The 57,671-nt window shown below is 43.4% G+C and carries 45 protein-coding genes, 3 tRNA genes and 1 pseudogene (1 of these 49 only partly in view); 29 read left to right on the top strand and 20 right to left on the bottom strand.

Annotated elements, in window-relative coordinates; all coding sequences use genetic code 11:
• The 7 genes from pta to JMW39_RS07990 all read left to right on the top strand — a co-directional run.
• Positions 1-2,005 carry the 3' portion of a phosphate acetyltransferase gene (gene pta / locus JMW39_RS08020; RefSeq protein WP_201545493.1) on the top strand. 152 nt of this gene lie to the left of the window's left edge, so 2,005 of the gene's 2,157 nt are visible here — the last part of the coding sequence; its start codon lies beyond the left edge, outside the window; its stop codon occupies positions 2,003-2,005.
• Positions 2,006-2,211: 206 nt separating this feature from the next.
• Positions 2,212-3,108, top strand: a complete 897-nt coding sequence (gene nadD / locus JMW39_RS08015) for a nicotinate (nicotinamide) nucleotide adenylyltransferase (protein WP_201545492.1) — start codon at positions 2,212-2,214, stop codon at positions 3,106-3,108.
• A 141-nt stretch (positions 3,109-3,249) separates the two neighbouring features.
• Entirely contained in the window at positions 3,250-3,663 is a 414-nt protein-coding gene (gene rsfS / locus JMW39_RS08010; protein WP_201545491.1) for a ribosome silencing factor, read from the top strand.
• A gap of 237 nt (positions 3,664-3,900) precedes the next feature.
• Positions 3,901-4,668, top strand: a complete 768-nt coding sequence (locus JMW39_RS08005; protein ID WP_201545486.1) for an MOSC domain-containing protein — start codon at positions 3,901-3,903, stop codon at positions 4,666-4,668.
• Between the two features lie 6 nt (positions 4,669-4,674).
• A complete protein-coding gene (locus JMW39_RS08000) occupies positions 4,675-5,559 on the top strand; it encodes an N-acetylmuramoyl-L-alanine amidase (RefSeq protein ID WP_201545484.1) in 885 nt (294 codons plus the stop codon).
• A 29-nt stretch (positions 5,560-5,588) separates the two neighbouring features.
• Positions 5,589-5,771 (top strand): hypothetical protein, encoded by a 183-nt coding sequence (locus JMW39_RS07995; RefSeq protein ID WP_201545482.1) that lies wholly within the window; start codon positions 5,589-5,591, stop codon positions 5,769-5,771.
• Between the two features lie 8 nt (positions 5,772-5,779).
• The gene (locus JMW39_RS07990; protein ID WP_201545480.1) at positions 5,780-6,175 is read left to right on the top strand and encodes a hypothetical protein; all 396 of its coding nucleotides are present in this window, start codon (positions 5,780-5,782) and stop codon (positions 6,173-6,175) included.
• A 319-nt stretch (positions 6,176-6,494) separates the two neighbouring features.
• Here JMW39_RS07990 and purL read toward each other — a convergent pair whose 3' ends face one another.
• A complete protein-coding gene (gene purL, locus JMW39_RS07985; RefSeq protein WP_201545478.1) occupies positions 6,495-10,493 on the bottom strand; it encodes a phosphoribosylformylglycinamidine synthase in 3,999 nt (1,332 codons plus the stop codon).
• Between the two features lie 502 nt (positions 10,494-10,995).
• On the opposite strand from purL, the gene JMW39_RS07980 reads away from it, so the two are divergent.
• Together JMW39_RS07980 and JMW39_RS07975 are read left to right on the top strand one after the other, a co-directional pair.
• A complete protein-coding gene (locus tag JMW39_RS07980) occupies positions 10,996-11,490 on the top strand; it encodes a pyridoxamine 5'-phosphate oxidase family protein (protein WP_201545476.1) in 495 nt (164 codons plus the stop codon).
• Positions 11,491-11,829: 339 nt separating this feature from the next.
• A complete protein-coding gene (locus JMW39_RS07975; RefSeq protein WP_201545474.1) occupies positions 11,830-12,324 on the top strand; it encodes a pyridoxamine 5'-phosphate oxidase family protein in 495 nt (164 codons plus the stop codon).
• A gap of 127 nt (positions 12,325-12,451) precedes the next feature.
• On the opposite strand, the gene JMW39_RS07970 is transcribed toward JMW39_RS07975, so the two are convergent.
• The 5 genes from JMW39_RS07970 to acs all read right to left on the bottom strand — a co-directional run bounded on the left by JMW39_RS07970 (position 12,452) and on the right by acs (position 18,676).
• Entirely contained in the window at positions 12,452-13,267 is an 816-nt protein-coding gene (locus JMW39_RS07970) for a hypothetical protein (RefSeq protein ID WP_201545472.1), read from the bottom strand.
• Between the two features lie 245 nt (positions 13,268-13,512).
• On the bottom strand, positions 13,513-14,199 hold the full coding sequence (gene pgsA, locus JMW39_RS07965; RefSeq protein ID WP_201545470.1) for a CDP-diacylglycerol--glycerol-3-phosphate 3-phosphatidyltransferase: 687 nt from the start codon (positions 14,197-14,199) through the stop codon (positions 13,513-13,515).
• Between the two features lie 562 nt (positions 14,200-14,761).
• Entirely contained in the window at positions 14,762-15,193 is a 432-nt protein-coding gene (locus tag JMW39_RS07960) for an MgtC/SapB family protein (RefSeq protein ID WP_201545468.1), read from the bottom strand.
• A gap of 38 nt (positions 15,194-15,231) precedes the next feature.
• Complete coding sequence (locus JMW39_RS07955; RefSeq protein WP_201545466.1) at positions 15,232-16,491, bottom strand: NAD(P)/FAD-dependent oxidoreductase; 1,260 nt, start codon at positions 16,489-16,491, stop codon at positions 15,232-15,234.
• 223 nt (positions 16,492-16,714) lie between these two features.
• Positions 16,715-18,676, bottom strand: a complete 1,962-nt coding sequence (gene acs / locus JMW39_RS07950; RefSeq protein ID WP_201545464.1) for an acetate--CoA ligase — start codon at positions 18,674-18,676, stop codon at positions 16,715-16,717.
• Between the two features lie 467 nt (positions 18,677-19,143).
• On the opposite strand from acs, the gene JMW39_RS07945 reads away from it, so the two are divergent.
• Together JMW39_RS07945 and JMW39_RS07940 are read left to right on the top strand one after the other, a co-directional pair.
• On the top strand, positions 19,144-20,445 hold the full coding sequence (locus JMW39_RS07945; RefSeq protein WP_201545462.1) for an NAD(P)/FAD-dependent oxidoreductase: 1,302 nt from the start codon (positions 19,144-19,146) through the stop codon (positions 20,443-20,445).
• 258 nt (positions 20,446-20,703) lie between these two features.
• Positions 20,704-21,690, top strand: coding sequence for a pirin family protein (locus JMW39_RS07940; RefSeq protein ID WP_201545460.1), 987 nt, complete (start codon positions 20,704-20,706; stop codon positions 21,688-21,690).
• Positions 21,691-21,806: 116 nt separating this feature from the next.
• Here the strand turns inward: JMW39_RS07940 and JMW39_RS07935 are convergent, their stop codons facing one another.
• Positions 21,807-22,910, bottom strand: coding sequence for an alkene reductase (locus JMW39_RS07935; protein WP_201545458.1), 1,104 nt, complete (start codon positions 22,908-22,910; stop codon positions 21,807-21,809).
• Positions 22,911-23,267: 357 nt separating this feature from the next.
• On the opposite strand from JMW39_RS07935, the gene JMW39_RS07930 reads away from it, so the two are divergent.
• A complete protein-coding gene (locus tag JMW39_RS07930) occupies positions 23,268-24,401 on the top strand; it encodes a hypothetical protein (RefSeq protein WP_201545456.1) in 1,134 nt (377 codons plus the stop codon).
• 113 nt (positions 24,402-24,514) lie between these two features.
• On the opposite strand, the gene JMW39_RS07925 is transcribed toward JMW39_RS07930, so the two are convergent.
• Positions 24,515-25,921: a hypothetical protein gene (locus tag JMW39_RS07925; protein ID WP_201545454.1), complete on the bottom strand. Its 1,407-nt coding sequence runs from the start codon at positions 25,919-25,921 to the stop codon at positions 24,515-24,517.
• Positions 25,922-26,312: 391 nt separating this feature from the next.
• On the opposite strand from JMW39_RS07925, the gene JMW39_RS07920 reads away from it, so the two are divergent.
• Positions 26,313-26,969 (top strand): hypothetical protein, encoded by a 657-nt coding sequence (locus tag JMW39_RS07920; RefSeq protein ID WP_201545452.1) that lies wholly within the window; start codon positions 26,313-26,315, stop codon positions 26,967-26,969.
• 48 nt (positions 26,970-27,017) lie between these two features.
• Here JMW39_RS07920 and JMW39_RS07915 read toward each other — a convergent pair whose 3' ends face one another.
• Complete coding sequence (locus tag JMW39_RS07915; RefSeq protein WP_201545450.1) at positions 27,018-27,920, bottom strand: DMT family transporter; 903 nt, start codon at positions 27,918-27,920, stop codon at positions 27,018-27,020.
• Between the two features lie 99 nt (positions 27,921-28,019).
• Positions 28,020-29,246 (bottom strand): tryptophan synthase subunit beta, encoded by a 1,227-nt coding sequence (trpB, locus tag JMW39_RS07910; RefSeq protein ID WP_201545448.1) that lies wholly within the window; start codon positions 29,244-29,246, stop codon positions 28,020-28,022.
• A 394-nt stretch (positions 29,247-29,640) separates the two neighbouring features.
• Here trpB and JMW39_RS07905 point away from each other — a divergent pair, with 394 nt between their 5' ends.
• Entirely contained in the window at positions 29,641-31,239 is a 1,599-nt protein-coding gene (locus tag JMW39_RS07905; protein ID WP_201545446.1) for a GMC oxidoreductase, read from the top strand.
• A 159-nt stretch (positions 31,240-31,398) separates the two neighbouring features.
• On the opposite strand, the gene JMW39_RS07900 is transcribed toward JMW39_RS07905, so the two are convergent.
• Positions 31,399-31,716, bottom strand: a complete 318-nt coding sequence (locus JMW39_RS07900; RefSeq protein WP_201545444.1) for a hypothetical protein — start codon at positions 31,714-31,716, stop codon at positions 31,399-31,401.
• Between the two features lie 80 nt (positions 31,717-31,796).
• Between JMW39_RS07900 and JMW39_RS07895 the strand changes: the two genes are divergently transcribed.
• Positions 31,797-32,801 (top strand): lipoate--protein ligase, encoded by a 1,005-nt coding sequence (locus JMW39_RS07895; protein ID WP_201545442.1) that lies wholly within the window; start codon positions 31,797-31,799, stop codon positions 32,799-32,801.
• A gap of 33 nt (positions 32,802-32,834) precedes the next feature.
• Positions 32,835-33,251 (top strand): VOC family protein, encoded by a 417-nt coding sequence (locus tag JMW39_RS07890; RefSeq protein WP_201545434.1) that lies wholly within the window; start codon positions 32,835-32,837, stop codon positions 33,249-33,251.
• 104 nt (positions 33,252-33,355) lie between these two features.
• Here the strand turns inward: JMW39_RS07890 and JMW39_RS07885 are convergent, their stop codons facing one another.
• Together JMW39_RS07885 and JMW39_RS07880 are read right to left on the bottom strand one after the other, a co-directional pair.
• The gene (locus JMW39_RS07885; RefSeq protein ID WP_201545432.1) at positions 33,356-34,891 is read right to left on the bottom strand and encodes a phospholipase D family protein; all 1,536 of its coding nucleotides are present in this window, start codon (positions 34,889-34,891) and stop codon (positions 33,356-33,358) included.
• A gap of 252 nt (positions 34,892-35,143) precedes the next feature.
• On the bottom strand, positions 35,144-36,349 hold the full coding sequence (locus JMW39_RS07880) for a serine hydrolase domain-containing protein (RefSeq protein ID WP_201545430.1): 1,206 nt from the start codon (positions 36,347-36,349) through the stop codon (positions 35,144-35,146).
• Between the two features lie 267 nt (positions 36,350-36,616).
• Here JMW39_RS07880 and JMW39_RS07875 point away from each other — a divergent pair, with 267 nt between their 5' ends.
• Complete coding sequence (locus tag JMW39_RS07875; protein ID WP_201545428.1) at positions 36,617-37,780, top strand: hypothetical protein; 1,164 nt, start codon at positions 36,617-36,619, stop codon at positions 37,778-37,780.
• A 184-nt stretch (positions 37,781-37,964) separates the two neighbouring features.
• On the opposite strand, the gene JMW39_RS07870 is transcribed toward JMW39_RS07875, so the two are convergent.
• On the bottom strand, positions 37,965-40,100 hold the full coding sequence (locus tag JMW39_RS07870) for an NADPH-dependent 2,4-dienoyl-CoA reductase (protein ID WP_201545426.1): 2,136 nt from the start codon (positions 40,098-40,100) through the stop codon (positions 37,965-37,967).
• Between the two features lie 326 nt (positions 40,101-40,426).
• On the opposite strand from JMW39_RS07870, the gene JMW39_RS07865 reads away from it, so the two are divergent.
• A complete protein-coding gene (locus JMW39_RS07865) occupies positions 40,427-42,091 on the top strand; it encodes an AMP-binding protein (RefSeq protein ID WP_201545424.1) in 1,665 nt (554 codons plus the stop codon).
• A gap of 106 nt (positions 42,092-42,197) precedes the next feature.
• On the opposite strand, the gene JMW39_RS07860 is transcribed toward JMW39_RS07865, so the two are convergent.
• The 4 genes from JMW39_RS07860 to hemA all read right to left on the bottom strand — a co-directional run bounded on the left by JMW39_RS07860 (position 42,198) and on the right by hemA (position 46,005).
• Positions 42,198-42,617 (bottom strand): DUF6691 family protein, encoded by a 420-nt coding sequence (locus tag JMW39_RS07860; protein WP_201545422.1) that lies wholly within the window; start codon positions 42,615-42,617, stop codon positions 42,198-42,200.
• Positions 42,618-42,702: 85 nt separating this feature from the next.
• Positions 42,703-43,140, bottom strand: coding sequence for a YeeE/YedE family protein (locus tag JMW39_RS07855; RefSeq protein WP_149490459.1), 438 nt, complete (start codon positions 43,138-43,140; stop codon positions 42,703-42,705).
• Between the two features lie 162 nt (positions 43,141-43,302).
• The gene (locus JMW39_RS07850; RefSeq protein WP_201545420.1) at positions 43,303-44,436 is read right to left on the bottom strand and encodes an aminotransferase class V-fold PLP-dependent enzyme; all 1,134 of its coding nucleotides are present in this window, start codon (positions 44,434-44,436) and stop codon (positions 43,303-43,305) included.
• 186 nt (positions 44,437-44,622) lie between these two features.
• Positions 44,623-46,005 carry a glutamyl-tRNA reductase gene (gene hemA, locus JMW39_RS07845; protein ID WP_201545418.1) on the bottom strand — a complete coding sequence of 461 codons (1,383 nt, stop codon included), beginning with the start codon at positions 46,003-46,005 and terminating at the stop codon, positions 44,623-44,625.
• A gap of 782 nt (positions 46,006-46,787) precedes the next feature.
• Between hemA and JMW39_RS07840 the strand changes: the two genes are divergently transcribed.
• From JMW39_RS07840 to JMW39_RS07790, 11 genes and pseudogenes are all read left to right on the top strand, one after another.
• Positions 46,788-48,779 carry a tetratricopeptide repeat protein gene (locus tag JMW39_RS07840; RefSeq protein ID WP_227679457.1) on the top strand — a complete coding sequence of 664 codons (1,992 nt, stop codon included), beginning with the start codon at positions 46,788-46,790 and terminating at the stop codon, positions 48,777-48,779.
• Between the two features lie 253 nt (positions 48,780-49,032).
• Positions 49,033-49,668, top strand: coding sequence for a lipoprotein insertase outer membrane protein LolB (gene lolB / locus JMW39_RS07835; RefSeq protein WP_201545414.1), 636 nt, complete (start codon positions 49,033-49,035; stop codon positions 49,666-49,668).
• A gap of 64 nt (positions 49,669-49,732) precedes the next feature.
• A complete protein-coding gene (ispE, locus tag JMW39_RS07830; RefSeq protein WP_201545406.1) occupies positions 49,733-50,692 on the top strand; it encodes a 4-(cytidine 5'-diphospho)-2-C-methyl-D-erythritol kinase in 960 nt (319 codons plus the stop codon).
• A 50-nt stretch (positions 50,693-50,742) separates the two neighbouring features.
• Positions 50,743-51,270: a hypothetical protein gene (locus tag JMW39_RS07825; protein ID WP_201545404.1), complete on the top strand. Its 528-nt coding sequence runs from the start codon at positions 50,743-50,745 to the stop codon at positions 51,268-51,270.
• Positions 51,271-51,457: 187 nt separating this feature from the next.
• Positions 51,458-51,533, top strand: a tRNA-Gln gene (locus tag JMW39_RS07820).
• Positions 51,534-51,766: 233 nt separating this feature from the next.
• A tRNA-Gln gene (locus tag JMW39_RS07815) sits at positions 51,767-51,842 on the top strand.
• 110 nt (positions 51,843-51,952) lie between these two features.
• On the top strand, positions 51,953-52,900 hold the full coding sequence (locus JMW39_RS07810; RefSeq protein ID WP_149490452.1) for a ribose-phosphate pyrophosphokinase: 948 nt from the start codon (positions 51,953-51,955) through the stop codon (positions 52,898-52,900).
• Between the two features lie 321 nt (positions 52,901-53,221).
• A complete protein-coding gene (locus JMW39_RS07805) occupies positions 53,222-53,902 on the top strand; it encodes a 50S ribosomal protein L25/general stress protein Ctc (protein ID WP_201545402.1) in 681 nt (226 codons plus the stop codon).
• A 229-nt stretch (positions 53,903-54,131) separates the two neighbouring features.
• On the top strand, positions 54,132-54,713 hold the full coding sequence (pth, locus tag JMW39_RS07800) for an aminoacyl-tRNA hydrolase (RefSeq protein ID WP_201545400.1): 582 nt from the start codon (positions 54,132-54,134) through the stop codon (positions 54,711-54,713).
• Positions 54,714-54,865: 152 nt separating this feature from the next.
• Positions 54,866-55,246, top strand: coding sequence for an aspartate 1-decarboxylase (gene panD, locus JMW39_RS07795; protein ID WP_045443274.1), 381 nt, complete (start codon positions 54,866-54,868; stop codon positions 55,244-55,246).
• A gap of 228 nt (positions 55,247-55,474) precedes the next feature.
• Positions 55,475-56,476, top strand: a pseudogene (locus JMW39_RS07790) (calcium/sodium antiporter).
• 46 nt (positions 56,477-56,522) lie between these two features.
• Here JMW39_RS07790 and JMW39_RS07785 read toward each other — a convergent pair.
• Positions 56,523-57,176, bottom strand: a complete 654-nt coding sequence (locus JMW39_RS07785; RefSeq protein WP_201545398.1) for an RDD family protein — start codon at positions 57,174-57,176, stop codon at positions 56,523-56,525.
• Between the two features lie 249 nt (positions 57,177-57,425).
• A tRNA-Arg gene (locus JMW39_RS07780) sits at positions 57,426-57,502 on the bottom strand.
• Positions 57,503-57,671: the final 169 nt, after the last annotated feature.

Genomic DNA, 57,671 nt, shown 5'->3' with positions numbered 1-57,671 from the left:
AGACAGCTCAAGCGCCTTGGCCATGCATGCTTTTGGTCTTAACCCGCCTAAGTCTATCAGCCGTCAACGCGTTGAGCGTATGCTTGGTGATGACAATCTTGATGACTTGATGGAAGAAGTAGTCGTTAATTATAATACCCTTGGTGATGACTATGATGTGGTCATTTGCGAAGGCTTAGTATCGACGACTGAGACCTCTTATGCGTCACAGATCAACCGCGCGATTGCCAATGCGTTAGACGCCAAAATCATCTTTGTCAGTACCGCAGATAGCAGCAAACCTGCCTATTTAGCCGACAAGCTTGACGTCCATGCTCGTGAATTTGGTGGTATGGCCAGTGATCGTATGCTTGGCTGTATTTTAATGCGTATGCATGATTTGCCAAATGTCCAAAGCACCATTGAAAATCAAATGGTCGCCCCGGGTGAAGCCGTCGTTCATTTAGACCAAGGTTTTATACAAGAAGTTCAGCGCCTATCACCGCATTTTAATACTGAGCAGTTCCGCTTAATCGGCGTGGTACCATTTAGCGATTCACTTTCGGTACCGCGTACGTGGGATATCGCCGCTGAGCTTGATGCTACTTGGTTAAATGTTGGTGAAGCAAAATCGCGCCGTATCAATCGTATCAGTTTGACGGCGCGCTCGGTTGCGCGGGTCGATGAAGTCTTTAAACGTGGCACGCTGATCGTCGTACCGGGCGACCGCGATGATTTATTATTGGCAGCGGGACTTGCCTGCATCAATGGCATTCCACTGGCAGGACTGGTGTTAACCGGCGGCGTAGTACCAAGCCCAACGGTGGCCGAGCTTTGGCAATCGGCGCTAAAAACCGGTATTCCGGTCATGAGTGTCGAAAGTGACAGTTATGAGACTGTACAAAGTCTTGTGCATATGAGCGCTGAGATTCCAAGCGATGATACCGAGCGCGCCGAAGAAGTAGCGAGTTATGTTGCCGCGCATTTAGACCTTAACTGGATTAAAGAATATTTTAGTCAAGAATATGAGACGCGTTTATCACCTTCAGCATTCCGTCATCAGGTGGTCAAAAAAGCACAAAGTGCCAAAAAACGTATCGTCTTACCAGAAGGCTCTGAACCACGTACGGTCGAAGCTGCTTGTATTTGTCAAAGCCGCGGTATCGCTAACTGTGTATTGCTAGCGAAACGCAGCGACGTCGAGCAAGTCGCTAAAAACCGTGACTTAGTGTTGCCTGAAGGGCTTGAGATTATCGATCCTGACACCCTTGATATGGCTAAATATATCGCCGCTGTGGTTGAGCGCCGTAAAGGTAAAACCAATGCTGAAGTGGCCGCTGAATACCTAAAAGATACGGTTTATTTGGGTACGACCATGCTCGAGATGAATGAAGTTGACGGTCTCGTTTCTGGGGCGATACATACCACGGCGAATACCGTGCGCCCAGCCTTTCAGTTGATTAAAACCGCGCCGCAGTACTCGCTCGTATCGTCAGTATTCTTTATGCTGTTGCCTGAGCAAGTGGTGGTCTATGGTGACTGCGCTATCAATCCAAATCCAAATGCTGAAGAGCTCGCTGAAATCGCTATTCAATCGGCACAGTCTGCCGCTGCCTTTGGTATCAATCCAAAAGTGGCGATGATTAGCTACTCAACTGGCTCATCAGGTACTGGCGCTGATGTCGAAAAAGTCATCCGTGCGACTGAAATCGTCCGCCAGCGTGCGCCGCATCTTGCTGTTGATGGACCACTGCAATATGATGCCGCTTCGGTCATGAGCGTCGGTAAACAAAAAGCGCCTGACTCACTGGTTGCAGGACAAGCCAATGTCTTTATCTTCCCTGACCTAAATACGGGTAATACCACATATAAAGCGGTACAACGTAGCGCCAATGTGGTCAGCGTCGGGCCGATGTTGCAAGGCTTAAATAAACCCGTTAATGACTTATCCCGTGGTGCCTTGGTCGATGATATTATTTATACCATCGCTCTAACTGCCATCCAAGCCGATAGCGATGCGATTTAATTACGTTAAAATTTATAAGTAATCATTCTATATTTAACCGACTATCGCTATGATGGTCGGTTTTTTATTGGCGCTTAACCGCTATAGTTAGGCATAATAAAATCGATAAGCGCAATAAGTGCGATAAGTGAATGGCCACATGTTATAGTCAATTTAAAATAAATTAACCATAACCGCCTTTTTATCAGATTTTTATTCACTCATTTATGCCAAATACTGTTCATCATTACCCTACAATAAAAACTGCCTCAGCTATTCGTGCTTATTTGGGTGGCTCATTTGATCCTGTGCATAATGGTCATTTACAGTTAGCGATGTATGTTTATGAGCATTTATCACCGCTAGCTAAGCTGCAACAGCGCGAGTTACAGGTGTCATTATTGCCCAATGCGCGCTCGCCTTTTAAAGAAGACAGCACCAAGCCTGAGCACCGCTTGACCATGCTAAAGCTGGCAATACAAGATACGCCATTACAAATTAATGAGATTGAACTTTGGCAAGCGCCGCCCGTCTATACCATCGATAGCGTACAGACATTACGCGACCGCTATCCAAATGACAGTTTGATATTTATCATGGGGATGGATAGCGCGCGCAGTTTGGATAAATGGAAAGACGGTTTACGCCTCACAGATTATGTCAATTTATGGGTATTTAATCGTGAAGAAACTTCTGAATTTAATCAAAACCTCCCTGCAACTAACTCCCCTACCCAGTTAAAATCTCAACTTCCTGCATCGCTACAATCTTTAAGCACTGCTTCAGCTACAGAACTTATTATAGCGCCTAGCGAACATTTAACAGACTGTCCTATCTTGAAAAATCCTAACCAAGGTCGCATCTATATAGACCCGCGCCCTGTGTCAGCGATATCGAGCACCCAAATACGTCAGCAACTGCAACGACAACTTTATCAACAACGACCGCAAGCGCCTCAATCTCTAAATATAAAGCACGCTGCCGAAACGCAAATCGCATCTTTGCAACCAATAAATGATATCATAGGCGATACTGCACCCAATTCATTCGCTAAATGGCTAAATCCTGCTGTTTATCAATATATTATTGCCCATCAGCTATATTCTGCTGCTCAATTCCGTTAAAATCATCATATTATTGTCATTTTGTATGCCTTGCCTAGATACGTCACTGCTCATATTGGGTCAGCTCGGCCATACAACTTTATGCAAATTGACGATTTACCATTTTATTTTTAATATTTACGATTCAAGAGATTACATTTTATGACCAACACCATGACTGACGAACGCTTAAAAGAATGCTTAGCGGTAGTCGAAAGCGCACTAGACGATATGAAAGCGAAAAATATCACCGTAATGAATGTAGAAAGCTTAACTGACGTGATGGAGCGTATCGTCATCGCTGATGGTACGTCTAAACGCCATGTACGCGCGATGGCAGATAGCGTCGGCGCTGAAGCGAAGCTAGCAGGTTTTATGCCACTTGGCCGTGAAGGCGGTATCGACTCTGACTGGACCTTGATTGATTTGGGTGCAGTTGTCGTGCATATGATGACCCCACAAGCCCGCGAGTTTTATGACTTAGAAGGTCTATGGTCATCACCTGAGCAATTGGCTGAGCTGGTCGCCGTCCCACGTGAAAAGAAAACCGCTGGTCGCCGCAACAAAAACAAATAAGATTATCCATTGCGATAATTGTTTAATACTGAAAAACGCACAAGTAAAAAGACCAGATAGCTATTCTGGTCTTTTTTTGTTTAAAAAGTAGCACCTATAAATTTTGACGTTCTGATAAACTTTAAAATGCCGCAACCGTATAATCAGCCGCATGATTAGGCTAAGATAATACGCATTATTTATACCACTAACGATAAAACCATGCGCCTAAAAAACCGCTATCGATTAGGATATTCCATGAACATAGAAACGATAACGTCTTCTAGCCAAAAAAATAGCACTGATTTCAATCAACCTTTACCGCTACATATCGCCAATCTAATCTGCGTTCGTGCTGGCAAAGCCATGCCATTCGCCCGTGAAGAGATGAGCGCGATTGATAAAGCGCCCATCAAAGCGCCTGTCGCGGTCAATTTTATGGGTCTCACCACCGATGAACAAGCCGATCGACGCCATCATGGCGGCCCACTAAAAGCCGTACATCAACTAGCAACGGCGACTTACGATAAGATTAACGCTGAGTTTGGTTTGAAGGTACGCGTTGGCACACTAGGTGAAAACTTAACGACTGAAGCAGTAAATGGTCTGCCTGCAATGGATGAGTCGACGGTGTGTATTGGTGATGTTTTTCAATATGGTGGGAAGTATGGCAATAATGATAATAACGAGAGCGTACAACTTCGCATCGTACAACCGCGCCGTCCATGCTACAAAATCAATGACCAAATCGGGCAATTTAGTAAGGTGCCCAATATCGCCTCTTGGGTGACTAAACAAGGTATCGCTGGCTGGTATTTTCAGGTCGTACGTGATGGCATTATTAGCGCTGATTTACCCGTATATCTCATCGAGCGTCCCTATCCTTTTGCGACACTTGAGACATTGTGGCAGCTATCAAATTCAAAAGAAAAATTTGATATCGAAGTGATTGAGCCTTGGCTTACGATTGAATGTTTGGAAGACAGCTGGAAAACGGTTTTGGCGAAGAAGGTTCAAAAGGGTTAATATTTCATGGTAAAAAACATATTTTTAGCATTGGCGTGTGCCTTAACGCTGCCCCTAATTGGTTGTGTGACCACTAATAACACGCAAATAGCGAACACTGAACCTTTCATTATCGATAGTGATACCTATCAAGCCCAAGGCAAGAGCGAGCGGATTAAATCCATCGTCCTGCACTATACCGTCTCAAATAATGCCAGATCGATAAATACTTTGACCACTGGTCAAGTCAGCGCTCACTATCTGATTTTAGACCATGACGATAATAAAATTTATAACTTAGTACCTGAAAGTGAACGCGCTTGGCATGCTGGCGATGGTGGCTTTGCAGGTAGAACGATACTTAACGATACCTCTATTGGCATTGAGATTGTAAATAGCGGGATTAAACCTGAATATCGAAACGCCTTAAAAAATGGCAATCTCGACTACCATCCTTACGAGCACTATGTTGAATTTGATGAGTTGCAGATTAAAAAAGTCGCGCAATTGGTGCAAGAATTGGCAGCGAGATATAAAATTTCACCAAAGAATATCATCGGTCATGCGGATATGGCACCCTCGCGTAAAATCGACCCCGGTGCAAAGTTCCCGTGGCGGCGACTGTATAAAGAGTATGGCATTGGCGCTTGGTATGATGACTTTGATAAGCAATTCTTTATGCATCAAGACACATTTTCAGCAGCAACGATACCTGAGATTAAGCAAGCGTTACGCGATTATGGTTATCAAATCAATAACACTGATGAATGGGATAAAGCTAGTCGTAATGTCTTGTATGCCTTTCAACTGCATTTCCGTCCGCAACAACCAACGGGCGAGCTGGATTTAGAAACGTATGCTATTTTAAAGGCACTCAATAAGAAGTATGCTGGTCGTGATGACTTTTATTAATGAATAAAAAATATTAGGAGACATGAGCCATGAGTAACTCACAACCAAACGAGCAAGACGATCTTCAAAAGTATTTAGAAGAAAAAGCCAAACAAGAGCAAGCAAAACAGCAAGAAGCTGAACCTCTCTCTGCGTATGAAGCTTGCGTGCTAAAAGAAAGTGCGAAGATTCATGAGTTGATTGCTGAGGCTAAGAAAGGGAAAGCTGATTAGGAAAAAATATGGATAAAAAAATCATATTTTATGATCTTCGTATGCTAGCTAAAGCAGAAAATGAAGCTTACACTTTAAATATTTCTGTTGAAAGTGGCTTAGCAGAATATAACGTGATCATAGATATAAATGCTCAAGACTTTGAAGTAATCGAGAACGATAAATATAGAGTGGCATTGCTTCAAGCTGCGCTACATAGACCCTTTCAACTTCAAGAAATTGCATTAGACAAGAGTGAACAACGATATTACTTAGATAAGATACTTCATGCGAATGAATCTGAGGTCAATACTTTTCTTACAAAGCTAGACCATGGACAAGCTAACGGTACAATATCTAACATGGTGCGTAAATCAAGTGACAGAGATATAGAAAATCTTCGCAATGGCGATTGGTTTTATTGAAAAGTTCGTAGTGTGCACCTAGCGCACCGATTAAAACTAAATCTCAGATTGATTTATTATCAAATGGTTGCTTTGAAGCGCGTTTTAGCCCCGACTGTAGCGGTATCCTGCTGGTTTGGGCGAGTTGTGGTGGCTAGAGTTTGAGGTGGTGTCGAGGTAACAGCAACATCTCAACTCGTGTTACCGCCTCGCCCAGACTGGCAGATACAAGCGGAAGGCGGGATTAGCTCCCCTGCTTCTAAAAACCTCAAATCCCAAATAAAAAAAAGGTGAGCCGAAGCCCACCTTTTTTTATGTTTAAAATAATTTAGCTTATATCCTAACGCAACCATGCGCGGGCATTACGGAACATCCGCATCCACGCGCCGTCCTCATCCCACGCTTCTGGTTTCCAGCTATGATTATACGCACGTAGCGTACGCTCAGGGTGCGGCATCATGATGGTGACGCGACCGTCAGTGCTACACAGACCCGTGACCCCGCCGACCGAACCGTTTGGATTGAGCGGATACGTCTCAGTTGACTGACCTTGGCTATCGACAAAGCGCATGGCAAGTTGACCATGTTTTTCCATACCGTCGATTTCTGTCTCGTTAAGAGTAGCATAGCCTTCACCATGAGCAATAGCGATTGGCAAGATACTGTCTTGCATACCTTTGAACAAGATAGACTTGGTACGCTCAACTTTGACGTTAACCGTACGCGCTTCAAAGCGAGCCGATTTATTGGCGATAAAGCGTGGGAAGTTTTCCGCGCCTGGGATGAGGTCTTTTAACTGTGCCATCATCTGACAACCGTTACAGACACCGAGTGAGAAGGTATCAGGACGGGCAAAGAAGCGCACAAACTGCATGCGCAATTCGTCATGGAACAAGATAGAGTTCGCCCAACCAGAGCCTGCGCCCAGTACGTCACCGTAACTAAAGCCACCACAAGCGACCAGACCATCGAAGTCACGTAGATTGATACGACCACTGAGTAAATCACTCATATGCACGTCGACCGCTTCAAATCCAGCTTGGGTAAAGCCTGCTGCCATTTCTGTCTGACCGTTGACGCCTTGCTCACGCAGGATAGCGACTCTTGGCTTAGTTTCGCGACTATTTAGATATGGCTCTTCAACTTTTTGGTTGAGGTTAAAGTTTGGTGCAGCGATAAGACCTTTATGGCTAGCGTCGCTAATCAAGTCATACTCTTGCTGCACGCAAGCTGGATTGTCACGGCGGCGAGCGATTTGATAGCTGACCTGACTCCACTCTTGTTGCAGCTCGCTACGGCTAAAGCTAAGCGTTTTATCACCGTTTAGCGTTGGCGTTTGTATAAGTAAGCTGTCTTCTTCGGAGCTTTGACCGACGAGGCTAAGCATATCGCTGACATTAAACTCTTCTGCCATTTGCATTAAAGCCGCGACGTTTTCTGGCAATACTTGAATAACCGCGCCCAGTTCTTCACTGAATAATTGACCGAGTAAGTTGTCATCGGTCAATGACAGCTTGATACCTTGACGGCTGGTGAATTGCATCTCAGCGATAGTCGCAAGTAAACCGCCATCACCGATATCATGATAGGCACTGATGACGCCTTGCGAGTTACCGGCTTGGATAAAGTTAAAGAAGTCGACCAAGTCGCTTGGTTGCGCCAAGTCTGGGCAATCATTACCTAATTGGCTTAAGGTTTGCGCAAGGATTGAACCGCCTAGACGTAGCTTGCCTTTAGACAAGTCAATACGGTAAAACGCACTATCACCATTGATAAGCTCAGGCGTTAAGGTTTTTGCCACATCAATAACAGGGGCAAAAGCCGTAATAACCAAGCTCATTGGTGAGACGACTGATTTATCCGTGCTGCCTTTCTCGTCTTCGTCTGTCCAATTGGCACGCATCGATAGTGAGTCTTTACCAACTGGAATAGCAATACCTAATGCTGGGCAGAGTTCTTCACCGACGGTATAGACCGCATCAAATAATGCAGCATCTTCTGCATCGTCGCCACATGCTGCCATCCAGTTTGCTGACATGGTGATATCAGATAGCTGACTAATACGTGCGCCTGCGATATTGGTGATTGCTTCACCGACGGCTAAACGTGCAGAGGCTTTTGGATTAATCAAAGCTACCGGCGTACGTTCGCCAACACTCATTGCTTCACCGCTCATCGGCTGACTATCAAGCGCGATTAAGCCTGAAGCAGTAACAGCACAATCTGATACGGGCACTTGATAACGACCAACGAACTGATCGCGGACGACCATACCAGTAATAGAGCGGTCACCAATGCTAATCAAGAATGATTTACTAGCAACGGTTGGATGACGTAATACGTCTTTGACTGATTCAGCTAGATTGACTTCGCCTAACTCTAACGCTGGTAAGGTAGTATCTTGACGGCTAAAGCTACGCTTCATCTGCGGTGTACCACCTAGCAGTACTTGCATCGGCATATCGACTGGCTGCTCTGGTAGCAATTCATCATTAACGACTAGCTGACGTATTTCAGTGGCTTCCCCTAAGATGGCATACGGGCAGCGCTCACGAGCACAAATCGCATCGAACTGATCTTTACTCTCAGGGCGAATCGCCAAGACATAACGTTCTTGTGCTTCGTTTGACCAAATTGCCATTGGCGACATGCCAGCTTCTAGCGACGGAATTTTACGTAGATTAAGTACCGCGCCCATTTCATGGTCATTGACCAGTTCTGGCATCGCATTTGATAAACCACCGGCACCGACATCATGTAGTGAAACGATTGGGTTGCCATCTTTACCATTATTACTTGCATCAACGTCATTACCAGCTAATGCCCAGCAACGATCGATGACTTCTTGACAGCGACGTTCCATCTCAGCATTGTCACGCTGAACTGATGCAAAGTCCAAGCCTTCATCAAATGAGCCACTATCGACAGAAGAGGCCGCACCGCCGCCTAGACCAATTTGCATGGCTGGACCACCAAGGACGATTAATAAATCACCTTGTTGAATGCTATTTTTTTCAATTAAGTTGCGTTTGATATTGCCGTAACCACCGGCAAGCATAATTGGCTTATGATAGCCGCGCATTTGGCTACCATCTTTCGCCGCTGAGGTATCCAATTGGAAACTACGGAAATAACCGCATAAATTTGGACGACCAAATTCGTTAGAGAAGTTGGCTGACCCTAATGGCGCTTCCGTCATAATCTCAAGGCTGGTTGCCATACGATCCGGCGTACCATAATCCTGCGTACTTAATTGACCTGACTGCTCCCATTTTTCCGCAAGCTCTGGGATATGTAAGTGCGAGACGTGAAAACCTGTCAAACCTGCTTTTGGCTTACCGCCACGACCGGTTGCACCTTCATCACGAATCTCACCGCCTGCACCCGTCGCTGCACCCGCATAAGGAGCAATCGCGGTTGGATGGTTATGGGTTTCAACTTTCATTAAGATATCGATTTCTTCTTGATGGAAATCGTAAGGATGCACAGAGTTGGCATCCATCGCATCAGTAGGCATAGGATAAAAACGCAACCCCTCAGAACCTGCCATTACTGCCGCGTTGTCTTTATAAGCCGACAAGATACCTTGCGGATTGGCTTTATAAGTATTCTTAATCATCTGAAACAGTGATTTAGGTTGTACTGCGCCATCAACCGTCCATTCAGCGTTAAAGATTTTATGACGGCAATGCTCTGAGTTTGCTTGTGCAAACATCATTAGCTCAACGTCGGTTGGATTGCGCTTTAGCTCATTGACATAAGCATTCATCAAATAGTCAATATCTTCGCTCGATAGCGCAAAACCAAATTCGGTATTGGCTGATTCAAGCGCCGACTGACCTTGCCCGATCACGTCAATATGATTCAGCGATGCTGGCTGCTGATCTTCAAACAGTTTATTCACATCATTTAAATCATAAACCAAGCTTTGGGTCATACGGTCGAACAATAATTGCTCAGCGTCTACTGGCAGTTTCTCGCCTGCTTCTCCATCGACCGTTAGCGTATAAACAATCACGCGCTCGACACGATTGATCGCAATTTCACAGTTATTAAAAATATCGGTCGCTTTACTTGCCCATGGCGATATGGTGCCAAAACGCGGACCGACGATGACTTGTAACTGATTGCTTTTTGGCGCGGCAAGGACAGTGGCACTGTCGACAGCAAGTAAGTCTAGCGCTTTTTTATGCTCATCACCGGAAAGTTCTCGTGATAACACATACACTTGCTGGGTATGAATTTGGCTGACATTTAGCTCGGTTTTTTGCTGAAACTGACTGATGAGTTGCTGCGTCTGAAAATCGGTAAGAAACGGTTGTCCGGCGATGGTCATCATAAAGGCATATTCCATAGGATATAGGCAATAACAGGCATCTCTGCCATGCAAAGTAAATGGTCCGCGTATTATAACAAGAAGCCCTGTAATAAGCAGGTCAAAACCAAGATAAATTGCGCAAGTGCTTAGATATAGATTTGGCAAACCATTGCCAAACAGCTAGGGCTAGATACCTGTACTGACTTCATCTTAGCCTTGTCTTTATAGCCTCTGTATTACGCTTCTAACTTTACACATAAGCTTTTTCATAGAAAGCTTATGTGTTTAACGTCACAATTTTTACTCAATCCTTATAGTCCTTACAAACACTCACATCGCATTACTGGCAACCTATATAAATAACCTACCAGTAATCGTTATTCTAGGTAGCAGTTATTAACGAGGACTAGCGAGCTAATTGCTTGACCGTCTAAACTGAATATCTAATAAGATAAAAATTTAATCAATAACAATAATTCATTAATAAAAAAACTAATCACTATAATGACAAAGGATAATCACCATGAGTAACCAAGAGCATATCGATAAAATTCAAGACGTTATTAAAGACATTAAATTTTCTATGATGAGTACCACCAATAAAAAAGGTGATATTCATGCTTGGCCCATGACCACTAACGAAGTCAATCTCAATAATAAAGAAATTTGGTTTATTGGTGATAAATCCTCAGACGTCGTCAAAGACATTCAAGATGACGCTAGAATTGGTCTAACGTATGCTACCCAAGACGAAAAAAATTATGTCTCTATCAGTGGTGATGCAGAACTTGTTTCGGATAAAGACAAACTAGATGAGCTATGGTCACCTGTCTATAACGCTTTTTTTGCCGATGGCAAAGAAGATGAAAACGTACAATTGATTAAAGTCGTGCCTCATGGTGCAGAGTGCTGGTTAAGTGGTAGTACCGTGGTAAATATGTTTAAAATGGCAGCCGCCGCCCTACAAGAAGGTAAAACGGCTGAAGATATGGGCGAAACCTTTTCTGTCTCTTTATAAGCTATAAGTAGCGCACTGAAGATAAATAAAAGGAAGATAAACAAAAACGCCAGTAGCGATATGCTTACTGGCTTTTTTTATCGCTTAAATCTTTCCTATATTCATATAAATCCCTTTATATTTTCAATAGTATAAAAGCTTACAAAGCGTCACAGCCTATTACAGAGCACCTATATAGTTTTATCGGGCAACTTCATTATATTAACAACTGATTCTACATTTATTGAGTCATTCGCTAAGATTTATGAACGACGTATTATTTTACTAAAGCATAATTTCCTGACGACTTTTAAAGCCAAAATTTTTAACTTAATATTTCAATAGTAAAGGACAACTATTATGAATAAACAAGCGCAAATGGACACCATCCAAGCGATGGTAAAAGATATCAAATACACCATGATGACCACACGCAATGGTGAAAATCATCTGCACTCTTGCCCGATGAATACCACCGAGACCAGTATTGGCGCTAAAGAGATTTGGTTTATTGGTCATAAGCCTTCTGAAACCGTTGATAATATTAAACAAAATCCAGAAGTGAATTTAGCTTATGTCACTCAAGAATCTGATAAGTATTTATCTATTAGTGGTACTGCTGAACTGGTTGAAGATGAAGAAAAGCTCAATGAGCTTTGGTCGGTCATGTATAACGCTTATTTTGAACTAGGTAAAGACGACCCAAAAGTCCAACTCATCAAGGTTGTGTCACATGGTGCAGAGTATTGGGCCAATGGTAATGCGATTGCCAGTGCGGTCAAAATGGCAGCAGCGGCTTTGACTGATAATGCAGTTGAAAAAAGCTTAGGTGAGAACTTTTCTATCAAGCTGTAATAACTTAATAATGAGTAGAAGTAAGATAAGTAATCACGAATACTAATAGTAAAAACGCCAGTCGCTTATCACGATTGGCGTTTTATATAATTCATATAATCATGCATCAATCATGCATGATTGATAATTATTGTGGCGGCTTTGCATATGCATTATCTGCTGGAAATGCTTTTGGCGATTTTGATTTTGGCTCAGGTCGTTTAGGCTTAGCAGGATCATATAGCTCATAAATGACGGTGCCAATTACTCCAGTATTCTCTATAGAACCGCTATCCGTATTGGCGGCATAGGCGTTATCTGGCTTGCTAAAGATAAAGGAAGCGACAGCATCTTCACTCTTACGGAAGCCTTCAATGACTAAATCGTCGTTGGGCTCTAATACATAACCGCTGTCATAACGACTGGCGGTACTGCCATCGAGCACATTTAAACCATCGACACTGGCGACAATCTCATAGGTGTTGGCGCTATTATTATGATATACCAACCGATAGGCTTGACCGGCCCTACCTTGCAGATAGTAATGACTACCATCACGATAAAGCGGTAATTTACCATTATCACTAGCCGCTGAAAATTCAACTTTTCCAGCCAGCAACGACATACTATTGACCGACCGACCCTTATAACTTTTGTCCGCATAAGCAACTTGCATTTGCGCAATAGGCTCGTCACTGACGCGACGTAGATCGACGGTGGTCACTGACGAGTCCACATCATCACCCCACTGCGTTCCCAAACGTTCTGATTCAGCGGCGTCCTGCATCGCCTCTGCTTGTACTGAATTGGCTTGCCTGTCTGCTGAACGGTCTTGTGACTCCGCTTGCGTATTTTCTTGTGCGCCATCGGCACTTTCTTTTTGCATGCTTGGCGATGATGAACAACCCGCTAATAATGCAAATAATAAAACGGCGCTTAACGACAGCTCTTTGTTTAGCTTCATAAGGTATTCCTCACCTAGTTTATTATTTCCATATATTGACGCGCCTATTTTGGCTCTCATTAACTGTTTTTAGTATATCTTAACGATACAAACAATCAAGATTTAAAATAGCTATAGTAAAGCTTTAAAGGACATATCAAGGACAAAAAACATCAGAGACAAAAAAATACCAGTAGCTTGATACTATTGGTATTTTTTATCTTTCATTAGCTATTTATGAGCATATCTTTACAACAATGAGCGAGCTAGCCACTTTGCTTTAAGTAAGGCCAAGCAGCTCTTAGATAAATCATCATCGACCACAAGGTTAAAATTACCGCCGCCACCATCAATACATACCCTATCATCTCAAGCGATTGCCAGTTTAATAATAAAACCGTGATAGCAATCATCTGAAAAGTAGTTTTGAGCTTACCCACATAAGACACCGCAACACTGGTACTTTTACCGAGCTCTGCCATCCATTCACGTAATGCCGATACCGCAATTTCACGCGAGATAATCACAATCGCGGCAATCGCCATAATGATATTGGGATGCCATTGCACCAAGATAATCAGCGCGGCTGCGACCATGAGCTTATCAGCAACGGGGTCTAAAAAACGCCCAAAGGCAGATACTACGTTGAGCTTGCGAGCAAAATAACCATCAAGCCAATCGGTAATCGCCGCAATAATAAAAACGCCGGTCAGCAATAAATGGCGCAGTAAACTGTCGCTAAAATCACTCATACCTACTCGCGCAATGACATTATCTGAAATTGCTGGCATCCCAATCCCCATGGCAGGCGGCCAATAAGCAATCGCTACAAATAGCGGAATCATTAAAATACGCGCAATCGTTAGATTATTAGGCAGATTAAAAATGCTTTTCTCATTTTGCGCCAGTAGCGGTTTTTGTTCTGGCGTGTGCAGCTTTGTACTCTCGGTCATGGCAAACCCAGTTGATAGTGAACGATAAGAATGTGGCTAGCTTAGCATTTTTCGGTCATGGCGTCATGCCATCTGTGTAGGTTGGTTCTTGCTGTAATAAAGCATCGATTATTTTAACCGGTAAATGGTTATAAAAACCTTGTTATTTTACGCAGAATTTAAGGTCAAAGTTAGCGTCAAGCTGCTTATCGACTTCTCCAAACGTAATGACATGTAAGCAAACTAGGTAAATTACTAAATTTCGGTTATGATAAAAAAGTAAAAAATACAGTTGTACACTGACAGTTGTAAGCAGATGTAAGAATTTCTTGAAATAGTGGATTCTGACATCATCTTTATATTAACAATAATAAATCTTGCTCAATTTATTTGTGACTTGTATGCATTAATAGCAGTTCAGTCGCATGATAAGTTTTCCTCAGCCCACGACCCCTCCTTCGTGGGCTCTTTTTTTGCCTGTGCTTTAGCATTATTTAGTTTTATTATTTCTATGGCTTATTATTCCTAACGATTAGTATCGCCGACTGCTAAAAATGATGCGCATACTAAAAACTATAGAGCATTAGAGCTTACTTTTTGATTTAAACGGCTCTGAAAACTGCAAAATTAAAAAGCCTACGAAGGATAAAATAATAGCAATTTCATAGCGACCATAGGCTACTGAAATACCGATAGCGCCGGTATTCCACAAACTTGCTGCCGTTGCCGTACCTTTTGAGCCTTCTTCGTTTTTAAAAATCGCCCCACCACCGATAAAACCCATGCCGGTGATAATGGCATACATGATTCTCGCCTCCCCAGCCGAATCATAAATATCCATACCTACAAGCATAAAGGCACAGGAAGCGATCGTTACTAGCGGAAAGGTCCTAAGTCCAGCACCGTTATCTTTCATCTCACGGTTGAGCGCAATCGGTAGGGAGAGAATAAAGGCAATACCCAATTGGAAAAAATGGTATTGCATCAAGCCGATATCAATATCAAATCCAAACATAGTGTATAGCCTCCTTTTACTTAATTGGCGCAGATTACTTAATCCGCACTAACTAATGAGTGCGCGCAAATCCTTGCGACCGTTTGTGTTGCCATTTGATAGCAGCTTTCTATATTGCCTTGCCCGCACCAATCGCCGCTGACAATCCATCGCTGCTCGTTATCGACCAATATTCCTAATGGCTCTTTATTAGAATCTATATTAGTAGAATCTATATTATTAAAAACTGTATTAGACACCTTGACGGTCGCAGCATAACGCCAGCGATGACAGTCAATTTGGCTCGGCGTGCTTTTCTCATTCCAACCTAAAGCTTGCTTGGCGGCTACGAGTAGCTGTGCTTTTACAGTATCAATATCGGCATCGACATGCTGCTCTGACCAAACATTGCGCGCATGAATAGTGATGCTAGGTAATAGCTCGTTATGTGCAGGCTTTTGATGCTCGATAAATATTCTATCAAGTATAGAATTCTGTACATAAGCCACATCCCACAACATTGCCTGACAGCTTAGCGCCTCAGGCAATGGCTGCTTATCATCCCAGCCGAGCATCAAGGTATAGCAGGCTTGCATTTGTGGCTCAGTGATTTTTGCTTGTTCAGCAAAGCCACTATCTGCCATGAGCTCTATCGCTTGCCCATTTGGCGCGGTGCAAATGACCCAATCAAAACTGCCAAGACTGTTGCCCTCTTCGTCAAATAGCTCGGTTTTCTTGCTGGTTTTATTAGCGAGAGTTTGGTTATATTGAGCCAAAGGTGCGACGCGAGTTTTAAAATTGATGGTGGTATGCTGTAACTCATCGGCTAATGCTCGCCCCCAACTGGTCATCTTTGGCGTGCTGATATAGCGCGCTTGTGTGCTGTTCCATTGCTCTTTTGGTTGAATATCAGGTATCTGATTATTCGCATTTATTGGGATTAAATTCACAACTTGCGCGCGCCAAGGCTGTAGCAAAACCGTCTTTAACCAAGGCTCAATAAACTGCTGAAAGCTTGCACTTTTGGCGGTAAAAAACTGCGCCCCAAATGCCCATTGCCAGTCTTTATTAGTATGGCTATCGGTGCGATAACGAGTCGCTAAACGAGTCGCTAAACGAGTCGCTAAACGACCAACGCTACGGGATTTTTCAAAAATGGTAATTTGTGGTATTAAAGACTTGTCATTAATTTTCTGGTCATTAATTTGGCTAAAAGCACGTTCTAATAAGGTAGCAGTAAATAAGCCCGTTAAGCCGCCCCCAATAATGGCAATTTTCGGTGCTGATGTCTGAGTAGGCTGGAAAGAAGAGTCAGGCATAATGACAGTAAACCTTATAAAGTATGGGGCAAAATAGAAACGATAGCCATTGGGCTATAAAAACCGCACGGTAATTTTAGTATATTGAACCTTTAAAGCCTGCCAATATCAATATTATCTACGTAAAAAAGCCATGCTATCTTTAATAACATGGCTTTTCGGAAAGTTAAGCGTTCGTTTAATCAACATCCTCTTAGCGATATATAGCTATTGATAATGCTATTTAGTCGCCGCGTTCAGCCTTGACCACATCAACCAACTCATTGATAACGGCGCTATCAGCAAGGGTCGATAAATCCCCCAGTCCAACATACTGCCCTGCTGCGAGATTACGCAGGATACGGCGCATAATTTTCCCAGAGCGCGTTTTGGGTAAAACATCAACGATATAGATAGCATCTAAATTGGCAATCGGACCAATCTCCATACGTACATGGCGATTCAGCTCAGCTTTTAGTGATTCAGTAGCGGTTTCACCCGACTTGAGAATAATAAAGGCGCAAATACCCATACCGCGAATCTCATGCGGCATACCGACGATAGCTGCCTCAGCGGTCGCTGGATGCGCAACCACCGCGCTCTCAATCTCTGCAGTGCCCAATCGATGACCCGAGACATTAAGCACATCATCTACCCGTCCAGTAATCCAGTAGTGCCCGTCTTCGTCACGCTGCGCGCCATCACCAGTGAAATAATAGCCCGGATACTCTGTAAAATAGGTTTCTAAAAAGCGCTTATGATCATTATAAATGGTGCGCATCTGCCCGGGCCAGCCGCCGCTTATCGCAAGATTGCCTTCTGCAGCACCTTCGAGTATCTCACCATCACCGTCAACGACGACGGGTACAATGCCATACAAGGGATTCATCGCCGCGCCCGGTTTCATATCTACCGTGCCCGGTATCGGCGCCAGTAAAATACCGCCGGTTTCCGTCTGCCACCAAGTATCGACAATTGGACATTTACCGCCACCGACGACATGATAGTACCAATCCCACGCTTCCGGATTGATCGGCTCACCAACAGTACCCAGCAAGCGCAAACTTGAGCGATCCGATTCACGCACAAAAGTATCACCTTCTTTCATCATGGCACGGATAGCCGTCGGTGCCGTGTACAAGACTGTGACTTGGTGTTTATCAATAATATGACCGATACGCGCCCACGTTGGATATTCTGGTACACCTTCAAACATAACGGTCGTCGTGCCATTGGCAAGCGGCGCGTAAGTAGCATAAGTATGGCCCGTCACCCAACCGACATCCGCCGTACACCAGTAAACATCGTCTTCTTTAATATCAAACACATCACGGAACGTAGAGAGCGCATAAGTGATATAGCCACCAGTCGTATGCAACACGCCTTTGGGTTTGCCAGTTGAGCCGGAGGTATATAATAAAAATAGCGGGTCTTCGGCGTTCATAACCTCAGGTTCGCAATGCTTTGACTCACCATCGACCAAACTGTGATACCAAACATCGCGGCGTCCGCTCATCGGGACAGAATTACCCGTACGATGCACGACAATGACGTTGGTCACGCTATCGGTGCCATCCATGTCTAACGCACGGTCGACACTGGCTTTGAGCGGCGTGCGCTTATTGCCGCGGATACCTTCGTCAGCGGTAATGACCAATTTAGATTGGCTATCAATGATACGGTTGCCCAAACTCTCAGCAGAAAAGCCGCCGAATACCACCGAATGCACCGCCCCAATACGAGTACACGCCAGCATTGCTACTATGGCTTCTGGTATCATAGGCATATATAAGGTGACGCGATCGCCTTTTTTTACCCCAAGTTTGCGCATCGCATTACCTAGACGACAAACCGCTTCGTGCAGCTCTTTAAATGAGATGATTTTATGCAATGACGGATGGTCACCTTCCCAAATAATCGCCGGTTTATAGGGGTTGTTTTTGACATGACGATCAAGACAGTTGACCGAGATATTGAGCTCACCATCTTTATACCATTTGATACGGAAGTCTTCTAAATCGTAGCTGACGTCGCTAATTTTGGTGGGCTTTTTTATCCAATCAATCAGCTCGGCACGCTTTGCCCAAAAGGCATCGTTTGCCTCAGGTGACGCAATGGATTCTCGATAGTCTTTGGTATATTGCTCGGCGGTAGTATTGGCGGCGGCGACAAATTCAGCCGTGATAGGAAATGATTTCTGAGTCATCGTAGTCATCCTTTTCTAATTATTATGACCTATAGCGGTTGTTGTCGAACATTAGTCGTCGAGCAATAGCTGCTACAGGTAATAAGCGTCATCTTCCATAATGTGACACCTAAGGATAGTTTGACAAATAAGCGCGATGGTTGCAAGACATCAACCGTGAATCACAACAATTCCGCTGCACAGCTGTATACTTAATAAGATAATACCTATCTTAATGAATCGATTGATTATTCAATAATATTCTTCGTGCCTACATTTTTAGAATCTTTGAAAATTTTCGGCGCATAGAAAATCTCTTATCGCCTTATTTAATCCTTGTAAGCTGAAAGAAAACATGGACAATGGCTAGCCTAAAGATAGGGTTGAAAACAACGGCAAGCTATATTGAGTAGCCTGCTATTTTATTGCCTCAAAACCTACTATTTATTTTAACTTTTAAAACCTCTCGCTTTTTGGAACATATCGTCATGGAAAATCCGCGCAATGCACCATCACACAATCACTATGATGTCATCATCATTGGCGCTGGTGCTTCAGGGTTATATTGTGCGCTCACCGCTGGTCGCCGTGGTCGCCGCGTCTTGGTGCTCGACCACGCCAATAAAGCTGGTAAAAAAATCCTGATGTCAGGTGGCGGGCGCTGTAACTTTACCAATTACTTTGTCGAGCCTGAACATTTTATCGGTAGCAATGCGCACTTTTGTAAATCAGCGCTAAGCCGTTATCCGAGTTGGGAATTTATCGGCATGGTTGAGCAACATAAAATTCCTTACCATGAGCGCGAGCACGGGCAGCTATTTTGTGATGACTCGGCGCAAGATATTTTAACCATGCTCCTTGATGAATGTGCCGCCGTCGGTGTACAAGTCAAGCTCAATACCCAAATCGACAGCGTGCAAGCACTCGAAAACGATAAAAAATCCCGCTTTCAATTATCAACAACCAAAGCGCTCAGTAAAAAAGAAAAACAAGAGAGAAAAGAGTCAGCCAATCAGACCAAGCTGCCACAAACCAACTATCGCTGTCAGTCACTCGTGGTAGCGACGGGCGGCTTATCGATTCCGACATTAGGTGCTAGTGGCTTTGGTTATGAGCTTGCGCAGCAGTTCGGGCATACGCTGATAGCAACCGATGCAAGTCTTGTTCCCTTTACCTTCACCGATAAAACTGGTGAGCTGATTCGCGCGCTTGCTGGTATTAGTCTGCCGGTGATTGCCAGTAATGAGCGCATCTCCTTTAAGTTGCCGCTGCTATTTACCCATCGCGGACTATCTGGACCTGCCATGCTGCAACTGTCCAACTATTGGCATATCGGCGAAACCATCACGATCAATTTGCTCCCTGATATCGATATGACTGCGCTTTTGCTAACTCATAAAAAATCACATCCACGCCAGCTCATCCGGACGGTTTTGGCAGACAAGACCGACAATGCTTTACCGAAAAAACTGCTGGCAGCGCTACAAACGCATTTGTGGGACGATATCAAAGATACAGAGCTTGCCAATATTAAAGATGAGCGCCTGATAGAGCTTGGCGCAACGCTCAATGGCTGGCAACTAAAACCGTCTGGCACCGAAGGCTATCGTACCGCTGAAGTCACGCGCGGCGGCATAACAACCGATGAGGTATCGTCAAAGACCATGCAAAGCAAACATCAAGACGGGCTCTATTTTATCGGTGAAGTGCTCGATGTCACAGGTTGGCTTGGCGGCTACAACTTTCAATGGGCGTGGGCAAGTGGTTTTGTTTGCGGTGAAGTGATTTAATATTAAGGCATGCTATTAATATAAATTCTAGCCATTCAAAGGCTATTTATCAAAAAGCAGGTTGTTTAAATAGGATAGAAACCGCTAAATACTTGATAAGTATAAATATAATTACTATATAAATCGGTATAGATTTAGAATTACTTAATAGTTGCCTGTCGTTATTATTGAAGAGTTATTATTTAATAATGAGCGTTTAAAGAATGATGATGAAATAAATAAGTATTTTTTAATACAGTTAGGTTTACGAGGTGCTCAATGCGTTCTATCCAATATATTCATAGCGATAAAGTGCCGCATTGGGTCGGCGATGGTTTTTATGTCAAAACCTTGTTCAATCATTTAGATAATGATGCTGATTTTAATCATTATCATACCGATCCGTTTTTATTATTAGACTATGGTCAGCCGACCAACTTTGCGCCAAATCCAAACTATAAGACGAAGCCGCACGGCATTGGGCAGCATCCGCATAAGGGTTTTGAGACGGTAACGATTGCTTACGCCGGCGAGATTAGCCATGCGGATTCGGCCGGTGGTTATGGCGTCATTCAAGAAGGCGGTGTGCAGTGGATGACCGCAGGACGCGGCATCAAGCACGAAGAATTCCACTCGCCCGACTTTAGCCAACGTGGCGGTCCTTTTAGCATGGTGCAATTATGGGTCAATTTGCCAAGTGCCCATAAGCTGACTGAGCCTAAATATCAAACGCTGAAACGTGATGACTTACCTATTGTTAATTTAACGGACAATAAAGACGAAAATTCGATAGGTAAAGCAGCGATTATTGCTGGTAAATGGCAAAATACGACAGGCGCGGCAAGTACCTTTACGCCAATCAATATGTGGGATATTGCCTTGCATAGCACTGGCTCAACGACGCTGCAAGTGCCAAACAGCCATAATGTCATGATATTGGTGCAAGAAGGCACGCTACTGATTAATGATACGCCAGTGAGCGCAGGTAGTCTGATTCAGTTTACCACGCCGACTAGTACTGCTATTGATTCTGTCAATGAACAAGCAGCAACGCAGATAAGCGATAGTATTGAGCTAACGTATCCTAAGCTATCAGCTTCTAAGCTTTCTGGTGATGAGCAAGCACCAAGTACGGTTAAATTATTACTATTAAGTGGTGAACCTATCAGCGAGCCAGTAGCAGGCTATGGCCCCTTTGTGATGAATACCCAAGAGGAGCTGCGCCAAACCTTTCGTGATTATCAAACGGGCAACTTTGGTAAATAGCTAAAATTTACCCATTAAAAAAGCCACCTTGCTAATTATCGCAGGGTGGCTTTTTTGATTCATTATCACTTTATTTCAATCAATAAAGCCAGTCGAATGATTTATCCGATAAACACTTAAGCTTGGTTTAAAAACGGATAATCGGTATAGCCTTCTGTACCGCCGCCATAAAAGCTTTGTGGATGTTGCTCATTAAGCGGCGCGCCTTCGCGGATACGTTCCGCTAAGTCAGGATTGGCGATATAGTCACGACCAAAAGCAACCGCATCGATATAGCCATCCTTGATATTTCTCTCTGCTTTTTCAGCCGTATAGCCACCCGCAGCAATAATCATTTGCCCAAAAGCATCACGAACGCGTTGACGGAATTCCGTACTATAAGGCGTACCACCTGCCCAGTCAGGCTCAGAAAGATGCAGATACATCAGCCCGCGCTTATTAATCTGCTCAATTAGCCAAATATTTTCGTCTTCATTGTAGCCTGCTTCGACATTATTAAACGTACCAAGTGGTGACACGCGAATACCGATATGGTCAGCATCCCACGCAGCGACGCAAGCATCGATGACATCAAGAGTCAAACGCGCACGATTCTCGCGGCTACCGCCATACTCATCATCGCGCTGGTTGGTTTGCTCAACCCAAAACTGATGTAGCAAATAACCATGCGCGCCATGAATCTCTACGCCATCAAAACCTGCTTCTTTGGCATTTTTGGTCGCAAGTCCAAAGTCAGCGATAACTTGCTGCACTTCCTCAAGCGTGGCTGGACGCGGGGTCGTAGACTCAACGCGAATCGCTTGGTTATTACTGTCACGCAATGTGGTACGTACCCCCACATGAACATCGGACGCTGAAATAGGCGCTTTGCCATCAGGTTGGACGCTTTCGTGTGAGACCAAACCCGTGTGCCATAACTGAACGACAATCTTGCCGCCTTTGGCATGGACATTATCAACGATGGTTTTCCATGCGGTTGTCTGATCTTCGGTATGGATACCGGGCGCGCCCGCATAGCCTTTGGCCTGAAAAGACACCTGCGTCGCTTCGGTAATGACCAATCCTGCACCACTACGCTGCGCATAATATTCTCCAGCAAGTGCAGTCGGCACATCACCTGGCTCGACCGCGCGTAAGCGGGTTAACGGTGCCATGATGATGCGATTTTTTAGAGTTTGAGTGCCCATTTTGACGGGTTCGAATAAGTTATCGTGTGCCATGAGATGCCTTGTTTGTTGTTATAAGAATACGGTATTAAGAGCTGTTAAGCATTGATAAAGAGCGTTTGTCATTGTCACTTATCATTATTAAGCGGTCTATTTATCAGCCGTGTTCTTTATAGGGGGTAGAGAGGATGATTCCAAGTAACACTTACAAACAAAAACACCGACGTAAGTATATTTTCAACCTTTTAAACGCTATTATTTATGTGAGCTTATAAGGGTATTAGGATAGTAAAAGCAGTGAAAATTTTATTAAACGTTAAATATACCACCCATACATCTTTTGCCAAATTTTTAAATAACTGTCACTTTTATTAGTATTTATTTTTAGCATTTACTTAAAGGATAGAGTCCATGCAAAAAACCATATTATCGCTGGCAATAGGGCTAAGTTTCCTCTTAGGTATGAGCGCCTGCCAACCTAAATCAGATGCGTCACCTGAATCAAGTGAGGCAAAAAATACAGAACAAGTTATTAAGCCGACGCCCTTAGAAAAGTCAGCAGCCAAAACGACTACCGCAACAGACTCAGCGCTAGACGCAAAAACCTGTTTAGCGCTTAGTGACGCCATGAAAAAAGTAGATAACACCAGTAAGGTTGAAGCTATTTATGCCATTCAAAAACAATTAAAAGCCTGTTTGCCAACGGCTAGTAATGCCGAAGTATTGAATTTACTAAAAGACTATCAAGCGATGTATGAGCGTTTTTTATGGGAGGAAACTGATCTTAACAGTGCAGAATTTGACCAAGATTTTTTTGACGTGATGAACGCCTTAGAGCAAGGCGAAAAAATAGCGGAAGAAAAACTAAAAAATCTGAGCCCACGCGTACGCTACTTGATTGGTCTTATCCAAAATGATGCCGATGTTAGAGTTTATAATTTAGGCGAAGGTTACTATGCCTTTAGTCATGATTTGAAAGCTATGGCAGACATCTTTACCCCTTATCTACGTCCTGACCAAAAAACATTCATTCAGCGGATGGCAAAGGATAATCAAGATATCTTTTGGAGCGATGCCGCCATTACTACCTCTTTTGAAGAGTTGGTTGAGCGTGCGGTGTTTTGGGAAGATTATATAACGCGTTATCCAAATGGCTACGCGGTGAAAGATGCCAAGATTTTATTGGACTTATACCGCTATTCTTTATTCTTTGGCTCAGACAATACTGGATGGACGGATGATGCTATTCATGAGTTTCTTGAACCAGAGTATAAGCAGACGATGGTTGCACTCACCAAACGTCCCAATAGTATCTTGGCAAAGGATGCAACAAACTATCTTAACTTTATGGCGTTATCCGATAGCGAGCGTCAAGAGCTTTATCCAGCGCCTAGCACTAACGAAGATGGCTATGAGATGGATGACTGGACAAGGATACATGAGCAATTAAATCAAGCCATGCAGATACCTCCTATTTGGAAAATCGGCAGCAGCAATCGAGAATGCTTAAATGGGCTGTTTTGCCAAACCGAAAGTGTTGATTAATAAAGCGCTTTTCAAGCAGTAAAAAAAGCACCTACTTTTTAAAGTAAGTGCTTTTTTCTACTTTCTATCAGCGCTAATATGAGCTATTTTTAATAAATAATCTCAGTCAACTCTTAAAAATGATAACCAAGTTTCATGCCAAGCGCATAGCCTGTTCCATCGTCGATATTGGCTACGCGACCATCAACCTTGGTATCGACTGGACCGCCTTCAAACCACATATACTGACCGCCCGCAGAAACACTAAGCTGCTCGGTCAATTTATATTGCGCGCTTAATCCTAAGCTTTTGATAGAGTCATAAGGCCCCAATAGACTGAGCGGCGCACCAGTACCGTGGTCATAGCCCAAGCGTACTTCGCCTGAAACTTTGGGATTAAACTGCTTACCCAATGCCACTTCAACCGCATAACCGTCCTTTTTATAAGCAGCTAAGGGCTCTTGTGTTGATAATGTCGCTAAAGGCGGGGCAACATTAAAGTTACTCCAATCTACCCAGCGCGCGTTGACCATTCCTAATAACTGATACTTTTCACTTAGGCCCGTTTGGAAGTCTAAATTGACCGACTGCGGCATTTTCACTTCGGTCTTGCCCGCTAGCGGTAAGGCAACTTCGTCAGTAGCTGTTCCCGGTGTTACCCCATCACCACCAGCGATAGGTGGTAAAATAACTTGTAGGTTTTCTACCCCAGATACTTGATATTTGGCAGGCGCGCGATAGGTTAATGATGCGCGCAAGGCAATCTCTGGCTTTTCATACGCCATCCCAATGACGGGCACTAGCGTATTTTCGTTTTCAAAGTCTAACGTATAATAGGTTGGCGCTGTCGCTACAGGATTGATAGCCGTCTCATTAATAGCACCCAAAGTTGCGGCTTCAGTTGGCGTAATCGTGCCGTTATTTTGTTTATTAACCAAATCATAATAAGCCTCAGTGGTCGGTACACCAAAAAGCGCCCCTGCTTGATCAATCACCTGAGAAACTGCGGTAGTCAGACCTACTGGCTGCGCGCCAGTAATATTGCCTTTTAACGTTTGGTACTCAAGACCACCATATAGCCACACATTATTGCTAATCTTACCACCGCCTAAAAGCGTGATGCCATTTGTCTCTACCCGCGCCTCCGTGGTGCCCATGCTATTGTTAAAAATACTCCCTGCTGCATATTCAGTATCGACACCAAAGGGTTTTTCGTAAATCACTGCCAATGCCGTATTGGCGGTCGGGGCGATTTTAATAGCGGCTCCGGGTAAATCAAAGTCATCCATCATGTCGCCGATTTTATTACCAGCAGCATCGGTGCCTTCGATTTTTGGATCAACATACGCATAAGATAGCTCGGCATAATTACCCGGCTCAAAAAAAGGCGCAACCGATTGTTTGCTGTATTCTATGCCAGCGGCATGCGCTGAGCTAATAGCGAGACTTAGCGCCGTCAAAGTACCGGCATTGAGCAAATAGCGCGAAGAACGAGAAAGGGTAGCAGAATTCGTAAATCCTAAAAACAGCTGAGCGCTCATGACAATATCCTTTTGTCAGTTAAAAACACGAGCAAACTATAAAATCATGCTTACTTTTTATAGTTGGCTTTAATCCCTAGATTAAATAGCGAATGTCGACCTTTGTCAATATATCAGCAGCAACTTTATAGGATTCTCTGCTTGAATAGACAGAAATAAGGGTTAAGCTCTTGATATATGTCTAAATTTTTTCGCCAAAACTCTTGATGTTTTACTTGTAATTATTTAGCAAATTAGCCAACTTATTTATGAAAAACTGGCTTAATATCAGATTTAACAATCCCTTCTCGATGGTCTCTTATTCTTTTAAGCAGAGAAAAATATGATGTTAAAATCACTTTCCAGACTATGTTTAGCTAGTTCATTAGTTTTAGGTTTAAGCAGCTGTATCGTGACAGAAAAGCTCGATTACCAATTGATGCTACAAGAAGATGTAAAGTGGGTCGCCGATGAGCAGTTTACCGATACCATCATCGCTGTCGGTAAGCCCGCCGCGCCTATTCAAGGGGTTGAGCATGTCATTGTATTTGCCGGAGAAAAGCACAGCTATTTGGTGCAGAGCGCCAATAGAGATCGTGAATTTATGGATATTTTAGACCAGGTGGATTTGGCTTATTTTTCCTTTAAGCCGATGCCGGCATTCAATGCGCCCTATTTTAGAATAAGAATAGGCGAGCAAGGCTGCATCTCGGCACAAGGATGCATTGCTACCATATTATGGTTTGAAAAACCGACGCATCTGCTAGTTGCAGGTGAAACGGCTAAGCTTGAAGAATTTAATTTTACTTGTTATGACGGCTTTGCGGGTGATATGACACGCTGTACAAAGAGTCTCTGGCGCCTCCCTGTGACAGTGGCGCCGGCGGTGAAAAATATCGAGACGCTCGCCTATCGCTTGCCGCAACCGACCATGCTGAAGTTTTATCATTATCAGCCAGACAAAGCATTGGCAGAAGAAAGAAGGCTCAAAACGCTGATGCCGATAGCCAAGGCCTTTGACATTATTACCTTTCCTATTCAACTTATCATGGTAGAAGGTGCTAAATAGGTGGCAGCTACTAAGAGCCAATTTAGCACTTAGAAAATAATAAGTATCTTAGGATTTAAGCATATTTTTGATAGACAACTCTAAAGACAAATACGTACCACATAATATCACTACCGAGCCGATAATCGCCGGCGTGTCTAAAGCCTCACCAAGTAGCAGATAGCCTAGAATAATGGCAAAAATCGGAATCACTAAGGTAATACTGGTCGCCCGCATCGGACCGATACTTTTGATGAGTTGATTCATAAAAATCAGCGCGATGGCAGTTGAAAAGACGCCAATACAAATCACTGACGCCCAAGCAGTGAGGCTGATGGTTTTGCCATAGGGAAACTCATAAACCGCTATCGGCAGCATAATAATACTGGCAATGATAAGGGAGCCTGCGGTAATTGCCACTGGCGAGACATCGTATAAATAGTTTTTGGTGATATTGGCACCAACGGCATAGCCAACACAGGCCAATAATGCGTAGCCCATCGGCAATAACCCTGAACCTGACTCAGCACCCTGCCCGCTGCCGCCAAATAAGTTCTCACTCATCAAAATAATCACACCGATAACGCCAATGACCAGACCAAGAATTTGTTTTTTTGACAGTCTGTCTTTAAAAAAGGTGCTGGCGATAAAACCGCTCATCATCGGTACTGACGCATTAAGCACCGCCAACACCCCTGCATTGACCGAGCGCGCTGAAAAAGCAAATAAGATAAAAGGAATTGCCGCAGAAAATAGCCCAACCAACGCCAATACTTTCCAGTTATCCCGTATGCCTTCTCTGTTTTTTGGGCTGATTAAGACAAAAACTAGCATGGTCAGTCCAGCAAATACCACCCGCAGACTGGCAAATGCTAGCGAGCCAAATTCTGGCACACCGATACGGTAAAATATAAAAGACAGCGACCACATAAAGGACAGTGTCATAAAAATAATGAGGTCGCGGTTAGACATGAGGTAATCCTATCGAGCATTAAGAAGTAAAAAAACTCCGATGATAACTTTTTAATCGCTCAATGGATGTTGTATTTTCTGTATTTATGACCAATTTTTCTACAAATCCACTTTATCTAAAATAAAATCAATATCTTTATCGCCGCGCCCTGATAAATTGACCAAAATCGTCTCATCCGCTGACATATCTTTAGCGACTTTCATCGCATAGGCAATAGCATGTGCCGACTCTAACGCAGGAATGATACCTTCGAGGCGTGACAGAGCCATAAACGCTTCTAAACATTCAGCATCAGTCGCCGACTCATAAGTAGCCAGTTGTAAATCTCTTAGGTGCGAATGCTGTGGCCCAACCCCAGGATAATCTAGACCTGATGCAATCGAATGTACGGGAGCTGGCTCGCCTTTTTCATCAAGCAGCACATAACATTTAAACCCATGAATCTCGCCTTTGACGCCCAGTGACATGGTCGCCGCATGATTGGGCGTATCCAAGCCTTCGCCTGCTGGTTCTACGCCGATTTTTTCTACCTCGGCATCATCAAAAAAGCCGCTAAATATACCAATAGCATTGGAGCCGCCGCCAATACAGGCCACAACCTTATTAGGTAGCTTGCCCGTCGTTGCTAAGAACTGCGCTCGTGCTTCATGACCAACTACTGACTGAAAGTAGCTGACCATTTCAGGATATGGCGCTGGTCCTAATGCCGAGCCAATCGCAAACATACTGCTATCAAGCTCATTCAAATAAGTCTCAAAAGCACTATCAACCGCTTCTTTTAACGTTCCTGCACCGCGTGAGACTGGTACGATATTGGCACCCAAAATCTTCATCCGGCTGACATTTGGATGTTCTTTTTTGATATCGACCACACCCATATGAATCTCACACTCCAACCCCATCAAAGCCGCTGCCGTTGCTAACGCTACGCCGTGTTGCCCTGCACCTGTTTCCGCAATCACTTTGGTTTTACCTAGCTTTTTCGCCAGCAGCACTTCACCCAAACAGTGATTAATCTTGTGTGCGCCCGTATGATTCAAATCTTCACGCTTAAAATAAATCTGCGCGCCGCCGCAATGCTCGGTCAAACGCTGCGCATGATAAATAGGGCTTGGACGACCAACATAAGTCTCACGCAAGCGCTTCATCTCAGCAATAAAGTCATCTTCTTTAATAATTTCACGAAAACCTGTCTCAATTTCTGCCATGGCTTTGGCAAGCTCAGGATGAGCAATTTTGCCACCGAACTCACCATATAAACCATCGCTATTCGGCAAGATGGATTGATGTAAACCGTAGCCAGTGGCGGTATTTTGCGTTGTCATAGTTAAGCCTTATTATTTTAAATGGAGTATTAATATTGGAGCTTTCGCCGAATTATTTAGCTTTTTTAAGGATAAGAATAATTGAATGTATTTGTGTTCTAGTACATTGAAACAAGATAATAAGCGAAATTTCTTATTTGGTCAAGTTTACGCCTTACTATAGAAATAACTGGCTAAATAACTGGCTAAGTCATTAACTAAAAGCTGGCAAGAATAATCAGTAAATTAAAAGCGCTTTTTATCTATAAGTATTACAGCAATCGCATGACTGAAATAATAACGCAACCTATGTTTGCTAATATAGCGCTCTTTCGCCTTGCCGCACCTTTGCGGTCGAAAGCTAGTCTTATTTAACTCAGGCTTTTTTAGCTTAAATATCAAATTAGGATACACCATGCAACGACGCCAACTTATTAAAGCCATGGGTTTAAGCTTAGGCGCTATCAGTACCTCTGCTGCGGTAAGTGGCTGTCAAACGCTTGCCAAGCAACCAAAACTACCCAGTACCATCACCCAAGTGGGACACTTTCCGAATATCATCGTTGGCAGTGGCTATGGCGGCGCGGTATCGGCGCTACGGTTGAGCGAAAAAGGTCATAAAGTGTTGATACTTGAGATGGGAATGCGCTGGGATAGAACGCCCGAGCATGATACCTTTTGCAAAATGATTACTGCCGATAAACGCTCTAGCTGGTTTAGTAATATGCCAAACGCCCCTATCCCGATTCCGATACCTATCAGAAAATATCCTGGGGTTTTGGATTTAATCGAATATGACGATATGAAAGTCTTTGCAGGACGTGCTTATGGTGGCGGCTCTATCGTCAATGGCGCGATTGCCATCCAACCAAGACGCTCCCACTTTGAAGAAGTGTTTCCTTGGATTGATAGTGATGAGATGTACCATACTTACTTTCCCCGTGCGATGAAGAACCTAAAAGTCAGTAAAATCCCTGAGTCGTTTTTTAATGAGTCCGAGCATTACGAATTTACTCGTTCGGCTGAACGCCAAGCAGAAAAGGCGGGAATGAAAACCGAATTCTTCGGTAACAGCTACGACTTTGACTATATGCAAAAAGAAGCGAAGGATGAAGTCTATAAATCTGGCCTCGGCGGTGAAGTCATCTACGGTAATAATGCGGGCAAGTTTTCACTGGATTTAACCTACCTAAAAGACGCTGAAGCCACGGGCAATGTCACCGTTAAAACCCTACGCAAAGTCAATAGTATTCAAGCACTGGATAATGACCAGCTACGCTTAGAAGTTCATGTCATCAATATGACGGGCGGTATCGATAAAATTGAGCATTATACTTGCGACAAGCTATTTCTTAACGCAGGCAGTACCGGCACCTCAGAGCTTCTACTCAAAAGCCAAGGCGAAGGGAAACTAAACAACCTAAACGAACACATCGGCAAACACTGGGGGCCAAACGGCAACATCATGACAGGGCGCAATTTCGTCCACGCGGCTGGTGCCACCCAATCCACTATTCCGGTCAAAGGCATCAATATGTGGGACGGTGATAGAGGCGGCTCGAAGTACAAAATCTTTGCCGAACTCGCCCCATTACCGCTAGGTCTTGAGACTTGGACAACGCTATATCTCGCCATCACCGACAATCCAGAACGTGGCAACTATTACTATGATAAAGTCACCAAAACCGTCAAGCTCAACTGGAAACGCGAGCAAAATGAGTATTCGGTGAATGCTGCCAAAGAGCTGATCGAAAAGCTAGCCAAAGCAAATGGCGGCTCCACTTCAAGTTTACTATTTACCAAAGGCTTCGGCGATAACTTCTGCTATCACCCATTAGGCGGCTGCGTCCTTGGCAAGGCAACTGATGAATTTGGGCGCGTAAAGGGTCATAAAAATATCTATGTGCAAGATGGCGCGTTAATCCCCGGTAGCGCTGGCGTCAATCCGTATGTGTTTATCACAGGACTTGCTGAGCGTAATATGGCAGCTATTTTAAAGGAAGATTTTGAGTAGAGTTTTAGGATTTAGAGGTATGAAAAACGCTCTTGATGGGCGTTTTTTTGGATTTGAAGTTAGTTTAAATTTCTTAATAATAATGACTAGTTTTAAACGGTACACTATACAAATCATACCCATACCCATACCCATACCCATACCCATACCGAGCTAAAATCAATAACTAGTTAATATTTTACTTATCTGATTTTTTATTTTCATAAAGTTGTTATTCTCTATAACTCTCTCATCAAAATCCTCCCTCCAAATATAAAAATCTGAAAAACTACCGTTGCCACCATTCATCGACCCGTAGCTATAATAAATATCTCTAATTGTACTCTTGGCGTCTTCATTGGATGCTAATGAATAATCTATTTGATTCAATATTAAGTTAATACCTCTTATCCAATTGTCCTCATGCTCTTGAATTAGAACATCTCTCATTTGAATAAAAAGTTCGTTCAATCTTACTAATTTATCTAAGTCGCTCATGATAGACTTCTTGTGAATAATTAAAGTTTTGTAGATATTATATATGAAAGCCTACAACACATAATAAAAGAGGATAACTAATGAAACTGCGCATTTTAAAATCTGCCGTAACCAACCCTTGGTTTAACCTCGCGACTGAGGATTGGATATTTAACACACTCAATCCCGACTCGCACACGCTCTTCTTATGGCGCAATAGCGAGACCGTGGTCATTGGGCGCTCGCAAAACCCATGGGTAGAATGCAAAATTGATAAGATGGAAGCAGACGATGTGTTTTTGGCACGGCGACAGAGTGGCGGCGGCGCGGTATTTCATGATTTGGGCAATACCAACTTTACCTTTTTATCACCCAAAGACGACTACGATCAAGCAGCGAACTTTACCATCATCATCAATGCGCTAAAGAAGTTAGGCATTGACGCTGAATTGTCTGGTCGTAACGACATGCAAGTTGGTGATAAGAAAATATCAGGCAGCGCTTTTAAACATGCAGCTGACCGCAGCTTTCATCACGGCACATTACTCGTGAATGCCAACATGCAAAAGCTAGGCGATTATCTCAATCCGCATCCGCTTAAGCTAAAAGCCAAAGGTATTAAATCTGTCCGTGCGCGCGTCGCAAACTTAGTAGAGTTTAACGAGTCGATTAATCACGAGATTTTATCCGATGCCATCATCGAGGCGTTTTGCGAGTATTATGGCGATACTGCTCCGATAGAAGAATTGGATGAAGCCAGTCTCGCTAAGCAGCCGACACTCAATAAATACTATCAGCAAATGGCAGATTGGGATTGGCGCTTTGGCAAGACGCCTGAATTCACTCATCATATTGAGACGCGCTTTGATTGGGGCATTATTGATTTGCACCTTGATGTGAAGCAAGCAGTGATTACGGAGGTGGTCATTTTCTCAGATGCGCTAAACGTTGAATTGATTGACCTATTAAAAGACACGCTGACTGGCGTTAAATATAATAAAGTCGACATCAAAACCAAGCTTGATGGATTAGGCAAAGCTCATCCTGAGTTGGCAGCGCAGATTAATGACGTGTCTGAGTGGTTGATTAGTGAGATGAAAAACTAAAGCGATATTCAAAGCTAATAAATAAGGTGTTTTATGAAGTATTTACACGCAATGATTAGAACCAATAAACTGGAAGAAACCCTTACCTTCTACTGCGATATTATGGGTCTTAAACTACTTAGAAAAAAGGATTCTGAAGCAGGGCGATTTAGCTTATATTTTTTGGCGACCCATGAAGGCGCGCCAGAGATTGAGCTGACGCATAACTGGGATGAGGAAGAATATACCAACGGCAATAATTTTGGGCACTTTGCATTTAGAGTCGATAATGTATATGAGCAGTGCGAAATATTTATGGCAGCGGGTGTCGAGATATTAAGACCACCTAGAGATGGCTATATGGCTTTCGTGAAAGACCCTAATAATATCTCAATTGAGCTGCTACAGGATGGCGAGCGCTTAGCACCTATAGAACCATGGATTTCAATGGAAAATATTGGTACATGGTAGGCTGTAGAAAGCATTTCATGTACCGTTTTATAAGAAAATAAATACGTAAAATGCGTAAATGGATTTTCTGCAGCTGGTGTTGGTATATAGCAATATCTTTTTGACTATAAAAGCCATTCAACCGGCAGCCACCCTATCACTGTCAACACGATGCTACGCAGGATAGTAGATCCAGGCTCCGAAGTGCTCACCGAGCCCGTATTAGAATCGATCCAAACCAGCTTTCCATCGCGCTGCTCAACGCGCCAAGCCAGTCCATTTATGCCTTCATCGAATGCTTTGTGTACTTTTTGCGCCATCTGCTCACTGTTGATGAGCAAACCCATTTCGGTATTTAATCTAGTAGACCGAGGGTCAAAGTTAAACGATCCCACAAAAATTCGCTCTCCATCAATCGCAAAGGTCTTTGAATGCAGACTAGCGCCTGTCGATCCGAATGGCCCTAAATGGTTAGAGCGAGCATCAGGTGCCGCTTTGCTACGTAGCTCAAAAAGCTCAACGCCACTCTCAAGCATGGCTTTGCGGCGCTTAGCATAACCGGCATGAACGGGCAGCACATCTGTTGCTTCCATCGAGTTGGTCAGCATGCGCACATCGACACCGCGCGCTTCAAGCGTAGCAAAGGCTTCTACGCCCTCAGCACCGGGAACAAAATAAGCCGACACCCCATCAAGGCGGGTCTTAATGTCACCTACTGCATCCTTTAGCCGGCTTGCCAATAAATCTTCACGAGGCACGGCGCCTTGGCCTTTTATTGGATCATCACTCACTAACATAGCCGTTGTCCATTCTAAATCAATCTCTCCCGCCGCGAGAGACGCCACGATGTTCGAGCTATGCAAAATGGCTTTGTACTCGCTCATCTGTGGATCACCCTTGAATCCAGCTAATCGTGTACCAATCGGGTCATTCACTTTATATATTCCGACGATCAGATCTGCTGGATAAACAGATAATGCCGCCCAATAGCGGTCAAAATCAGCCGCGATCTGTGGAACAATATCCCCTACCGCCATAACATCAAAATCAACGAAAAGTGGGGTCGAACCAGTGCCAAAATACTCATCACCGACGTTTCGACCACCAACTATGGTCGCGCGCCCATCTACCGTGAAAGATTTATTATGCATTCTTCGATTCAGTCGGAAAAAATCAAACCCATAAGACAGTATCTTCGCTGTGCGCAGATTAAAGGGATTATACAATCGCACTTCGATATTCGGATGGGCAACGAGCGCTGCTATCTCAGTATCGATTCCCGTTGTACCATTGTCATCTAGCAAAAGCCGTACGCGTACCCCTCTATCGGCGGCGCGAACCAAAGCATCAAGTAGCAAAGTACCCGTTAGATCAGCATGCCAAATATAGTATTGAGCATCAATGCTCGAGACAGCCGCATCTGCTAAGAGTATACGGGCAGCAAACGCGTCAGCCCCACTTTGCAATGGTGCAATCCCTGTCAGTCCTTTATGTGCAGCTTCAAGCGCAATCAGTGACTCGGCTAAAGGTCCGCTCGTGGCTTTTGGCAACACGGTTGTATCTATTCGCTCTTCTATTTCCGGAATGGTAAAGGTCAATCGGGCAATAAAAATGGCGCCCCCGATAACGGCAACAATAAAGAAAAGCACTTTCAAAATCATATTAAAATTTTCCGTTCTATACTGGAGGGACACTGTGCATTAGCGCTGATACTACTATAGCGTTATTAATGCTAAATAATGTCATTATTCAAGTCTCTATTGTGTATACAGTAAGACGCTGATGACTGCGTTCCACTTCATTTTCCGCCTTATGGGTATGATGGCAGTATTACTTGCTTCATCCCATTCAATGATAGTAACGCGACAACGATCAGCACCCATATTACTACGCCCCTATATCCAACCCTCTCTTTACTCCACCACCAAACCATCCAAAATAGTTTTAACCTCGCTAACATACTGACCCAAGTCTGGCTCCAAATGAAAGCCATCTACTGGTGTCGGTAAGCCCTTTTGCTTTCCAAGTCTAACGATAATTGCATTTTCTTCAGGTAGCACTAATACGCGCTGCCCCAAATGACCAAGCATGGCATAAAACGGAATTGGAGCGTCCATATCCGTCCACACCGAATGTCCGTAAACTTGCGCTTGCCCTTTTGCAAAGGCTTGGACGTTTGGTGTAATCATAAATTCAACATGTGCTTTGCTAAGCAACTGCTTACCTTGCCATTCGCCACCGTTTAATAATAATTGTCCAAATTTGGCAAAATCTAAAGCACTGGCATTTAAACAGCAGTATACCTTTTCAATTTTCCCTGCCCCATCAAGCGACCAATAAGCATCGCCTTGCATACCTAAAGGCTGCCAAAACTTCTCTTCTAAATAGCTAGAAATGGTATAGCCATGCGGCTCTAACGCACGCGACAAAGCTATGCCAAGCATCTGCGTATCGCCTGACGAGTATTCAAACCGATCGCCGCACTCCTCGACGAAATCGCGATTGACCATTTGCTTAACTAAGTCATGACCGTAATAGGATTCTGCAGTGGGATTGATCGGAAAGTAATAATCTTCAGTCCAATCATAGCCTGAGGTCATCGCTGATAAATCTGCAAGCGTACAGTTTTGCGCATACTTGTTGCCTGCGTATTCAGGCAGCCATTTAGTAATCGGCTCATCAATGCTACCGATATAACCGTCTTCTACCGCTTTGAGATACAGCATGGTCGTGACAGTTTTTGCCATCGAAAAACTATTGGTATGTGAATTCTCATCGTAGCCTTGCCAGTAGCTCTCATACAAAAGCTTGCCATCTTTGATAATGGCAAAGGCGACGGTTTCATCAGTATCTAAGGCATTTTGCAAAGTAGGTGTCAGCCTGACTTGCTCGAAGTTGGGATCTTTTTCCCATTCGATAGTATCTTTGGCATGAATAGTACGATTATCAAAATCAACATAATCATCGATATTAGCAGTCGCTTCGCCTTTAAGATATGTCATCTGTAGACCGCGAAAGATATAGGCATTGCCCGTCAATACTAAGCTTAAGCTAATAATAATGAGTAGCGCTACAATAGGCAAAACGATCCATTTAAACAGGGTTTTTAACACAACCATTATAAAATCCTTTTTTATGGTGTGAGTAATGAGTACGATTGAGTGTCGTTGATAGGGTTTAATTTAGCATGGATAGGCAGTTTTGGGAGGGGGTTTTTGAGTAGAGAAGATAGGATGTAGGCTGGGCTTTTAGTCCAGCGAATTAATGAGTTAAATACGAAAACTAAAACTATGTTTAGATATACTAAATTAAGATAAGTTGATGACTAAAAATTTTTATATTTTGTAGTTAGATAGAGCTGAGCGAATTAGGAGTTGAGAAACGAAATGATATTTCCGAATGATATAGATATTTTGAAAGAGAAGATTCAACAAATACTTAATCCTATTGATTGTACTGTTAAAAAACGCACTAAAGCTGACAAGGACTTTCTTTTCAAAGCTGTTCGAGCAGACGCGGGGAAAAACCTACCTCCTTATTACTTAATATATTTTCTTTTTGTTGACTTACTTGGTTTTAAAAACTTAGGTCGATTTGAAAAAGTTGCTTGGTCGATTCCAATTGATTATAACGGAGCCGCTTATCTTTTAGAACATAGGAAACTAGGGATGGGACTTTTTATAGCAGACAAGGAAAATCAAGAAAACGAATGCCAAGAGATTGTGAAGAAAATAAATAACGCTGTAAAAGCCGCAAAACCATATTTTGATTGGGTCGCAAATGAAGCTGCAAAACAATCTAATTTAAATGTTTTAAATCTTAGTCTAAGGTTATATAGTCGGTACATCTTTTTTCTTGAAGAATATAAGAAAAAAACCCAAGAGGATGTATCTCATAAAGATGCAGAAGAAACACTAGATATTGGACGATTTTTAAGCATTTATGCAGAATCTAAGGAACTTAAAAAAGAAACAGAATGGTTAGCGCTATCAGTAATTGATGCATTTTATAGTTTTACTGAACATATATTCATTCATGCTGCAATAATAAAGGGTTCTTTGTTGACAGGAGAAGATGTAGGGCGGCTTGCTCAAGATGACTCGGTAACTAAATTTAAAACATGTCTTGATGTCCAAGATAAATTGGTTAGACCACATTACGATAAGTTAGCTTTGATCAAAAAACAAATAAGAAACTATATGGCTCATGGAGCGTTTGGTAAAAATGGCGAAGCTTTTCAGATTCACTCTAAAGTAGGTGCTGTTCCGTTACTTATGACTAACCAGAAAAGTGGTTCACGATTTTCTATCCAACCTGATACCGAATTTGAGGAAAAGGAAGCAATAAAAGCGATAGAAGATTTTATACATTTCTATTGGGATTCAGACGACTTTTTAGAAATTATTTATATAAGAAGTGCTTTGCCAAGTATCCTTACTTTCACCAATGACTCAACTTATGAAGATGCTCTGAAATCACTTAACAATATGGAAAGTCTAATTGAGCACTTAAATACAGTCAGTGATAATAGTGCAAATATGGATTGGTAGATATTACTTAATAGACTTTGTATTTTCAAGATTAATCAAGCTTGAACTGGAAGCTAGAATCTTTTACTAAAGATTTATAAATTCTTCTATATTAAAATACTGGCTTAAAAACCACTTGATAGCAAAGTTTTAGACACAAAAAAGCAGCAAGATAATCTACCTTGCTGCTCTCATAACTTCTAACTTAAATACTTGCTGCAACCTCAGCCCCATCACGAATCGCGCGTTTGGCGTCCAGCTCAGCTGCCAGTTTTGCACCACCGATAAGATGGTATTGCGCGTCTGGCGCATCACCGACATTTGGCATCAGCTCAACGACTGATTCTTGACCAGCACAGACTACGACGCTATCGACACGCAGTAGCTGACTTTGACCTTGATTGTTAGTAATCCAAATACCTTCATTGGTGATTTTATCGTACTGCGCGCCTGATACTTGGATGACGCCATGCGACTTAACATGAGCGCGATGTACCCAGCCAGAAGTTTTATTCAGACCACTACCCAGACGACCTTTGGTACGCTGTATGAGATAGACTTGGCGAATAGGCTTGATGGCTTCAGGTTTAATCAGACCACCCTCAGTTTGATAGTCAGTATCAGAAGTCACGCCCCATTCTTCGCGCCACTCGCTAATTGACTGCGCTTTTGGACGATAGCTTGGGTCTTTTAATAGCTCAGGACCTAGCTCATCAAGCGGCTGACCATGTTTGGCGGTCAAATATTCACTGACATCAAAACCAATACCACCCGCACCGATGACGGCGACGGTGTCACCAACTGATTTTTCACCAGAGAGTAATTCAGCATAGCTCATCACTTGTGGCAAATCAGCACCTTCCAGCTTACCTGCTAAGCTTCTAGGAACAACACCAGTCGCAACAATGACATGGTGGAATTTGGCCTTCTCAAGCATGGCTTTATCGACTTTGGTATTGAGTTTAATCTCAACGCCTAAGTGCTCAAGCTCATTGATATAGTAGCGAATGGTCTCAAAGAACTCTTCTTTACCAGGGATAACTTTGGCATAGTTAAACTGCCCGCCCAAGATATCTTTTGCTTCAAATAAGGTTACGTCATGACCACGTAGCGCGGCGACATGAGCCGCTGACATACCAGCTACACCACCACCGATGACCGCAACTTTTTTAGGCTTTTTGGTTTTCTTATAAACCAGTTCTGTCTCATAACAGGCTTGTGGATTGACCAAACACGTCGAGCGTTTATTCTCAAAAGTATGATCAAGACAAGCTTGATTACAGGCGATACAAGTATTGATGCGATCAGCTTCGCCTTTTTGGGCTTTATTGACCCAATGGGCATCGGCTAAGAACGGACGCGCCATTTGAATCATATCTGCCTGACCACTGGCGACGATTTCTTCAGCCGTTTCTGGCATATTGATACGGTTGGCCGCCATCATTGGGATACTGATGTGCTTTTTAATTTCAGCAGTGAAATCAACAAAGGCAGCACGCGGTACGCTTGTCACAATCGTCGGCACACGTGCTTCATGCCAGCCAATACCGGTATTCATGATGGTCACGCCCGCTTCTTCTAGCGCTTTAGCGACAGTGATGACTTCATCCATGACGTTGCCATCTTTGACCAAGTCAATCACTGATAAGCGAAATAAAATAATAAAATCTTCACCGGCGGCCTCACGTACGGCTTTGACCACATCGACTGCCAACTTCATACGATTTTGAATATCACCACCATATTCATCAGTACGCTTATTCACATGACGTGATAAAAACTGATTAAGCAAATAGCCTTCAGAGCCCATGATCTCTACACCGTCATAACCCGCTTGCTTGGCAAGTTTGGCTGAACGAGCATAGTCTTTTACCGTTTGCTCAATATTTTTGATGCTCATCTTACGCGGTTTGAAAGGCGAGATTGGCGATTTAATCGGGCTTGATGACACGACAAATGGATGATAACCATAGCGACCACTGTGTAAGATTTGCATGATAATTTTGCTGTCATACTTATGCGCGGCGCGGGTGACGCGCTGATGGTTAATGACGTCAGCGCGCGTATTCATGGTACCGCCAGCAGGCAGCAACCAGCCTTCGCGATTGGGCGAAATGCCGCCCGTGATCATCATCGCCACGCCGCCCTTGGCACGCTCTGCAAAATACGCCGCCAGTTTACCGTAGTTATAAAAACGATCTTCAAGCCCCGTATGCATCGACCCCATCACCATGCGGTTTTTAAGCGTAGTAAAGCCCAAATCGAGTGGCTCAAATAAATGTGGATAGTGTTCGTTGGTGCTGGCGGTCTCAATGGTATTGGCAGTGCGGCTGGCGGTCATATCATTTTCCTTATGAAGGGTTTACTGGGATTGCTTCGTTAGTATAGTTATGCTGCGGCATTTAACGTTATGCTATCCTAACACACCGCTATTATTATCAGCTATGCAGACAAGCGACTGATGAGTGAACACTAATTAATAGCAGCGCTGAATGATTCTATCTAATGGTGAGGTTTTTGCAGCTAGTTAAATAAACCCCACAAAACCTGTCCAAATTTTGCCTGCGACTGTCTATAATAATCAGACCCTGATACAGTCGATTGGCGACAGCAGAGCACCATTACTGCGTCACCCACTATAAAAACATACGATAAAGGACTATCCTAATGACAGACTTCCATACCGGTCTCGGCAAAAATGCAGCCAACTATCAACCGCTTACCCCTATTGACTTCATTATCCGCACCGCTCAGGTCTATCCTGATAGAACCGCTATTATCTATGACGATCTTGAACATAATAATCTGACCCAAACATGGCAACAGACTTACGATCGTTGCAGACAACTGGCTGATGGTCTGCGTAAATTAGGCATCGATAAAAATGACACGGTGGCAGTCATGATGCCGAACACGCCAGCGATGGTCGAATGCGCCTTTGGTGTACCGATGTCAGGCGGGGTACTTTGCACCCTTAATACCCGTCTTGATATCAACGCCCTAACCTTTTGTCTGCAACACTCAGAAGCCAAAGTATTAATTTTAGACAGTGAGTTTGCTGAGCATGCCGAGATTATCGATGAAGCCTTTCCCAATCTCATCGTGATTCATGCGACAGATAAAGCGCTTGATATCGAGCGCTTTGGAAAAATGAGCTACGAAGCATTAATCGCCAGCTCAGACAGTTTGGATAATTGGGAAAAGCCGCTCGATGAATGGGATGCTATCGCCCTCAATTATACCTCTGGTACCACTGGTAAGCCCAAAGGCGTGGTGTATCATCATCGCGGTGCGACGCTCAATGCCGTCTCTAACATTTTAGATTGGGATATGCCCAAGCACCCAATGTATTTATGGACGCTGCCTTTGTTCCATTGTAATGGTTGGTGTTTCCCGTGGACGATTGCAGAGCGTGCGGGCGTCAACGTCTGCTTGCGTAAAATTGACGCGGATTTAATTTTGCAGCTGATTGCCAAGTATAAAGTCTCGCATTATTGCTCAGCGCCTGTGGTGCACAATATGATTGCCGGTGGCAAGTCTGAATATAAACAAGCCATTACTCATGAAGTGAAAGGCTGGGTCGCTGGTGCGCCGCCGTCTGAAACCATGCTCGCTGCTATGGAAGCGATGGGCTTTCATATCTCGCACGTTTATGGCCTCACCGAAGTCTATGGTCCAGTCACCGTCTGTGCTGAGCAACAAGAATGGGATGAGCTTGATGTTGCTGCGCGCGCGCAAAAAAAATCACGTCAAGGCGTGACCTCGCATTTGATGACTGGGTTTGAGGTATTTAAACAAGGTACCACTGAGTCAGTTGCTGCTGATGGCGAAGAGATGGGCGAGCTGGCTCTGCGCGGTAATATGGTGATGAAAGGCTATCTAAAAAGTCGCAAAGCTACTGAAGAAGCCTTTGCTGATGGCTGGTTCCGTACTGGTGATTTGGGCGTCAAATATCCTGATGGTTATATCAAAATCATGGACAGGCTAAAAGATATCATCATCTCAGGTGGCGAGAATATTTCTAGTATCGAAGTCGAAAATGTCTTATATAAAATGCCTGAAATCCAAAGCTGTGCTGTCGTTGCCGCGCCGCATGATAAATGGGGCGAAGTACCAGTCGCCTTTATCGAGATTCATGCCGGCAGCACCTTACAGCGCGACCATGTCATGGAACACTGCAAGCAGCACTTAGCAGGTTTTAAAGTGCCAAAATATATTATCTTTGCTGAAATACCAAAGACCAGCACCGGTAAAGTACAGAAGTTTGAGCTACGTCAAGCAGCCAAATCGTTGGCACACGAAACGCCAAAAGTAACGGCTAGCGCTAAATAATCCTCTGAAAGATTCAATTATGATTTATAAAAAAGGCTCAGTCTAATTAATTAGACTGAGCCTTTTTATTGAAATAAAAACGTAAAGATTGTTATTAGCCAAACGACTAATTAAGCTTAGGCTCAAGCCATTGATAAACCAGCATACCAATTATCATCGCTGGGATAAAGATATAGGCCTGCCATTGTCCCGTACCAAGCAGTACAATACCCGGTCCTGGGCAAATACCCACCAAGCCCCAACCGATACCAAATAGCATCGCGCCGATTAGCAGTTTTTTATTGATGGTGGTTTTGGTAGGCATCTCAATTAAGGTACCAATCCAGCTATTCTTTTGCCGCTTGGCCAATTGCACGCCAATTATCGCCACCGCCAGACCGCCACCCATTACTAGTGCCAGAGAAATATCCCATGCACCAAAGACGTCCAAAAAGCCCTGTACTTTAACAGGATCGGTCATCCCTGATATCAGCAGTCCAAAGCCGAATAATAACCCTGCCAGTAACCCAATCATATTTTTTAGCATGTTTTTTCTCGCACCTAATATGTTAATCCAAGCTGTTATAAATAGTATTCAACGCTGTCTTCGCAACGTGCCGTCTATATGCAGTTTAAATGAAGCCCAAGACATGCCGACCAAGATAAACGGTCACAATACCAAACAACATAAAGGTCACCGTCGCCGCCATTGAACGTGGCGATAGTCGCGCATTACCACAAATACCATGTCCACTCGTACAGCCTGAACCCAAACGCGTACCAAAGCCAACCAATAAACCTGCAACGATTAATAGCGGTAACGAGGTACTGACCTCGACATCCGGTAGCGGTCTTACCAACTTATATAACAATGGCGAAATGACTAAACCTGCGATAAATAATACTTGCCACATCTCTACACGCTTGGGTTTGAGCAGGCTGGAAAATATACCACTGATACCCGCAATACGACCAATACCTAACAATAGAATAACGGTCGCCACTCCTAGCATTAAACCGCCTACCAAGGAGATTGGCGTAAATGCCTGCCAGTCTATTTGTATACTCATAATATTTACCTAAGCCAATTTTTATCAAAAACAGTTTTGAAATTCGTTTTATATAAATACATTATATAATAAAATATAATAAAAGGGTAAAAAAATACTGAAACCTCGTTGCACAGGCTCAGTATTCTTTGTACGCTAAAAATATCTTATACGATAAAGATATTATTTAGCCAACACCTCATCAAGCGCTTTTTCAAAACGCTGTACCGCACCGTCCACATCAGTCAATTTATCTAAACCAAATAAACCCAAGCGGAAGGTTTTAAAATTATCAGGCTCGCCTACTTTTAATGGTACACCAGCAGCGATTTGCATGCCAGCTTCAGCGAAAGCACTACCTTTATGCATGTCATCACGGTCGGTGTAAGCAACCACTACACCAGGCGCTTCAAAACCTTTTGCTGCAACGCTTTCAATACCTTTGGCTGCTAGTACTTTACGAATACGCGTGCCAAGCTCCCACTGTGCCGCGCATAATGTTTCAAAACCAACTTCTTTGGCCTCGTTAACGGTATCGCGGAACTGACGTAAGCTATCGGTTGGCATCGTTGCATGGTAAGCATGACCACCACTTTCATAAGCGCGCATGATGTTTAACCACTGTTTTAAATCTAGGCTAAAGCTATCAGACTCGGTGCTGTCTACTTTTTGCACAGCAGCGTCGCTCAGCATAACCAGACCTGCGCCCGGTGTGCTGCTCCAGCCTTTTTGCGGCGCGCTGATAAGCACATCAATGCCCAAATCTTTCATATTGAGCCAGACGCAACCTGATGCGATACAGTCAATGACTAATAAGCCGTCAACACTATGAACGGCCTCGGCCAATGCTTTGATATAATCTTCTGATAAAATAATACCAGATGAGGTTTCAACGTGCGGGGCAAAAACCATCGCTGGTTTTTCAGCTTTGATTTTAGCAACCGCTTCATCAATAGCGACTGGAGAAAACGGCTTTGGCGTATCACCCGCTTCACGATTGGCAGTCAGTACTGTAGAGGATTTGGCAATCTTGCCTTTTTCTAGAATTTGCGTCCAACGATAGCTAAACCAACCGTTACGGATAATTAAGCAGTCTTCGTCATTGGCCAATTGGCGCGCCACTGCTTCCATTCCATATGTACCAGAACCAGGAACGATAGCAACCGCATTAGCGTTATAGACGGATTTTAGGTCGCTAGATAAGTCTTTCATCACTTGCTGAAAGACTGTTGACATGTGGTTTAGGGCACGGTCAGTATAGACCACTGAATATTCTAATAAGCCGTTTGGATCAATATCTTGACGTAATGCAGTCATGGGACGCTCCTAGTATAATAAGAGAAAATGTTGTTACTGAGTTTTTAGGTTTTGGGCATGATTGAGATTTTGCCATATCACTGATGTTTTTTGCTCTACCGATTATAGGGGGTAACTTAGTAAAAAACCAACCCTTGTTTAGCGATTGGTTTGGCAAATGGTTTAGTGACTGGCTTGGAAAATAGCTTAACGACCTCGATGTGCCTCTTGCAATCCCGACACCACAAAATCTAGCAATTCATTGTCACCCTCACGTGCCGCTTTACGCATCAGCTTCGATGGTGCGTGGGTTAGCGTCTGGGTCAAACGTCGTGACAGCTCAGTAATAATGTCCTCAGGGCTGGCATTATCCTGTTGCAACTTAGCAATGGATTCATGCAGCAGTTTATCTACTTGGTCATGAGTCCGCGCGCGATACTGCTGAATATCTTTGCCGACTTGGCGCACTTGAAAGCGCCGATCCATCTCAACGACCAATTGGCTGACAAGCAGCTCAGCATCGACCGCCGCTTGCCTACGCTGCTCAATATTACCAGCAATCACATGTTGCAAGTCATCGACCGAATACAGATAAACATCATCGATACGGCTAATGGTAGAGTCGATATCGCGCGGCACTGCCAAGTCAATCATCAGCATCGGCTGATAGCGACGGCTTTTAAGCGCGCGCAAGGTCATAGTTTTATCTATCAGCACATCCATGCTACCACTACAGCTACTGACGATATCAGCTTCTGCCAATACTTGCGGCAATTCTTGCAGTGCTCTAACCTCTACGATACGATCTGGTCGACGCAGCTCAGCAGCTAATGCTTCGGCGCGCTCAGGATTGCGGTTACAAATAATAACCCGCCCAACCCCAAGCCCGGCAATATGCGTTGCCACCAAGCGATTCATCTCACCTGCGGCGACGACTAATAGCGTGCGACTTGGCAAATCGTCAAATATCTGCGTGACCAATTTAGCAGCGGCATAGCTAAGCGATACCGCTTGAGCACCCACTTGGGTTTCGTTACGCACGCGTTTAGCGGCGGCAAATACCTGATCGACAATCCAGCCGAGCTGATTACTCAGGGCTTTTTGATCCTGCGCCAAATGCACAGAACGCTTGATTTGACCGAGTATCTGCGGCTCACCCAATATCATTGAGTCAAGACCAGCGGCAACTCTGAGCCAATGGGTCAAAGCATGAGTATCACGGTGCACATAAAGATAAGGGTCAATCTCGTCTAAAGACAACTGCTTAAAATCAGCCAACCATGTTTTGATTTTTAAAATATGAGTACTGATGACCGCCGAAACAGTTTGCGCACCGATTGCAATATTACTAGCAATAGCATCAGTAGCTTGTGGCTCCGCTAAATGCGCACCTGATTCTGACGTTAATAAAATTTGCGGAACCAGCGCATAAATCTCAGTACGGTTACAAGTCGAGACAATCACGCTACCATCGGTAAAGCGCTCTAGCTGTTTAAGGGCGATAGTCACATCCTCACCAACAAGCGCCAAGCGCTCTCGTAGAGCGACTGGTGCGGTTTTGTGATTGACCCCAATGACCACTAATCTCATTATTGATAGACCATAAATATAACGTTTACCTGCCAGCCAAACGCTCTTAGAAGGTTAAGAAACCCTATTTAAGCAGCAGTTTTAGAAAACAGTTTTTCACAGACAACGCTTGCTAAACTGTCTTTGAAAAAATGTCTTTAACCAATCATGCGCATGATAGGCCACAATAAACATAGTGCAAACGCTTAAAAAGCGCTTATTATATCATTATTGCCAGCTTTATTTAACAGGCAACGCTTGGCGATGTTATTTGTCTGTATCTGGGCGCAGCGACGATAAATCAACTGCTATGCCGACTTTAAAGTAAATGCTGCGAGCCTTTAAATTTTGTCTCATTTGCCGTTACGGTTATTTACTAGCGATTGGGTAATAGTCGATTCAATTTAAAAAGCATACCGTGCGGCTGGGATGCTTGCTTTTGAAATATAGGTTGCGAACTCTCTATCGTGCCAAGCGCACAGCAGGCGAGGAAAACTTATCCCAACAGAACGCTATTTTGAATATATCTTTTTTATATTAAATTTATTATATTAGAAATCATTTAGGGTCATTTATAGTAGTTACTTAATCGCATAAATATTCCTAATATCTGAGTAACACGGACGCTATTGTTTATCCCCTCAATCTACTCTTATAATGCTAGTCACGGGTTTTCTTCGTAGCTGTTTTTAGAATAATAACAATAAAATCACCTTGTTATGCTGCAAACGATTTGACGGGTAAATAATAGGTAAACACTGCTAGCTATGATTTTTTTTGGCTCATCCTTTAGATTGCAACCTATGCATCATGATCAGTCTCGCCTGCGCGCTTTATTGCACGCTATTATTGAGCGGCTATACCAGCGCCATCAGCTAACTTTATCGTTGGCCGTTTGCTTATGCCTAGGATTACCTGCCCACGCTAAATATGTCAGCCCCTCATTACATATCAGCTCTTATAACATCTCTTCCGTCGTCGCTAACGATGCCAATACTAATAATGTAAATATTAATGATGCTAGCAGCGAAAACTTTATTGCTACGCCTGCTCATAAAACGCTTGCTAAGCAATCATTATCTCAAGAGCCATCTATTCAGCAATCCCTTATTAAGCAACTACCAACTCATCAGCCACAAACAACTGAAAATATTGCTGATGATGTGAGCAATCTAGCACCGACAACCAGCGGGCAAGCGACGCTTGGCGAGCCAAGTTTGTACGCGCTTTTAGATGCCGAGTTTGCTGCGGATCGTGATGACACCGACCGCGCGGTGACCATCTATAAGCAGCAGTCTTTTAAGCAAGATGCGACGGCGATATTTGAGCGAGCGCTAAGTTTATCTTTACGCAATGAGAGCGTTGAGGATTCTCTGCGCTTTGCTAAAACTTGGCAAGACCAAAACCCCGACCACGTGCCTGCTTGGTTTTATGTGGCGCATTTGGCCTTGCGCGCTCATGATTATGAGTTGGCAGGCGAAAGCCTTAATCGTATTTTAAGTTACGACCCGCGAGCCGATCTTAGCGAAATCCTGATAGGCATTTATCCCAATACTGATGAAGATAAACGCGAACTGCTCGCTGCCTTGCAACCTATTGATAGTGAGCAGAACGCTTCGCTATCGGTATTAAAAGCCGGTTTGCTATATCAATTTAATGAGCCTGAGATTGCCATTGTTCATATCGATCGTGCCTTAGCGCGTCAGCCAGATTATGTACCCTTTATCACTTTAAAAGCCGATATATTACGCAAAACTGAGCCGTCAGAGGCAGTTATCAATTATGTCAGCCAAGCACGCTTACGTAACCCTGACAGCAAAAGCTTATACTTATATGAGATTCGCTACTTACTTGATTTGCGGCAAAGCGAGCAGGCTTGGCAGCTGTTACTTGACGCCCATGAGCGCTTCGCTGATGACGACGAAATTACCTTGCTAGCCGCACTGGTCAGTTTAGACGTTGAAGAGTATGCCACTGCCGACCAGTTGCTTAATATGCTGGCTAAAAACCCCTCTTATCTTGATCAAGCTTATTATTATTTGGGTATCAGTGCCGAGCGCCAGCAGCACTTTGAGCAAGCAAAATACTATCTTAATGGCGTCATGCAAGAGGACTTGGTATTAGAAGCGCGCCGAAAAGTGGTGTCGTTCGAGCTGCTGAATGATGACGTCGAGGCTGCCATCGCTACCCTAGAAAAGCTGCGAAAAGACTTTAGTATCTTCGCCCCTGACAGTTTTGTCATGCAAGCAGATATCTTGTGGCAGCAAAATGAGTCTGATGAAGCGCTACGGTTATTAACACGCGCCAGTCGTAAATATCCTAATAATGAGATGCTGCTGTTTGCCCGCGCTCAACTGCTTGATGATAAAGAAGATTATATCGTTAAGCGCACCTTATTGAACCATTTGCAAACGCTCGACCCAACCAATCTCTCCTATCAGCTTAGCTACGCGCAGTTATTGCTAGCCAATGAACGCAGCTCTGAGCAAGGTTTGGCCCTAGCAACGGCTATTATCCAAATCCGCTATGATGACCCGCGCTATGACAATGATCTGCATTTGCAAGCATTGAATATACTGGCAGCGGATGCCTTAGTAGCTGAGAACTACCAGCAAGTCATCGACTATCTACAGACGCCATATGACGTTTTCCCGACTCTACGCTCAGGCACGCTGCTGCTACGCGCTTATCAAGGTTTGGGTAATAATGAAAAAGTCGAAGCGTTACTGGCAGACTTACAACAGCGCTTCTCATTTGGACAGCGCAATATCAACGACCGTATACAGCTTTATTAATGCGCTTTTTGCTTAAAGCTTATTTAATACTGACAGTAAAAAACGGCTAGAAATAAAAAATGCTTGCCATAAAAACTACAACTTAGTTATAAGAAATGAACAGCTGCGCATCAGCGAGTAACAAATAACGCTTAAGCTACTCTCTTTTCGAAACAGTTTTTTTGAAATATCTAATTATCGAAACTTTTAAATATATAAGCTTCTAAATATCAAAACATTGATTTTGTAAATTTGTCACTTTTGAGGAACAACCATGTCAACATCAAAAAAACACCAGCCAACTAAACTGGCGCTATTTACCGCTTTAACCACCGCACTCGTTATTACTTCTGGCTGCCAATCATTAAAAACCGCCAATGCTACCAACCAGCCTATCGGCACAGTACAAGGTCAGAATGCTGAACAGCCTAAGAAGCTTGAGAACTTTAATATCACGGGTAAAATCGGGGTCACAACGCCTGGTAAGGACAATACAGGAAACCAAGGCGGTAGTGCTTTCTATGCATGGGGGCAACAAGATGACCGCTTTGCCATCGAATTGATTGGCGCGCTCGGCATTGGCAAAACCAATATCGAATATAATGGTCAATCAGCGACTTTAATCAGCGAAAAGACTGGCACTTTAACCGCTACTGACCCTGAAACCTTGCTCAAAAAAGCCACAGGCTGGCAAGCGCCGATTTCACAAATGCCGTATTGGATATCGGGTCGCCCAGCGCCTTCGGACAGCGCGCCACAGCTTGATGCTCAAAACCGTTTGATTAGCGCAGTGAATGGTGAATGGCAAGCCAGCTTTACTTATAAAGGTAATGATAAGCTGCCAAATAAAATCAGCGCGGTGCAATCACAAGGCAATAAAGTAGTGATGACCATCGATCATCAAAAATAATAACAATACGTAGAAAGCAAAACACATTGTTATCTTTACGAACAATTCATAAAGACGCATATTTATGACTGAAGAACGCACCACCGCAAAGCCAGTTATCACGCGCTTATCACCGGCAAAGATTAATTTATTTCTTCATATTACCGGTAAGCGCGCTGATGGCTATCATAATCTGCAAACCGTTTTTCGCCTGCTCGACTGGGGCGATTATCTGCATTTTTCGCTTGTAGAGGACGCAGTATTTTCTACTATAGATAAGTCCTTAGACGCTGATAAGTTATGCCATCAGCTGCTAACGTTGTCTGGTGCCGACACGATAACCAGCAGTATCAATGATAATCTTATTTTTAAAGCCGCACGTGCGTTATTGGCATTTGTTATCCAAGCAGACAGACTACCTAAGCAGCTGGCGCGAATACAAATCACCTTAGATAAATACCTACCGATGGGCGCAGGCTTGGGCGGCGGTTCTTCTAATGCTGCGACGACATTATTAACCTTAAATGAGATATGGCAGCTTGATATTAATCAAAATGAGCTAATAGAAATTGGCACAAGCATTGGCGCCGATGTGCCGATATTTATCTTTGGGCAAGATGCCATTGCGATGGGTATTGGCGAAGAGTTAACGGCCATTGATTTGCCAGAACAGCAATATTTAGTATTGACGCCGAATGCGCACGTGAACACTGCTAAGCTGTTTGCGCATCCGCAACTACAACGAGACATTGCCCCGTTATCGATTGAAACCATTAAAAACTATTCTAATGATTATGTGCAATATTTAAACACGCCTTATCGCAATGTCTTTACCTCAGTAGTCACCAGCCTTGCTCCTGCCGTCGATGAAGCGTTACGTTATTTGCAAAGGTTAGAGTCACAAGCACTCAGCACAGCACGGATGACCGGCTCTGGTAGTGCCGTATTTTTGCCATTAGATGCGAGTATTGATACGGATAAGGCGATTTTGGCAAAATGGATTAAAGATGCGCCTTGTGCAGGGTATATGGTTGGGAGTTTGTAAGTTTAGATGGAATTGATAACGCAACTTTTTTAGCCTAAAGGTTATTCATAATGAAAATAATTTTTTTTACGCTATCAACAAGTATTTTGGCACTTTCAATAGCCGTGACAGGCTGCACCAACAATTCTGATACTCAAAACGTCACGTTACCTAAGCCAAAAGTATCTATCGATAATAGGGCTAGTGATGTCAGCATTAATGCCTCTGAAAATAAGCCATATGCTAAGTTTTTTACCTATCCATATGAGCATAGTGCGGAAATAGAACCAGCTATGGGCGGTACTTTAGTTATGAAAGATGGATGTTTGCTTATCCAAAACGGTGATAGGCTTAACGTTCCTGTTTTTCCTCATGGTATAACCACTTGGAATGAAGAGACACAGACTCTGACAGCCAATGGCGTTGATATACCTTTGAACACTGAGCTATTTACTAATGGACCCTTAGACGGCGGAAAATACGATCCCAACTACGATTACGATTTTGAGCAACAAGCAGATCCTAAATGTTTGGAAAATAGATATATCCAATTTTTGGGTTCACAGTTCATGGATGTCAAAGATTTGCCAAATCATTAGCCTATACAAGCTAAAAATTCAACCAAACACTGCCTATAGCGTGTAAATAAAATTATTATAAAGACAGTGTATAAATTTTCATTAACTCAACATCCGTTTTATTTTCAACCTATTTAGAATAAAAGACATTAAAAGCCTCAAATGACTTGCAAAAGCTGAATATTTATTTATAATAGGTCGCCTCAATAGGGGTATAGCCAAGTTGGTAAGGCATCAGGTTTTGATCCTGACATCCGTTGGTTCGAGTCCAGCTACCCCTGCCATTTTTAAGCTCAAAGCGTTTGATATGTATAATAAGCGATTTAAGATAGCTGCTTATTGACATTGACAACGTTATCTCAGTTTCGGTATAGTTCGCAATGAACACCGTTAGGGAAAAGTTATGTTGTAGACGGTTTATCTGTTTATAAGATAACGAACAGGTCGTGACGCTATTCTAAGCGTAATTTTATTAAAAGTTGCTATTAGATATCGACGTACACAGCCTAGACATTACAGGGGTATAGCCAAGTTGGTAAGGCATCAGGTTTTGATCCTGACATCCGTTGGTTCGAGTCCAGCTACCCCTGCCATTTTTTACTGTAATAGTAGTCATCAATAGTTTTCCATACTCTTTTCTGAATTTGAGCAGTTTGACACTGCTTAGCGGTCGCTGCTTGAGTCAATCAATAGGACTTCTGTCATGCCTTATTTGGCGATTTTTACGGGTAATGCCCACCCTGAATTAGCAAAAACCGTAGCCGATCATCTCCATATACCTCTTGGTAAAGCTGACATCACGCGTTTTTCTGATGGCGAAATTGCCGTAGAAATCAAAGAACACGTGCGCGGTAAAGACGTGTTTATCATGCAGCCTACTTGTGCACCGACCAACGACAACTTGATGGAAATCATGATGATGGCTGACGCCTTGCGTCGCTCTAGTGCTGGTCGTATCACCGCTGTCATGCCTTACTTCGGTTATGCCCGTCAAGACCGTCGTCCGCGTTCAGCTCGTGTGCCTATCTCTGCTAAAGTCGTCGCTGACATGTTAAACATCGTCAGTATCGATCGCGTCATGACCGTTGATTTGCACTCAGACCAGATTCAGGGCTTCTTTGATATCCCAGTAGATAACATCTACGGCACCCCTGTATTATTGAATGACCTTAAAAAACAAGATTATGACAACATCATGGTGGTTTCACCTGACGTTGGCGGTGTGGTACGTGCGCGCGCGATGGCGAAGCAATTGGGCGATACCGACATGGCGATTATTGATAAACGCCGTGCCCGTGCCAATGAGTCACAAGTCATGCACATTATTGGTGATGTTCGTGACCGTGATTGCGTCATCGTTGATGATATGGTCGATACCGCTGGTACTTTATGTAAAGCCGCTGAAGCACTAAAAGCAAACGGCGCGCGCCGCGTATTGGCTTATATTACTCACCCTGTTCTATCAGGTAATGCGCTAAAAAACATCAGCGAGTCGGCACTCGATGAGATTGTGGTCACCGATACCATTCCATTGTCTGACGCTGCTAAAGCCTGTAGCAAAATTCGTCAAGTAAGTATCGCACCGATGCTGGCTGAAAGCTTACGCCGTATCAATAACGAAGAATCTATCAGCGCGATGTTTGATGCTTAGGTAACGCTTAAAATTTTTTGTTACTAAAAAATCTGTTAAAAAAACGCCAAGTTTTATGACTTGGCGTTTTTTTAATCACTTTTCGTGGTTTATTGTGTATTCACTTTAAACAGCTATTTCACGTAGGTCTTTATTATTGTTAAAGAATCACGTATAATGCGCGCCTGTATTCATCATTAGCTAAGCTCTATTATTTTTAGGTATTTTTATACTTAGCGACATGATTGATACTTTCTAAAGTATTGATTATCCAGTGATAGACTGGTCGCAAGTCTGTTATTGCTGGTAGATACTTCACATACTCTCTATAGGATTATATCCATGGCTATTGATCATTTTGCAATCAATGCGGTTGACCGCTCTGCTGAACAACAAGGTAAAGGTGCGAGCCGCCGCCTACGTAAGCAGAATCTAGTTCCTGCTATCATTTATGGTGGTGGTGAAGAACCAACCACTATCTCAATCAAAATCAACGAGCTAGTAAAGTCGCTTGAATATGAAGCCTTCTTTTCACAAATCTTGACCATCACGACCGATAAAGGCGATGAGCATCAAGTTGTTATCAAAGCCTTGCAACGCCATCCTGCTAAAGGTTTCCCAATGCATGCTGACTTCCAGCGTATTGTGAAAGGTCAGAAAATCAACATGAACATTCCTTTGCATTTCGCTGGTGCTGAAAATGCTCCAGGTACGAAAGCGGGTGGCATTCTATCTACAGTAGTAACTGATGTTGAAATCGTTTGCCTACCATCACAATTACCTGAATACCTAGAAATTGACGTATCAGGCATGGAAATCGGTGATCTATTCCGTCTATCAGACATCAAACTGCCTGAAGGCGTTATCATCTTTGATCTTGACATGGAAGATGCTCACGACCGTACTATCGTTAACATGCAGCCACCAACGGTTGAAGAAGTTGACGCAGACGCTGAAGTTGACGCGGCTGACGTACCTGCGACTGCACAAAGTGCTGAAGCTGAAGACAAAGACGCTGAATAATAAGCCCGCGTTACATAGAGACTGCAATCTAGTGTCTGCTATGTGATAACAGGTTTGTTTAGTCAAAAAACAGCAGGTGATAAATATCTCCTGCTGTTTTTGTAAGTAAGGTTTGAAAAGTAGGCTAACTAGTATGTAAGACAAATATTATAGAATCGTCTTATATTATAGAGTTGTCTTACTTTTCAAACCTTATCACTCATTTATTAAATTTAAGCAGGGTGTTTTTATGGCCATAAAGCTTATTGTCGGTCTTGGTAATCCTGGTCAGCAGTATATGTTTACGCGTCATAATGCAGGGTTTTGGTTCGTCCATCATTTAGCGCAGCAGTTTAATATTGCCCTCGCCCCTGACAAAAAATTCCATGGGGTAACGGGACGCGGACAAATTTATGGTCATGATGTGCGTCTGCTCATGCCACTGACCTTTATGAATAAATCGGGTCAATCGGTGGTGCCGATGGTCAATTTTTATGGCATCAAAAATGATGAATTGCTGATTGCCCATGATGAGCTCGATATCCCAGCTGGCAGCATCAAGCTCAAAACCAATGGCGGACATGGCGGTCATAACGGTCTGCGTGATATCACGCCGCACATCGGCAACGACTTTCATCGTCTGCGTATCGGTATTGGTCATCCGGGTCACAAGTCTAAAGTCAGCGGTCATGTATTGTCTAAAGCGGCGCCCGATGAGCAAATTGCCATTGATAGCGCCTTAAGTGCCTCTTTTGAGGCTTTGCCATTATTATTAGATGGCGATATTGAAAAAGCGCGCTCGCAGATTAATGGCTTTAAATTACCGGAATAATCTGCCGTTAATTACATATTTCTAAGTCATTTGAATGGCTAAAGCATAAATTTAACCGTGACTTTTAGATAAATAACTTTTATTCTACCCACCTGTCCCCATTAAGCTTTTGATTTAACTCATTTATATCAGTTACACTAAGGAAGCAACCTATGCTACTTAATATGCTTAAATGCAAATTACATCGCGCCCGTGTTACCCATGCTGAGCTGCACTACGAAGGCTCATGCGGTATTGACGGTGACTTACTAGACCTTGCTGGTCTGCGTGAAAACGAATCTATCGATATCTACAACGTCACCAATGGCAAACGCTTTCGCACCTATGCGATTCGCGCTGAAGCGGGCTCTGGCATTATCTCATTAAACGGTGCTGCCGCGCATATGGCGGACTTAGGCGATATCGTCATCATCTGTGCTTATGCGCATTTTGATGAAGTGGAAGCGGCAACTTATCAGCCAAAACTGGTTTATTGCAACGAAGACAATACCGTGAAAGACACGGCCAATATCATTCCGGTACAAGTGGCTTAATAAGTTTTACCATTAAAGCTTTTGCTAAGTTTGATGCGTTTTTCTTCTTAAGTAATAAATATTGAGCTAATTGGATTGTATATTTGAATAAAAAAAGCTGAATCTATCTAAGATTCAGCTTTTTTTTATAGGGATAAATGCGTTTAAAACCTATTTCCTTTAAGCCTGTGGTCTTTGAGATTATTATTTTCAAAGCTGTTTTGTTCTAACCTATAAGGAAGCTTGCTGATGTGGTTGGCAGTCATTGCAGTGCTGATTGGACTGGCTATTTTAGTCTGGAGTGCCGATATCTTTATCGATGGCGCGACGACCTTAGCGAATGGTCTAGGCGTGCCAAGCTTCCTTATTGGCGTCGTCATTTTAGGACTGGGCACGTCAGCGCCGGAAATGGTGGTATCGTTACTGGCAGCATTAGAAGGCAGCCCTGAGCTGGCGCTTGGCAACGCCTATGGCTCAAATATCATGAACATCGCCCTAGTCTTAGGTACAACAGCACTTATTAGCCCTATTATTATCCACAAAAGCATCGTTAAGCGCGACTTACCACTATTACTAGCCATTACCCTACTGGCAGCGTGGCAGCTGCGTGATGGGCAACTGAGCCAATCAGACGGCATAATATTATTGCTAGGGTTGGGCGCAGTATTGATTTTTCAAATTGTGATGAATTTGCGCAGTACTAGGCAGGAAGACAAGAAAATAGGCAGCAAAAATAATGAGCACAATTAGGAGCACAATGAGAACAAGGATAGACAATCAGCAGGAATTTTTCGTGGCTTAGCAAGCTTAGTAATAGGTATGTCGATATTGATATTAAGCTCACGCGCTATCGTTTGGGGCGCTGTTGAATTGGTTAATTTTTGGGGTCTGAGTGAGCTGATTATCGGCTTAACCGTTGTCGCGGTTGGTACCTCACTACCTGAGTTGGTTGCCAGTCTATCCGCAGCGCGTAAAGGCGAACATGATATGGCGCTTGGCAATATTATTGGTTCTAATATTTTTAATACACTCGGCGTTGTAGGACTAGCGGCACTCATTGCCCCTATTAGCGCTGACCCGATTATTTTGTCACGCGATATGTTAGTGATGGGACTGCTGACGCTATTGTTGGTGGTGCTTTGTGTGTTTGCTTATATCAAAAAACGCTCGTTTGGACGTACCTCTGGCGCGATATTATTACTGTTTTTTATCGGTTATAGCATTTTACTGACGCAAACATTTAACCTATAGTTTGCGATTACGGTTATCTGGGCTGTTACCTTGCTATTTACCTTTTTTATTCACCCTTTTTACGGTTTCTAATCACCCGCCACAGCCCTTCATTTTCTGTTTTAGGCATTTTTAAGGTGATGGTATTTGATAGCATGTCTTGCACCGCCAAACCACGACGGTTAAACAAACAAAAGGCATAGTTAAAGACAAAACCCAAAAAAGCACTGGTCAATAAGATAGCCCGTGAGCCACCGATGACACTACCAATTAGACCAAATATCAGCGGCATAAGGCTCGCCGCTAAAATACGTTTAAACGACTGCCCCCACGTTAGCAGGTGCCCACTATTATTGACCGTTTTTAAGCGCCACGTTTGCATACCCAATGTTTGTCCACCGCGGCGCCAAAACATCCCATAGAAGCCCACTAGCGTCAGGATAAAAGATGGGGTCATAATAAAGTTTTGATACCATGTCGGTAGCGATCTGGCTTCTTGTGACTGCGTGCCCGTCTGCATCGTCAATAGCGTGCCAATCACCGTCAGTACCGTACCAACCAAAAACAGTAAAGCCAAAATCAACATCCCATCATATAGAATAGCCGCCATGCGTGTACCAGGTTTGGCAATCACCGCTTCTTCGACAGCGGAGGCTTGAGGCGCTGAGTTTTTGCGTGGCGATTTTGCTTTGGTAGCAGCTTTTGGTGACGATTTTGACATGATACTAGCCCATAACAAGCGAAAAATAGAGTGCTCATTGTACCGTAATTCAGGCGCTTAGCGTACAGTCTGATAAGACAAGATTTCTGATGTAAAAAACTGTTGATTGAAAGTTAGAAGGAAGGAAAAAATTAAAATAGAAACTCTACAAAAACGACAGACATAAAAAAATCGCCAAATTGTCATAAGACAGGCGATTGATTTAGTTTTAGCTTAATGGTTACATGAACAAATAAGCCAGTATGCAAATGGTGCGCTTGGAGAGATTCGAACTCCCGACCCCTTAGTTCGTAGCCAAGTGCTCTATCCAACTGAGCTACAAGCGCGTACTTTGCACATTATCTACTGCGTTGTTAAAAACAATTGCAGCAAATTAGGTTGGTTATTATATAGATAATATCGCTTGTGTCAACTTATTTCTCAGTTAAATTCAAATTACTTTTGAATGATAACCTAAAAAACTATTAACGCCAATTTCTGCGTTATTACTCTTAT

The organism is Psychrobacter immobilis, from assembly GCF_904846175.1.
In the GTDB taxonomy this organism is placed as follows: Bacteria; Pseudomonadota; Gammaproteobacteria; order Pseudomonadales; family Moraxellaceae; genus Psychrobacter; species Psychrobacter immobilis_E.
Note: the sequence above shows the minus strand (reverse complement) of the source record. Positions and strands in the feature narration are given on the sequence as shown.

Coding starts and splice junctions, on each gene's coding strand:
- nadD (WP_201545492.1), top strand. CDS start 2,212: ATGCCAAATACTGTTCATCATTACCCTACAATAAAAACTGCCTCAGCT.
- rsfS (WP_201545491.1), top strand. CDS start 3,250: ATGACCAACACCATGACTGACGAACGCTTAAAAGAATGCTTAGCGGTA.
- JMW39_RS08005 (WP_201545486.1), top strand. CDS start 3,901: ATGAACATAGAAACGATAACGTCTTCTAGCCAAAAAAATAGCACTGAT.
- JMW39_RS08000 (WP_201545484.1), top strand. CDS start 4,675: ATGGTAAAAAACATATTTTTAGCATTGGCGTGTGCCTTAACGCTGCCC.
- JMW39_RS07995 (WP_201545482.1), top strand. CDS start 5,589: ATGAGTAACTCACAACCAAACGAGCAAGACGATCTTCAAAAGTATTTA.
- JMW39_RS07990 (WP_201545480.1), top strand. CDS start 5,780: ATGGATAAAAAAATCATATTTTATGATCTTCGTATGCTAGCTAAAGCA.
- purL (WP_201545478.1), bottom strand. CDS start 10,493: ATGATGACCATCGCCGGACAACCGTTTCTTACCGATTTTCAGACGCAG.
- JMW39_RS07980 (WP_201545476.1), top strand. CDS start 10,996: ATGAGTAACCAAGAGCATATCGATAAAATTCAAGACGTTATTAAAGAC.
- JMW39_RS07975 (WP_201545474.1), top strand. CDS start 11,830: ATGAATAAACAAGCGCAAATGGACACCATCCAAGCGATGGTAAAAGAT.
- JMW39_RS07970 (WP_201545472.1), bottom strand. CDS start 13,267: ATGAAGCTAAACAAAGAGCTGTCGTTAAGCGCCGTTTTATTATTTGCA.
- pgsA (WP_201545470.1), bottom strand. CDS start 14,199: ATGACCGAGAGTACAAAGCTGCACACGCCAGAACAAAAACCGCTACTG.
- JMW39_RS07960 (WP_201545468.1), bottom strand. CDS start 15,193: ATGTTTGGATTTGATATTGATATCGGCTTGATGCAATACCATTTTTTC.
- JMW39_RS07955 (WP_201545466.1), bottom strand. CDS start 16,491: ATGCCTGACTCTTCTTTCCAGCCTACTCAGACATCAGCACCGAAAATT.
- acs (WP_201545464.1), bottom strand. CDS start 18,676: ATGACTCAGAAATCATTTCCTATCACGGCTGAATTTGTCGCCGCCGCC.
- JMW39_RS07945 (WP_201545462.1), top strand. CDS start 19,144: ATGGAAAATCCGCGCAATGCACCATCACACAATCACTATGATGTCATC.
- JMW39_RS07940 (WP_201545460.1), top strand. CDS start 20,704: ATGCGTTCTATCCAATATATTCATAGCGATAAAGTGCCGCATTGGGTC.
- JMW39_RS07935 (WP_201545458.1), bottom strand. CDS start 22,910: ATGGCACACGATAACTTATTCGAACCCGTCAAAATGGGCACTCAAACT.
- JMW39_RS07930 (WP_201545456.1), top strand. CDS start 23,268: ATGCAAAAAACCATATTATCGCTGGCAATAGGGCTAAGTTTCCTCTTA.
- JMW39_RS07925 (WP_201545454.1), bottom strand. CDS start 25,921: ATGAGCGCTCAGCTGTTTTTAGGATTTACGAATTCTGCTACCCTTTCT.
- JMW39_RS07915 (WP_201545450.1), bottom strand. CDS start 27,920: ATGTCTAACCGCGACCTCATTATTTTTATGACACTGTCCTTTATGTGG.
- trpB (WP_201545448.1), bottom strand. CDS start 29,246: ATGACAACGCAAAATACCGCCACTGGCTACGGTTTACATCAATCCATC.
- JMW39_RS07905 (WP_201545446.1), top strand. CDS start 29,641: ATGCAACGACGCCAACTTATTAAAGCCATGGGTTTAAGCTTAGGCGCT.
- JMW39_RS07900 (WP_201545444.1), bottom strand. CDS start 31,716: ATGAGCGACTTAGATAAATTAGTAAGATTGAACGAACTTTTTATTCAA.
- JMW39_RS07895 (WP_201545442.1), top strand. CDS start 31,797: ATGAAACTGCGCATTTTAAAATCTGCCGTAACCAACCCTTGGTTTAAC.
- JMW39_RS07890 (WP_201545434.1), top strand. CDS start 32,835: ATGAAGTATTTACACGCAATGATTAGAACCAATAAACTGGAAGAAACC.
- JMW39_RS07885 (WP_201545432.1), bottom strand. CDS start 34,891: ATGATTTTGAAAGTGCTTTTCTTTATTGTTGCCGTTATCGGGGGCGCC.
- JMW39_RS07880 (WP_201545430.1), bottom strand. CDS start 36,349: ATGGTTGTGTTAAAAACCCTGTTTAAATGGATCGTTTTGCCTATTGTA.
- JMW39_RS07875 (WP_201545428.1), top strand. CDS start 36,617: ATGATATTTCCGAATGATATAGATATTTTGAAAGAGAAGATTCAACAA.
- JMW39_RS07870 (WP_201545426.1), bottom strand. CDS start 40,100: ATGACCGCCAGCCGCACTGCCAATACCATTGAGACCGCCAGCACCAAC.
- JMW39_RS07865 (WP_201545424.1), top strand. CDS start 40,427: ATGACAGACTTCCATACCGGTCTCGGCAAAAATGCAGCCAACTATCAA.
- JMW39_RS07860 (WP_201545422.1), bottom strand. CDS start 42,617: ATGCTAAAAAATATGATTGGGTTACTGGCAGGGTTATTATTCGGCTTT.
- JMW39_RS07855 (WP_149490459.1), bottom strand. CDS start 43,140: ATGAGTATACAAATAGACTGGCAGGCATTTACGCCAATCTCCTTGGTA.
- JMW39_RS07850 (WP_201545420.1), bottom strand. CDS start 44,436: ATGACTGCATTACGTCAAGATATTGATCCAAACGGCTTATTAGAATAT.
- hemA (WP_201545418.1), bottom strand. CDS start 46,005: ATGAGATTAGTGGTCATTGGGGTCAATCACAAAACCGCACCAGTCGCT.
- JMW39_RS07840 (WP_227679457.1), top strand. CDS start 46,788: ATGCATCATGATCAGTCTCGCCTGCGCGCTTTATTGCACGCTATTATT.
- lolB (WP_201545414.1), top strand. CDS start 49,033: ATGTCAACATCAAAAAAACACCAGCCAACTAAACTGGCGCTATTTACC.
- ispE (WP_201545406.1), top strand. CDS start 49,733: ATGACTGAAGAACGCACCACCGCAAAGCCAGTTATCACGCGCTTATCA.
- JMW39_RS07825 (WP_201545404.1), top strand. CDS start 50,743: ATGAAAATAATTTTTTTTACGCTATCAACAAGTATTTTGGCACTTTCA.
- JMW39_RS07810 (WP_149490452.1), top strand. CDS start 51,953: ATGCCTTATTTGGCGATTTTTACGGGTAATGCCCACCCTGAATTAGCA.
- JMW39_RS07805 (WP_201545402.1), top strand. CDS start 53,222: ATGGCTATTGATCATTTTGCAATCAATGCGGTTGACCGCTCTGCTGAA.
- pth (WP_201545400.1), top strand. CDS start 54,132: ATGGCCATAAAGCTTATTGTCGGTCTTGGTAATCCTGGTCAGCAGTAT.
- panD (WP_045443274.1), top strand. CDS start 54,866: ATGCTACTTAATATGCTTAAATGCAAATTACATCGCGCCCGTGTTACC.
- JMW39_RS07785 (WP_201545398.1), bottom strand. CDS start 57,176: ATGTCAAAATCGTCACCAAAAGCTGCTACCAAAGCAAAATCGCCACGC.